This is a genomic window from Paracoccus lichenicola (assembly GCF_009708075.1).
Classification (GTDB): Bacteria; Pseudomonadota; Alphaproteobacteria; order Rhodobacterales; family Rhodobacteraceae; genus Paracoccus; species Paracoccus lichenicola.
The window spans coordinates 112,284-166,624 of the sequence record NZ_WMBT01000006.1; the positions used below are offsets into that span (position 1 = coordinate 112,284).

55 protein-coding genes (1 of these 55 only partly in view) are annotated in these 54,341 nt (G+C 68.1%); 30 read left to right on the forward strand and 25 right to left on the reverse strand.

Annotated features, from left to right (window positions below; translation table 11 throughout):
• Positions 1-22: 22 nt before the first annotated feature.
• The gene (gltX, locus tag GIY56_RS11655) at positions 23-1,348 is read right to left on the reverse strand and encodes a glutamate--tRNA ligase (protein ID WP_154765021.1); all 1,326 of its coding nucleotides are present in this window, start codon (positions 1,346-1,348) and stop codon (positions 23-25) included.
• Between the two features lie 82 nt (positions 1,349-1,430).
• Between gltX and GIY56_RS11660 the strand changes: the two genes are divergently transcribed.
• Both GIY56_RS11660 and GIY56_RS11665 read left to right on the forward strand, forming a co-directional pair.
• Positions 1,431-1,838 carry a metallopeptidase family protein gene (locus GIY56_RS11660; RefSeq protein WP_154765022.1) on the forward strand — a complete coding sequence of 136 codons (408 nt, stop codon included), beginning with the start codon at positions 1,431-1,433 and terminating at the stop codon, positions 1,836-1,838.
• Positions 1,835-2,788: a 1-phosphofructokinase family hexose kinase gene (locus GIY56_RS11665; protein WP_154765023.1), complete on the forward strand. Its 954-nt coding sequence runs from the start codon at positions 1,835-1,837 to the stop codon at positions 2,786-2,788. Before GIY56_RS11660 ends, GIY56_RS11665 begins: the two co-directional genes overlap by 4 nt.
• Positions 2,789-2,843: 55 nt before the next feature.
• On the opposite strand, the gene GIY56_RS11670 is transcribed toward GIY56_RS11665, so the two are convergent.
• A complete protein-coding gene (locus tag GIY56_RS11670) occupies positions 2,844-3,170 on the reverse strand; it encodes a DUF6280 family protein (RefSeq protein WP_042251710.1) in 327 nt (108 codons plus the stop codon).
• A gap of 362 nt (positions 3,171-3,532) precedes the next feature.
• Here GIY56_RS11670 and efp point away from each other — a divergent pair, with 362 nt between their 5' ends.
• Together efp and GIY56_RS11680 are read left to right on the forward strand one after the other, a co-directional pair.
• Complete coding sequence (efp, locus tag GIY56_RS11675; protein WP_154765024.1) at positions 3,533-4,096, forward strand: elongation factor P; 564 nt, start codon at positions 3,533-3,535, stop codon at positions 4,094-4,096.
• A 61-nt stretch (positions 4,097-4,157) separates the two neighbouring features.
• On the forward strand, positions 4,158-4,712 hold the full coding sequence (locus GIY56_RS11680; RefSeq protein WP_154765025.1) for an MOSC domain-containing protein: 555 nt from the start codon (positions 4,158-4,160) through the stop codon (positions 4,710-4,712).
• On the opposite strand, the gene ygfZ is transcribed toward GIY56_RS11680, so the two are convergent.
• Positions 4,709-5,428 (reverse strand): CAF17-like 4Fe-4S cluster assembly/insertion protein YgfZ, encoded by a 720-nt coding sequence (gene ygfZ / locus GIY56_RS11685; RefSeq protein ID WP_154765026.1) that lies wholly within the window; start codon positions 5,426-5,428, stop codon positions 4,709-4,711. The genes GIY56_RS11680 and ygfZ overlap by 4 nt on opposite strands.
• Complete coding sequence (locus tag GIY56_RS11690; RefSeq protein WP_154765088.1) at positions 5,425-7,092, reverse strand: ABC transporter ATP-binding protein; 1,668 nt, start codon at positions 7,090-7,092, stop codon at positions 5,425-5,427. Before GIY56_RS11690 ends, ygfZ begins: the two co-directional genes overlap by 4 nt.
• Before the next feature lie 221 nt (positions 7,093-7,313).
• Here GIY56_RS11690 and GIY56_RS11695 point away from each other — a divergent pair, with 221 nt between their 5' ends.
• The gene (locus GIY56_RS11695) at positions 7,314-8,486 is read left to right on the forward strand and encodes a pyridoxal-phosphate-dependent aminotransferase family protein (RefSeq protein WP_154765027.1); all 1,173 of its coding nucleotides are present in this window, start codon (positions 7,314-7,316) and stop codon (positions 8,484-8,486) included.
• 350 nt (positions 8,487-8,836) lie between these two features.
• On the opposite strand, the gene copM is transcribed toward GIY56_RS11695, so the two are convergent.
• The 3 genes from copM to GIY56_RS11710 form a co-directional block, all read right to left on the reverse strand.
• A complete protein-coding gene (gene copM / locus GIY56_RS11700) occupies positions 8,837-9,199 on the reverse strand; it encodes a CopM family metallochaperone (protein ID WP_154765028.1) in 363 nt (120 codons plus the stop codon).
• Positions 9,200-9,278: 79 nt separating this feature from the next.
• Positions 9,279-9,845, reverse strand: coding sequence for a 16S rRNA (guanine(966)-N(2))-methyltransferase RsmD (gene rsmD, locus GIY56_RS11705; protein ID WP_154765029.1), 567 nt, complete (start codon positions 9,843-9,845; stop codon positions 9,279-9,281).
• 73 nt (positions 9,846-9,918) lie between these two features.
• Complete coding sequence (locus GIY56_RS11710; RefSeq protein ID WP_154765030.1) at positions 9,919-11,118, reverse strand: NAD(P)/FAD-dependent oxidoreductase; 1,200 nt, start codon at positions 11,116-11,118, stop codon at positions 9,919-9,921.
• 80 nt (positions 11,119-11,198) lie between these two features.
• On the opposite strand from GIY56_RS11710, the gene GIY56_RS11715 reads away from it, so the two are divergent.
• The gene (locus GIY56_RS11715) at positions 11,199-11,684 is read left to right on the forward strand and encodes a peroxiredoxin (RefSeq protein WP_154765031.1); all 486 of its coding nucleotides are present in this window, start codon (positions 11,199-11,201) and stop codon (positions 11,682-11,684) included.
• A gap of 27 nt (positions 11,685-11,711) precedes the next feature.
• On the opposite strand, the gene GIY56_RS11720 is transcribed toward GIY56_RS11715, so the two are convergent.
• The 4 genes from GIY56_RS11720 to GIY56_RS11735 all read right to left on the reverse strand — a co-directional run bounded on the left by GIY56_RS11720 (position 11,712) and on the right by GIY56_RS11735 (position 17,726).
• Positions 11,712-12,842, reverse strand: a complete 1,131-nt coding sequence (locus tag GIY56_RS11720; RefSeq protein ID WP_154765032.1) for a GNAT family N-acetyltransferase — start codon at positions 12,840-12,842, stop codon at positions 11,712-11,714.
• Between the two features lie 179 nt (positions 12,843-13,021).
• Complete coding sequence (locus tag GIY56_RS11725; protein WP_154765033.1) at positions 13,022-13,774, reverse strand: glycerophosphodiester phosphodiesterase family protein; 753 nt, start codon at positions 13,772-13,774, stop codon at positions 13,022-13,024.
• Positions 13,774-14,229 carry a RidA family protein gene (locus GIY56_RS11730; RefSeq protein WP_154765034.1) on the reverse strand — a complete coding sequence of 152 codons (456 nt, stop codon included), beginning with the start codon at positions 14,227-14,229 and terminating at the stop codon, positions 13,774-13,776. Before GIY56_RS11730 ends, GIY56_RS11725 begins: the two co-directional genes overlap by 1 nt.
• 44 nt (positions 14,230-14,273) lie before the next feature.
• Positions 14,274-17,726: a chromosome segregation SMC family protein gene (locus GIY56_RS11735; RefSeq protein WP_154765035.1), complete on the reverse strand. Its 3,453-nt coding sequence runs from the start codon at positions 17,724-17,726 to the stop codon at positions 14,274-14,276.
• 131 nt (positions 17,727-17,857) lie between these two features.
• Between GIY56_RS11735 and GIY56_RS11740 the strand changes: the two genes are divergently transcribed.
• The 3 genes from GIY56_RS11740 to GIY56_RS11750 all read left to right on the forward strand — a co-directional run bounded on the left by GIY56_RS11740 (position 17,858) and on the right by GIY56_RS11750 (position 20,089).
• Positions 17,858-18,232: a CidA/LrgA family protein gene (locus tag GIY56_RS11740; protein WP_154765036.1), complete on the forward strand. Its 375-nt coding sequence runs from the start codon at positions 17,858-17,860 to the stop codon at positions 18,230-18,232.
• Positions 18,229-18,945: an LrgB family protein gene (locus GIY56_RS11745; protein ID WP_154765037.1), complete on the forward strand. Its 717-nt coding sequence runs from the start codon at positions 18,229-18,231 to the stop codon at positions 18,943-18,945. Before GIY56_RS11740 ends, GIY56_RS11745 begins: the two co-directional genes overlap by 4 nt.
• A gap of 106 nt (positions 18,946-19,051) precedes the next feature.
• Entirely contained in the window at positions 19,052-20,089 is a 1,038-nt protein-coding gene (locus GIY56_RS11750; RefSeq protein ID WP_154765038.1) for a glycosyltransferase 61 family protein, read from the forward strand.
• 85 nt (positions 20,090-20,174) lie between these two features.
• Here GIY56_RS11750 and mog read toward each other — a convergent pair whose 3' ends face one another.
• Both mog and GIY56_RS11760 read right to left on the reverse strand, forming a co-directional pair.
• Complete coding sequence (gene mog, locus GIY56_RS11755; protein WP_154765039.1) at positions 20,175-20,723, reverse strand: molybdopterin adenylyltransferase; 549 nt, start codon at positions 20,721-20,723, stop codon at positions 20,175-20,177.
• Positions 20,724-20,822: 99 nt separating this feature from the next.
• Positions 20,823-22,226: an argininosuccinate synthase gene (locus GIY56_RS11760; protein WP_328288524.1), complete on the reverse strand. Its 1,404-nt coding sequence runs from the start codon at positions 22,224-22,226 to the stop codon at positions 20,823-20,825.
• On the opposite strand from GIY56_RS11760, the gene GIY56_RS11765 reads away from it, so the two are divergent.
• From GIY56_RS11765 to GIY56_RS11775, 3 genes are read left to right on the forward strand one after another with little or no spacing between them, the layout of a single operon-like run.
• Positions 22,186-22,941: a hypothetical protein gene (locus GIY56_RS11765; RefSeq protein WP_154765041.1), complete on the forward strand. Its 756-nt coding sequence runs from the start codon at positions 22,186-22,188 to the stop codon at positions 22,939-22,941. The two genes, GIY56_RS11760 and GIY56_RS11765, sit on opposite strands and share 41 nt — an antisense overlap.
• Before the next feature lie 40 nt (positions 22,942-22,981).
• Positions 22,982-24,238: a threonine ammonia-lyase IlvA gene (ilvA, locus tag GIY56_RS11770; protein WP_154765042.1), complete on the forward strand. Its 1,257-nt coding sequence runs from the start codon at positions 22,982-22,984 to the stop codon at positions 24,236-24,238.
• A 49-nt stretch (positions 24,239-24,287) separates the two neighbouring features.
• Positions 24,288-25,577, forward strand: a complete 1,290-nt coding sequence (locus tag GIY56_RS11775; protein ID WP_154765043.1) for a PP2C family protein-serine/threonine phosphatase — start codon at positions 24,288-24,290, stop codon at positions 25,575-25,577.
• On the opposite strand, the gene GIY56_RS11780 is transcribed toward GIY56_RS11775, so the two are convergent.
• On the reverse strand, positions 25,574-26,017 hold the full coding sequence (locus tag GIY56_RS11780; protein ID WP_154765044.1) for an NUDIX domain-containing protein: 444 nt from the start codon (positions 26,015-26,017) through the stop codon (positions 25,574-25,576). The two genes, GIY56_RS11775 and GIY56_RS11780, sit on opposite strands and share 4 nt — an antisense overlap.
• 142 nt (positions 26,018-26,159) lie before the next feature.
• Between GIY56_RS11780 and hslO the strand changes: the two genes are divergently transcribed.
• The 6 genes from hslO to GIY56_RS11810 all read left to right on the forward strand — a co-directional run bounded on the left by hslO (position 26,160) and on the right by GIY56_RS11810 (position 32,539).
• Positions 26,160-27,173: an Hsp33 family molecular chaperone HslO gene (gene hslO, locus GIY56_RS11785; protein ID WP_154765045.1), complete on the forward strand. Its 1,014-nt coding sequence runs from the start codon at positions 26,160-26,162 to the stop codon at positions 27,171-27,173.
• Positions 27,170-27,763, forward strand: coding sequence for a CoA pyrophosphatase (locus tag GIY56_RS11790; RefSeq protein ID WP_328288525.1), 594 nt, complete (start codon positions 27,170-27,172; stop codon positions 27,761-27,763). Before hslO ends, GIY56_RS11790 begins: the two co-directional genes overlap by 4 nt.
• Positions 27,760-28,899: a CCA tRNA nucleotidyltransferase gene (locus tag GIY56_RS11795; RefSeq protein WP_328288526.1), complete on the forward strand. Its 1,140-nt coding sequence runs from the start codon at positions 27,760-27,762 to the stop codon at positions 28,897-28,899. Before GIY56_RS11790 ends, GIY56_RS11795 begins: the two co-directional genes overlap by 4 nt.
• A complete protein-coding gene (locus GIY56_RS11800) occupies positions 28,896-30,740 on the forward strand; it encodes an ABC transporter ATP-binding protein (RefSeq protein ID WP_154765046.1) in 1,845 nt (614 codons plus the stop codon). The genes GIY56_RS11795 and GIY56_RS11800 overlap by 4 nt, the downstream gene beginning before the upstream one ends.
• Complete coding sequence (locus tag GIY56_RS11805; protein WP_154765047.1) at positions 30,737-31,960, forward strand: class I SAM-dependent RNA methyltransferase; 1,224 nt, start codon at positions 30,737-30,739, stop codon at positions 31,958-31,960. The genes GIY56_RS11800 and GIY56_RS11805 overlap by 4 nt, the downstream gene beginning before the upstream one ends.
• 63 nt (positions 31,961-32,023) lie before the next feature.
• Positions 32,024-32,539, forward strand: a complete 516-nt coding sequence (locus GIY56_RS11810; protein WP_154765048.1) for a L,D-transpeptidase family protein — start codon at positions 32,024-32,026, stop codon at positions 32,537-32,539.
• 49 nt (positions 32,540-32,588) lie between these two features.
• Here the strand turns inward: GIY56_RS11810 and dalA are convergent, their stop codons facing one another.
• Positions 32,589-33,101 carry a divisome-associated lipoprotein DalA gene (gene dalA, locus GIY56_RS11815; RefSeq protein ID WP_154765049.1) on the reverse strand — a complete coding sequence of 171 codons (513 nt, stop codon included), beginning with the start codon at positions 33,099-33,101 and terminating at the stop codon, positions 32,589-32,591.
• Positions 33,102-33,323: 222 nt separating this feature from the next.
• Here dalA and GIY56_RS11820 point away from each other — a divergent pair, with 222 nt between their 5' ends.
• Positions 33,324-33,986 (forward strand): L,D-transpeptidase, encoded by a 663-nt coding sequence (locus tag GIY56_RS11820; protein WP_154765050.1) that lies wholly within the window; start codon positions 33,324-33,326, stop codon positions 33,984-33,986.
• A gap of 30 nt (positions 33,987-34,016) precedes the next feature.
• On the opposite strand, the gene hemH is transcribed toward GIY56_RS11820, so the two are convergent.
• Positions 34,017-35,045, reverse strand: coding sequence for a ferrochelatase (gene hemH / locus GIY56_RS11825; RefSeq protein WP_154765051.1), 1,029 nt, complete (start codon positions 35,043-35,045; stop codon positions 34,017-34,019).
• Entirely contained in the window at positions 35,042-35,881 is an 840-nt protein-coding gene (locus GIY56_RS11830) for a methyltransferase domain-containing protein (RefSeq protein WP_154765052.1), read from the reverse strand. The genes hemH and GIY56_RS11830 overlap by 4 nt, the downstream gene beginning before the upstream one ends.
• Before the next feature lie 31 nt (positions 35,882-35,912).
• On the opposite strand from GIY56_RS11830, the gene GIY56_RS11835 reads away from it, so the two are divergent.
• From GIY56_RS11835 to GIY56_RS11845, 3 genes are all read left to right on the forward strand, one after another.
• Positions 35,913-36,650: a double zinc ribbon domain-containing protein gene (locus tag GIY56_RS11835; RefSeq protein ID WP_154765053.1), complete on the forward strand. Its 738-nt coding sequence runs from the start codon at positions 35,913-35,915 to the stop codon at positions 36,648-36,650.
• Positions 36,651-36,680: 30 nt separating this feature from the next.
• A complete protein-coding gene (gene grxC / locus GIY56_RS11840; RefSeq protein ID WP_154765054.1) occupies positions 36,681-36,953 on the forward strand; it encodes a glutaredoxin 3 in 273 nt (90 codons plus the stop codon).
• A 104-nt stretch (positions 36,954-37,057) separates the two neighbouring features.
• Positions 37,058-37,525: a MarR family winged helix-turn-helix transcriptional regulator gene (locus GIY56_RS11845; RefSeq protein WP_154765055.1), complete on the forward strand. Its 468-nt coding sequence runs from the start codon at positions 37,058-37,060 to the stop codon at positions 37,523-37,525.
• Here GIY56_RS11845 and ubiG read toward each other — a convergent pair.
• Positions 37,522-38,256 (reverse strand): bifunctional 2-polyprenyl-6-hydroxyphenol methylase/3-demethylubiquinol 3-O-methyltransferase UbiG, encoded by a 735-nt coding sequence (gene ubiG, locus GIY56_RS11850; protein WP_154765056.1) that lies wholly within the window; start codon positions 38,254-38,256, stop codon positions 37,522-37,524. The two genes, GIY56_RS11845 and ubiG, sit on opposite strands and share 4 nt — an antisense overlap.
• A 48-nt stretch (positions 38,257-38,304) precedes the next feature.
• On the opposite strand from ubiG, the gene pip reads away from it, so the two are divergent.
• From pip to infB, 5 genes are all read left to right on the forward strand, one after another.
• On the forward strand, positions 38,305-39,291 hold the full coding sequence (gene pip / locus GIY56_RS11855; protein WP_154765057.1) for a prolyl aminopeptidase: 987 nt from the start codon (positions 38,305-38,307) through the stop codon (positions 39,289-39,291).
• Between the two features lie 123 nt (positions 39,292-39,414).
• Positions 39,415-40,047 (forward strand): ribosome maturation factor RimP, encoded by a 633-nt coding sequence (gene rimP / locus GIY56_RS11860; RefSeq protein WP_154765058.1) that lies wholly within the window; start codon positions 39,415-39,417, stop codon positions 40,045-40,047.
• Between the two features lie 3 nt (positions 40,048-40,050).
• Complete coding sequence (gene nusA / locus GIY56_RS11865) at positions 40,051-41,667, forward strand: transcription termination factor NusA (RefSeq protein ID WP_154765059.1); 1,617 nt, start codon at positions 40,051-40,053, stop codon at positions 41,665-41,667.
• An 18-nt stretch (positions 41,668-41,685) separates the two neighbouring features.
• Positions 41,686-42,306, forward strand: a complete 621-nt coding sequence (locus tag GIY56_RS11870; RefSeq protein ID WP_154765060.1) for an RNA-binding protein — start codon at positions 41,686-41,688, stop codon at positions 42,304-42,306.
• Positions 42,307-42,314: 8 nt separating this feature from the next.
• Positions 42,315-44,924 carry a translation initiation factor IF-2 gene (infB, locus tag GIY56_RS11875; protein ID WP_154765061.1) on the forward strand — a complete coding sequence of 870 codons (2,610 nt, stop codon included), beginning with the start codon at positions 42,315-42,317 and terminating at the stop codon, positions 44,922-44,924.
• 93 nt (positions 44,925-45,017) lie between these two features.
• Here the strand turns inward: infB and GIY56_RS18765 are convergent, their stop codons facing one another.
• The 4 genes from GIY56_RS18765 to GIY56_RS11890 form a co-directional block, all read right to left on the reverse strand.
• The gene (locus tag GIY56_RS18765; RefSeq protein WP_268866570.1) at positions 45,018-45,146 is read right to left on the reverse strand and encodes a hypothetical protein; all 129 of its coding nucleotides are present in this window, start codon (positions 45,144-45,146) and stop codon (positions 45,018-45,020) included.
• Positions 45,147-45,267: 121 nt separating this feature from the next.
• The gene (mutT, locus tag GIY56_RS11880; RefSeq protein ID WP_328288527.1) at positions 45,268-45,666 is read right to left on the reverse strand and encodes an 8-oxo-dGTP diphosphatase MutT; all 399 of its coding nucleotides are present in this window, start codon (positions 45,664-45,666) and stop codon (positions 45,268-45,270) included.
• On the reverse strand, positions 45,663-46,916 hold the full coding sequence (gene argJ, locus GIY56_RS11885; RefSeq protein WP_154765062.1) for a bifunctional glutamate N-acetyltransferase/amino-acid acetyltransferase ArgJ: 1,254 nt from the start codon (positions 46,914-46,916) through the stop codon (positions 45,663-45,665). The genes mutT and argJ overlap by 4 nt, the downstream gene beginning before the upstream one ends.
• Positions 46,916-47,755, reverse strand: coding sequence for a peptidylprolyl isomerase (locus GIY56_RS11890; RefSeq protein ID WP_154765063.1), 840 nt, complete (start codon positions 47,753-47,755; stop codon positions 46,916-46,918). The genes argJ and GIY56_RS11890 overlap by 1 nt, the downstream gene beginning before the upstream one ends.
• A gap of 199 nt (positions 47,756-47,954) precedes the next feature.
• Here GIY56_RS11890 and secA point away from each other — a divergent pair, with 199 nt between their 5' ends.
• Both secA and GIY56_RS11900 read left to right on the forward strand, forming a co-directional pair.
• Positions 47,955-50,672: a preprotein translocase subunit SecA gene (secA, locus tag GIY56_RS11895; protein WP_154765064.1), complete on the forward strand. Its 2,718-nt coding sequence runs from the start codon at positions 47,955-47,957 to the stop codon at positions 50,670-50,672.
• 62 nt (positions 50,673-50,734) lie between these two features.
• Positions 50,735-51,484, forward strand: coding sequence for a sulfotransferase family 2 domain-containing protein (locus GIY56_RS11900; protein WP_154765065.1), 750 nt, complete (start codon positions 50,735-50,737; stop codon positions 51,482-51,484).
• Positions 51,485-51,539: 55 nt separating this feature from the next.
• Here the strand turns inward: GIY56_RS11900 and fmt are convergent, their stop codons facing one another.
• The 3 genes from fmt to def (GIY56_RS11915) form a co-directional block, all read right to left on the reverse strand.
• A complete protein-coding gene (fmt, locus tag GIY56_RS11905; protein ID WP_154765066.1) occupies positions 51,540-52,433 on the reverse strand; it encodes a methionyl-tRNA formyltransferase in 894 nt (297 codons plus the stop codon).
• Between the two features lie 65 nt (positions 52,434-52,498).
• A complete protein-coding gene (gene def, locus GIY56_RS11910) occupies positions 52,499-52,999 on the reverse strand; it encodes a peptide deformylase (RefSeq protein WP_328288528.1) in 501 nt (166 codons plus the stop codon).
• Complete coding sequence (gene def, locus GIY56_RS11915) at positions 52,996-53,520, reverse strand: peptide deformylase (RefSeq protein WP_154765067.1); 525 nt, start codon at positions 53,518-53,520, stop codon at positions 52,996-52,998. The genes def (GIY56_RS11910) and def (GIY56_RS11915) overlap by 4 nt, the downstream gene beginning before the upstream one ends.
• Before the next feature lie 77 nt (positions 53,521-53,597).
• Here def (GIY56_RS11915) and GIY56_RS11920 point away from each other — a divergent pair, with 77 nt between their 5' ends.
• A protein-coding gene (locus GIY56_RS11920) for a MalY/PatB family protein (protein WP_154765068.1) crosses the window boundary here: on the forward strand, positions 53,598-54,341 show its 5' portion. 435 nt of this gene lie beyond the right edge of the window; only the first 744 of its 1,179 coding nucleotides appear in the window; its start codon is at positions 53,598-53,600; its stop codon lies beyond the right edge, outside the window.

A 54,341-nucleotide genomic window follows, 5' to 3' on the forward strand; every position in this document is an offset into this window, starting at 1 on the left:
GGACGCCCTGCCTGCGCAAGGGTCAGCCGCGCGCCTTGACGACCTGCAGCAGCGGCATCACCTGGGACATGTCCGGGCCGTGGGCCTGGCCGGTGACGGCCTTGCGCAGGGGCATGAACAGGCCCTTGCCCTTGCGGCCAGTGGCGTCCTTGACCGCTGCCGTCCATTCGCCCCAGGTCGCGTCCGTATAGGGAGGGGGCGGCAGCAGGGGCATGGCCTGGGCGATGAAATCGGCGTCCTCGGGGTCGATCTGCGGCTCGGCGCCTTGGGAAAAGATCGTCCACCATTGGGCCAGATCGTCCAGCGTCGTGATGTTCTGCGAGGCCACGGCCCAGAACCGTTCGGCCAAAGCGTCCGGCACGCCAAGCGCCGCGATGCGGCCCTGCACGGCGTCAAAAGGCAGCGCCTGGTTCCGTTCGCGCGTCAGCGGCCACAGATCGGCGGCGTCGAATTTCGTGGGCGAGGCGCCGAATTGCGACAGGTCGAACCCAAGGGCCAACTCGTCCAGCGTCATCTTCAGCTCGACCGGCTGGCTGGAGCCAAGGCGCGCCATCATCGACAGCAGCGCCTCGGGCGCGACGCCCGCCTCGCGCAGGTCGCGGATGGACAGGGCGCCGATCCGCTTGGACAGTTCCTCGCCCTGCGCGCCGGTCAGCAGGCTGTGATGGGCAAAGGACGGCGGCGTGCCGCCCAAGGCGCGGATGATCTGGATTTGCGTGGCGGTGTTCGTCACGTGATCCGCGCCGCGCACGATATGCGTGACGGCCATGTCGGTGTCATCGACCGAGGAGGCAAAGGTGTACAGCACCTGCCCGTCATGGCGGATCAGCACGGGGTCGCTGACCGAGGCCGCGTCGATGGAGATGTCGCCCAGGATGCCGTCGGTCCACTCGATCCGCTCCTGGTCCAGGCGAAAGCGCCAATACCCCTCGCGCCCCTCGGCCCGCAGGCGGTTGCGGTCGGCCTCCGACAGGTTCAGCCCGGCGCGGTCATAGACCGGCGGTTTGCCCATGTTCAGCTGCTTCTTACGCTTCAGGTCCAGCTCGGTCGGCGTCTCGAACACCTCGTAGAGCCGCCCTGCCCCGCGCAGCTGGTCGGCGGCCTCGGCATAACGGTCAAGGCGCAGCGACTGGCGTTCCACGCGGTCCCAGTGCAGGCCCAGCCAGTCCAGGTCGCGCTTGATGCCGTCGGCGTATTCCTCTTTCGACCGTTCCTGGTCGGTGTCGTCCAGCCGCAGGATGAAGGTGCCGCCGGCCTTTCGCGCGATCAGATAGTTGAACAGCGCGGTCCGCAGGTTGCCGACATGGATATGCCCGGTGGGCGAGGGGGCGAAGCGGGTGGTGGTCATGGCACGTCTTCCTCTGGTTGCCCTTGCTCTTTCACACGGGGCGATTCTTGTCCATATCAGGGCGGACATGCAGGAGAAGCGGATGACCGACTGGACCACCCTGACCGCCCCCGACGCGGCCCGGATCGAGGCGATGGCGCGCGACGCCATGGCCGCCCTGCCCCCGGAATTCGCGACCCACGCCCGGGACATCACGATCCACGTGGCAGAATTCGCCCCCGAGGACGTGCTGGACGAGCTGCAGATCGACGATCCGTTCGAGCTGACCGGCATCTATGACGGCGTGCCGCTGACCGAAAAGTCGGTGTCCGACCAGCTGGGCCAGCCCGACATCATCTGGCTGTACCGCCGCCCGCTGCTGGACGAATGGGCCGCGCGCGGCAACGTGACCCTGGCGGAACTGGTCACCCATGTCGTCACGCACGAGATGGCGCATCACTTCGGCTGGTCCGACGACGACATCGCCAGCATCGACCGGTGGTGGGAATGAGTGCGCAGGCCCCCATCCTGACGGTGACGCTGAACCCGGCCCTGGATCTGTCCACGGCGGCGGACGAGGTGCGCCCGGAACTGAAGCTGCGCTGCGACAAGCCGGTGGCCGATCCCGGCGGCGGCGGCATCAATGTTAGCCGCGCGATCAAGCACATGGGCGGGCAATCCACCGCCATGGTGGCGCTTGGCGGGGCCACGGGGATGCGCATTGCCGAGATGCTGAAATCCGACGGGCTGTCGCTGGTCCGCCTGACCGCGCCGGGCGAGACGCGGCAATCGCTGGCCGTGACCGACCGGTCCACCGGCGGGCAATACCGCTTCGTCCTGCCCGGTCCCGAATGGCACAAGGCCCATGTGGCCGACATGACCCAAGCCATTGCCGAAGGCGCGCCGTCGGGTGGCTGGGTGGTCGTGTCGGGGTCGAACCCGCCCGGCGTGCCCGCGGGGTTCGAGCAGATGCTGACCGTGCGGCTGAAGAACAGCGGCGCGAAACTGCTGGTCGATACCTCGGGCGAGGCGCTGCGGGTGCTGGCCGGGTCCTCGACCCCCGTGGACGTGCTGCGCATGGACAGCCACGAGGCCGAGGATCTGGCGGGCCGCGCCCTGCCCACGCGGGAAGACAGCGCGGGCTTCGCGGCGGGGCTGGTCAAGGACGGGGCGGCGCGGTCGGTGATCGTGGCGCGCGGGGCCGACGGGTCGGTGATCGCCGGACCGGACGGGGCCTGGCACGCGGCGGCAGCGCGCGTCAAGGTGGTCAGCGCGGTCGGCGCGGGCGACAGCTTCGTCGCGGGCTTCGTGCTGGCCATGGCGCGGGACTGGCCGGTCCCCGAGGCGCTGGCCCTTGGCGCGGCTGCGGCGTCCGCTGCCGTGATGACGCCCGCGACCGATCTGTGCCGGGCCGAGGACGTGGACCGCTTCTATGCCGAACGGATCATCTCGAAGCTGTAGGTCCATGAAAAAGCCGCCCGGACGGGCGGCTTTCCGAATAACGGGACAGCCGCGATCAGGCGGCTTCGGCTTCCTCGGCCTCGGCGGCCATGCGGCGTTCGCTTTCCTCGCGCGACAGCGCGACCGAGGTGCGCACGCCCTTGGACACGAATTCCATCAATCCCTTGACCACGCGTTCGTTCGGGTCGATGCCCGCACAGGACAGCACCTCGCGCCCGTCGCGCGACCGTGCCCAGCGGGCGATCTGTTCGGGGCCGTTGCCGTATTTCTTGTCATCTGCAATCGCATCGTCCAGCGCGGCCAGGACCACGGCGGCAAAAAGCTTGCGGGCACGCTGGCCCTGTTCGAAATTGAAAGCCGATCCATCGACAAAATCGCGCATACCATTCGTCCATCTTCTTGGGCCGCAAGGTCAAGGCAGCCGTGTGGGCGGCATCATGCCAACCCATCGTTATCGTTTCCGTTTCTTTGACGGTCCTGCTGCTTAGCCCAGATGCCCGCCGATTCGTTATTCCCCAGACTGCATATCACCCATGCAGCTTGCGCATGTCGTGTAAAAAACAGGTGAAATCTTCAATTACACCTTGCTTTTCATGTCGCCCGGCGCCGGCCTGCGCCTTGACAACACGGCAAAAGCCTTTTGGTTGCCTCGGACACAAGGCCTCGATATAGGGGCGCCACAGCGCCGTTCAACGACGAACAGCAGTTATTCCCAGAACCCGAAGAACCCCAAAAGGTTTCCCCATGCCCAAGATCAACGGCAACGAAATCCGCCCCGGCAACGTGCTGGAGCATGACGGAGGCCTGTGGGCCGCCGTGAAGGTCAGCCATGTCAAGCCCGGCAAGGGCGGCGCCTTCGCCCAGGTCGAACTGAAGAACCTGCGCGACGGCCGCAAGCTGAACGAACGCTTCCGCAGCGAGGACAAGGTCGAACAGGTCCGCCTGGAACAGAAGGACCAGCAGTTCCTGTACGAATCCGACGGCAAGCTGGTCTTCATGGACAGCGAGACGTTCGAGCAGACCGAGCTTGACTCGGACCTTCTGGGCGACCGCCGCCCCTTCCTGCAGGACGGCATGACCGCCACCATCGAATACTACGGCGAGGAGGCGCTGTCGGTCTCGATCCCGCAGAAGGTCACCTGCACCGTGTCGGAAACCGAACCCGTGGTGAAGGGCCAGACCGCCGCCAACAGCTACAAGCCCGCGATCCTGGACAACGGCGTGCGCATCATGATCCCGCCCTTCGTCGGCGAGGGCGAGAAGATCATCGTGAACACCGAGATGTTCGAATACAGCGAACGGGCCTGACCCCGCCGTCTGCGCCCCGGTTTCGTCCGGGGCGTTTTCCTGTCCGAACCCGGGTTTCCCCATGCCATCCCAAGCCACGCCCGCCGATCTGGCCCGCGCCCTGCCCCATGTCCTGGCCGCGCCCCGGGACAACGCGCCGGTGGAATGGCTGTGCTTCCGCCCCGGCTTCAACCAGCGGACCTTTCCCGACCGCCTGGCCCTGACCCGCGACCGGGGCATCCCGGGCGAACGCTGGACCGTCGCGCCCTGGCTGAGGCTGGCCGATGGCGCGCCCGACCCGCGGATCCAGGTCTCGATCCTGCCGCGCCGGGTGATGGACGCCGTCTGGCTGGACCGCGAGAACACGCCCCATCCCGGCGACACCATCGTCTGCGACCTGGACACCAGCCACGCGAACCTGCCCGTGGGCACGCTGCTGCAGGCGGGAACGGCGGTGCTGCGCGTGTCGGACGTGTTCAACGACGGCTGCGTGAAATGGAAGGTCCGCTATGGCCAACCCGCCAAGGACTGGATCACCGCGCCCGGCCACCCGGACCTGCGCCTGCGCGGCATCCTGTGTTCGGTCGAGCAGGACGGAGAGGTCGCCCTGGGCGATCCGATCCGCAAGCTGGGCTAGTCCGACGACAACCGCGCCGCGCCCGCCTGCATGTCCGGGCCGATGCGGTCGAACCGCACATGCGCCAGGGCATGGCCGCCCGATTGGGTGAACAGCGTCCCCACCTCTTTTCCATCCGCCATGATCGGCGTGCCCACCGGGGCCTCGCCCTCGATCCGCAGCCGGGTCAGGCCCTTGCGCAGCTCGGTCTTGTGCTTCATGCGCGCCGTCACCTCCTGGCCCACATAGCAGCCCTTGCGGAAATCGACGCCATGCAGGCGCTCGAACCCGGCTTCCAGGATGAAGGTCTCGTTCGGGATCAGCTCGACCAGGGTTTCGGGGATGACGTTCTGCACCCGGATCGCGTCGAAATCGGTGTCGTCATCGCCCGCCCCGCCATAAAGCCGCCAGCCGAGCGCCGGGTGCCGGGGATCGGCCACCGCCCCGTCCGGCGCGGGGCCGGTGCCGCGGGCGACGGTCATGTCCACGGCTTCGATTGCCACATGCGACCGCAGCTTGTACATCGTCAGGCGGCGGACCAGATCGCCCGCCAGCCGCGCGTCCACATCCAGCAGCAGCGCATCGCCGTCCGGCACGATCAGGAAATCGGCCAGGTATTTGCCCTGCGGCGTCAGCAGCGCCGCCCAGCAGGGCGCGCGCGTCACGTCGTTGCTGACCAGGCCCTGCAGGAACGTCACGCGATCCTCTCCGGTGATGCGGATGATCTGGCGGGTCATGGGCTTTCTCCGAATTGCAGGGCGACAAGGCGGGCATAGGCGCCGTTCCGTGCCATCAGTTGTGCATGGCTGCCTTCCTCGACAACCCGGCCCCCTTCGATCACCACGATCTTGTCGGCGTTGCGGATGGTGGACAGGCGGTGCGCGATCACCAGCGTGGTGCGCCCCTGCGACAGCGTTTCCAGCGCCGCCTGGACCAGCCGCTCGCTGGCGGTGTCCAATGCGCTCGTCGCCTCGTCCAGCAGCAGGACGGGCGCGTCGCGCAGCACCGCGCGGGCGATGCCGATGCGCTGGCGCTGGCCGCCCGACAGGGCCGATCCGCGCGGACCGGCCGCGCTGTCGAGGCCGCGTGGCATGGACGCCACGAAGTCGCTGACATGGGCCGCCTCCATCGCGCGCTGCAAGGCGGCCTCGTCCGCGCCGGGCCGCCCCATCAGGATGTTGTCGCGCAGGGTTTCGTCGAACAGAGCCGAATCCTGCGCCACGGTGGAAAACTGGTCGCGCAGCACCCCCAGGTCGAAGTCCTGCACGGGCACGCCCCCCAGCGTGACGCGGCCCCGGTCGGGATCGACCAGGCGCGTCAGCAGGTTGAAGACCGTGGACTTGCCCGCCCCCGACGGTCCCACCAGGGCGGTGGTCCGGCCCGCCTCGGCGGAAAAGGTCAGCCCCTGCAGGACCGGCTTGCCGTCATAGGACAGCCACACGTCCTCCAGCCGGATGTCCGTGCTTCCGGGGGGCTGGATGCGCGGGCCGGAAACGATGCCCGGCTTGGTGTCGATCACCTGATAGATCCGCTCCAGGCTGGCCGCCGCCGTCTGCCAGGTGCCCGCCAGCCCGCCAAGCCGCCGCATCGGCTGGAAGGCCAGCGCGAGCGCCGTGAAGAAGGACATGAAGTCGCCGATGCTGCGCGTGCCTTCCATCACCTCGCGCCCGCCAAGCGCCAGAACGGCGACGAAGCCGACGCCGGTCACGATGTCGGTCAGCGCGGGGACAAGGCTGCCCATGGCGGCGACCTTGACCTCGGACTGGCGGATGCGGGCCACGATGTCGGCGAAGCGGCGGGTCTGGCCCTCCTCGGCCCGGTTCAGCTTGATCGAGGCGATGCCGTGCATCACCTCGTCCAGGCGGGTGGCGCGGGCGCTGGCGTTGGCGCGGTTCTGGCGCACCTTGCGGCGGATATAACGTTGCACGAAGGCGGCGGGCAGGATCAGGACCGGCGCGCCGATCAGCGCGGCCACCGTCCATTGCGGGTCGATGCTGACCGCCACCGCGAACAGCATCACCAGCGAAATCGCGTCCCGCGTGGCGCTGGTGATCAGGTTGGCCCAGACCCCCTGCACGGCGATGGTGTCGCCCTGGATCCGCTCGATCATCGCGCCGGGGGGGTTTGCCTGGAAGAACCGCCCGTCCAGCGTCATGATATGGGCCAAGAGGTCGCGCTGCATCGCGGTCGAGATGCCCAGCGAGATGCGCGACAAAAGCGAGCGGCTGGCCACCAGCGTGACCGCGCGCAACAGGAAGATCGCCATGATCGCGCCGCCGACCCACCAGATCGCGCCGGCCTCTTTTCCCACGAAGACGCGGTCGAACAGCGGCTTCAGCATCCACGAGATCAGCGCCAGCGTCGAACCCTCGGCCGTCATCAGCAGGAAGGCCCCGGCCATGGGACCGCGATGGATGCGCAGGTAATCCGTCCAGAACCGGCGCAGCAGGGTCGAGGCCGAGGGATGGGTGCTGTCTGTCACGGGCGGCTGCGTCTTTCGTGTGGTCGCGCTTGCCAAAGCCTTAGCCTGACGCGACCGGCAACGGCAAGGCGGGGGACCGTTGACCTTGTCCTGCGCGGGCACTAGCGATCCTTGCAGGATGTGAAGGATAAGAACACGCCATGAGCCTTGCCGCAGGTCGCCCCGTCATCGCCATTCCCGGACCCTCGCCCGTGCCGGACCGGGTGCTTGCCGCAGCCCACCGCGCCTCGCCCGACATCTATGGCGAGGATCTGGCGGATCTGAACGGGACCGTGATGGCGCAACTGAAGCGGCTGGCGGGCACGCAGGCGCATCTGGCGCCCTATATCGGCAACGGCCATGCCGCATGGGAGGCCGCGGGCGCCAACATCTTCAACAGGGGCGACCGGGCGCTGGCCCTGACCTCGGGCCATTTCGGGCGGTCCTGGGCGCAGCAGATGGAACAGATGGGCGTCGCCGTCGAGTTGCTGGACTTCGGCAACCTGCCCGCCGATCCCGACATGCTGGCCCGAAGGTTGGCCGAGGACAAGGCCGGCGCGATCAAGGCGGTGATGGTCTGCCAGATCGACACGGCGACGGGGATCATGGCCGACATCCCGGCGCTGCGGGACGCCATGGGCGATCACCCGGCACTGCTGGTGGTGGACGCCATCGCGTCCCTGGGCTGCGCGCCGATGATGATGGACGACTGGGGCGTCGATGTGCTGGTCGCGGCCAGCCAGAAGGGCATGATGTGCCCGCCCGGCACCTGCTTCGTCTGGTTTTCGGACAAGGCCGCCGCGCGCGGGCGCACGCAACTGACCACGCCCTATTGGGACTGGCACGTCCGTTCGGGGGCCGAGGTCTTGTGGCGCTTCTGGGGCGGCACGCCGCCGGTCCAGCAGATCTTCGCGCTGGACGAGGCGCTGCGCATGATCCTGGACGAGGAAGGCCTGTTCGCCGTCTGGGCGCGTCACGCGGCCCTGGCGCGTGCCGTCTGGGCGGCGGCGGATGCCTGGGGCGAGGGCGATACGGGGATCCGCCTGTCGGTCGCCGATCCGATGGCGCGCGCGTCCTCGGTCACGGCGATGGCGCTGCCGGGGGCGGATGCGCTGCGGGCCTGGACGGTGGCGCATTGCGGCGTGACCCTGGGGGTTGGCCTGGGGGCCGAACAGCCGGAACACGCGCTGCGGGTGGCGCATATGGGCCATGCCAACGCGGCCATGATCCTGGCGGCGCTTGGGGCGATGCAGGCGGGCATGACGGCGCTTGGGATTGCGCACGGGCCGGGCGGGCTGGATGCGGCGGCACGGGTGCTGGCGGAGCCGGTGTGAGGGGGATCGGTTCGAGCGGGTCTTGATCGTTTGCAGGGCGGGATCAGGAAATGCGACGAGCATTTCCCCGCCCTTCGTGTGACGGCGCAATCAGAGACGGTGCAGCCCCGCGACCACGAGAGGCCAGCGCCCGACCCGGTGGGCGTGAAGCGCCCGCCTGGGGGTGAGGAGCGCCCGGAAAAAGGTCCAGTGGACCTTTTTCAGCGACGAACGGGCAAAGCCCCGGGAAGGCGGGCGCTGGCCAGGCCTTTGAGGCCCGGCGGTTCCAATCGAAAGGGCATCGCGTGGCAAAGGCGATGGCCTTCGCCAGACAGACGGCAATGCGGCCGTCGCCTTATGCGAAGCGATCCCTATTCCGCCTGCCCATGGGCCTTCAGCCAGTCGCGCATCATCGTGATCTCGGCTTCCTGCGCCGCGATGACCTCCTCGGCCAGCTTGCGGATCTCGGGGTCGTCGCCGTGCTCCAGCGCAACCTTGGCCATGTCGATGGCGCCCTGGTGATGGGGGATCATGCCGCGCACGAAATCCACATCCGCATCGCCGGTGGACTCCATCGGCATGTCGGCGTGCATCTTTTCCATCGCCGCCTGATAGGCCGAGGCGGCATCGCTGGGCGTGCCGTGGCCTGCATGATCCTCTTGGGCAGAGGCCCCGAAGGCCAGGGCGAACAGGATCGGGGAAAGGCCAAGGCCCCGGCGGATGGATGCGGTCATCGGTTTCTCCTTTGCGTCTGCCGGATCAGGCTGGCGCAATCCGGCGGCGAGGAAAAGCGGCTGCGGGATCACATCCGCGCTACGCCTCGGGCAGGCGCGCCAGCGTCACCAGCGTGTCGCCATAGCGCCGCTGGTCGAGGGGAACCAGGGGCGCGGGAACCAGCGGCGGGCGGCTTTCCTCCCACACCACGACCGCGCCGGGGGCGATCCAGCCGCCTTGCAGGGCCGCCGCGATGGCCCGTTCGCCCAGGCCAAGCGCATAGGGCGGGTCGAGGAACACCAGATCGAACGGCGCAACGCGGTTGGCCGCCAGCCGCACCGCATCCTGGCGCAGCAGCGCAGTCCTGTCCCCTGCCCGCGCCTTGGCGATGTTGCTGCGGATCAGCGCCTGCGCCTTGGCGCCGTCATCGACGAAGGTCGCGTGGCCCGCGCCGCGCGACAGCGCCTCGATCCCCAGGGCGCCGGTGCCCGCGAACAGGTCCAGCACCCGCGCGCCGGGCAGGGGGTTGCCGTGGGTGCCGTTGACCAGCAGGTTGAAGATCGCCTCTCGGACCCGGTCAGTGGTGGGGCGCAGGTGGGCGGCCGCGTCGCCCGCGCCGACCTCGGCCAGCTTCAACCCGCGCAGGGTGCCGCCGACGATCCTCATGCTGGCGTCCCGCGGTGGCTGGGGGCGCTTCGCCCCCCAGACCCCCAGAGGATATTTGCGTGAAGAAGAACCATCAAAGCAGCGCCTTGAGATCAGCGGTGGTGGCGATGGCTTGGGGGTCGGGGCTGCGGCCCGCCTCGATCAGGCGCTTGCCGATCATAAAGGCGCGAGCGTCGTTCAGCGCATCCACGGCGATCAGGCGGCTGTTGCGGAAATACCAGACGGACCCGCCATGCTGGCTGTCGCCCGGGCGCGTCACGATCCGGTCATGGCCGGTCCCCAGGCCCGCGATCTGCAACTTGGCGTCGAACTGGTCCGACCAGAACCAGGGCTTCGGGCGATAGGGCTTGTCCGCCCCCAGGATGTTGTCGGCGACCGCCTCGGCCATGTCGATGGCGTTGCCCACGCTTTCCAGGCGCAGGCGCCCGTCGGCCCAAGGAAAGCTGGCGCAGTCCCCCGCAGCCCAGATCGCCGGGTCCGAGGTCCGGCCCAAGGCGTCGGTGGCGATGCCGTTGTCCAGGGTCAGCCCGGCGGTTTGCGCCAGGGCGGTTTCCGGCAGCACGCCGATGCCGGTGACGATCAGGTCGGCAGGAAGCTCTCGCCCATCGTTCAGGGCCACGCCGGTCGCGCGGTCGGTGCCGGTGATGTGGGATATGCCGGTGCTTTCCAGGATTTCCACCCCATGCGCGCGGTGCAGGGCGCGGATCATGTCCGCCGTTTCGACTGCGGCCACCCGGCCCAGGATGCGCGGCGCGGCCTCGATCACCGTCACCGTCAGGTCCAGCTTGCGGGCAACCGCCGCGGCCTCAAGCCCGATATAGCCGCCGCCGATCACGATCAGGCGGCGGCCGGGCTGCATCTGCGGGGCAAGCCTATCCACATCGGCCAGGGCGCGGATCACATGCACGCCCGGCAGATCGCCCCCCATAGCGGCGGGCAGGCGGCGGGCATGGGCACCCAGGGTCAGGGCCAGGGCGTCATAGGCGACCTGCCCCTTGTCGGTGATGACCACGCGGCGGACCGGGTCGATGGCCTGCGCCGTTTCCCCAAGCCGCAGGATGATGCGCTGGTCGGCCCACCAGTCCGTTCCCCGCAGCACCAGGCGGTCCAGGCCCATCTGCCCCAGCAGATAGGCCTTGGACAAAGGCGGGCGCTGATACGGCGCAACGGGTTCCGCGCCGATCAGCACGATCTCGCCCCCGTGGCCCTTGGCGCGCAGCCGCGCCGCCAGGGACGCCGCCGCCTGTCCCGCCCCCACGATCACGATCTTCATGCCGGTCCCCGCCCGCTGGCCTGTCACCGGGCCGCACCCTATAGTCGCCACGAATCCGTTGCAATTCCAAGGAGGACAGGATGACCATCACCGTCGGAGACAAGCTGCCCCAGGCCCAGCTGCTGCGCGTGGGAGCGAATGGCCCCGAGGCCGTCGATACCGCCGACCTGGCCCGGGGCCGCGTCGCCCTGTTCGGCGTGCCCGGCGCCTTCACCGGCACCTGCACCAACGCGCACATGCCCAGCTTCGTGCGCAACGCCGACGCCTTCCGCGCCAAGGGCGTGGACCGGATCGTCTGCATCACCGTGAACGATCCCTTCGTGGCCGATGCCTGGGCCAAGGCGACCGGCGCCGACACAGCGGGGATCGAGGTTCTGGCCGATGCCGACGGCAGCCTGACCCGCGCGCTTGGCCTGGACTTCGACGCCCCGCCCGCCGGGCTGCATGGCCGCTGCAAGCGGTTCGCGGCGCTGCTGAAGGACGGCGCGTTCACCGCGTTCGAGGTCGAGGACAGCCCCGGCCAGTGCAGCGTCAGCGCGGGCGAGGCGCTTCTGGAAAAGGTGTGACCCCGGCGACCGGCGGGCGACCGCCGGTCAGCCTTCCTTGCGGAAGGGGGTGAAGTCGGCCAGGGCCTCGATCTCCTCGCCCATGGCCTCGCGTTCGCGGTCCAGGTAATCGGCCAGGGCGCGGCCAAACCCCTCGTCCGCGACCCAGTGCAGGGAATGGGTGGCGACGGGTTCGTATCCCCGCGCCAGCTTGTGTTCGCCCTGCGCCCCCGCCTCGACCCGGGACAGGCCGCGCGCAATGGCCACGTCGATGGCCTGGTGATAGCACAGCTCGAAATGCAAAAAGGGGTGGTCCTCGACGCAGCCCCAATAGCGGCCATAGATCGCGTCCGGCCCGATGAAGTTCAGCGCGCCTGCCACGGGCCGCCCGTCGCGTTCGGCCAGGACCAGCAGGATGTCGTCGCGCATCGTCTGGTGCAGGTGGTCGAAGAAGGCCCGCGTCAGATAGGGCCGCCCCCATTTGCGGCTGCCGGTGTCCTGGTAAAAGGCCCAGAAGGCGTCCCAATGGTGCGGCTTCAGGTCGTCGCCCGTCAGGTGCCGGATCGTGCCGCCGAAGGCCTGCGCCCGGGCGCGTTCCTTGCGCAGATCCTTGCGCTTGCGCGAGGACAGCGCCCCCAGGAAATCGTCGAAGCTGCCATAGCCCCGGTTCAACCAGTGGAACTGCTGGGTTACGCGGGGCAGGAAGCCGATCCCGGCCCCGGCCTGCGCCTCCTCTTCCGTGCAGAAGGTGACATGCACACCCGACGCCCCGACGCGTTCGGCGACCCGAGTCAACCCGGCCAGCAGGGATTGCCGCATGGCGGGATCATAGGCCAGCAGCCGCGCGCCGGTCACGGGGGTGAAGGGCACGGCGGCCTGCAATTTCGGATAATAACGCCCGCCTGCGCGTGTGTAAGCCTCGGCCCAGGCATGGTCGAAGATGTATTCGCCCTGGCTGTGGGATTTCGCGTAAAGCGGCGCGGCGGCGACCACGCGGCCACCCTCCTCCAGCGTCACATGCAGCGGTTGCCACCCCGTGCCGCGCCCGACCGAGCCGGACTCCTCCAATGCCAGCAGAAAGCGATGCGTGGTGAAGGGATTGCCGTCGCCAAGCGCGTCCCAGGTCTCGGCGGGGATCGCGGCGATGCCGGGATGGGTGGACAGGGTCAGCGCGTTCATGGGGCCAAGCTAGGCATTGGCAACGGCTTTGTCAGCCGCCCAAGCGCACAATCACGCTTTTGCCTTGGCTTAAATATCCCACGGGGTGAGACGCGCCCGGAAAAAGGTCCAGTGGACCTTTTTCAGCGGCGAACGCCTGCCGCCTTGCGGCAGGCAGGGGGACGTGAAGTCCCCCGGCTTCAGAACGCCGCCCGATAGCCCTCGAAGGTGATGTTGTCCGCCACGCGGCGGGCCAAGGCTTCCTCTCCGGCGCTGCGGATGGTCCAGCACAGGATTGGCACGCCCTGCGCCTTCAGCGCGTCCAGGCGCGGATTGGCCAGGTCGGTCTTGTCATGGGACACGAAGCAGGCGCCGGTTTCATTGAAATCGTTGATCCCGGCCAGGTGGCTGCGGGTTTCCTCGGGCAGGCCGGGCCAGTCTTGTTCCGCATAGCCGCAGGTGGTCAAGCCGACCGGGATTTCCGGGGCCAGCTTGTGAAAACCCGCGACCACGTGGGGGTTGAAGGACATGACGGCAACCGGGCCGTCATAGCCCTGCAAGGCCGCAGCCACCGCCTTGTGCAGAAGGCCGACATTCGGACCCAGCGACATGTCCTGATCCTTGATCTCGACCAGCAGGGGGACGCGGCCCGCGACCAGATCCAGGAACTGGCGCAGCGTGGGGATGGGGTTGTCCGTGCCCAGCAGGCGGCGGGCCGCCAAGGCGTCGGGGGCGAAATCCGTCACAAGCCCCGGCGCGCCCGTCAGCCGCGCCAGGTCGTAATCGTGAAACACCATGGGCGTGCCGTCACGGGCAGGCTGGATGTCCAGCTCGATCCCGTAGCCCGCGTCCATGGCGGCCTGCGCGGCGGCCAGGCTGTTTTCGGGGACGCCGGGACCGTGCAGGCCGCGATGGGCGAAGGGCGTGGTCAGGAAGACGGGGGGCAGCGCCATCACGCCACCTCGAAGATGGCTTCGATCTCGACCGCGACGCCCAGGGGCAGCGCGGGGGCGGAGACGGCGGCGCGGGCGTGGCGGCCGGCCTCGCCGAAGACCTCGACCATCAGGTCGGAACAGCCGTTGATGACCTTGGGCTGGTCGGTGAAATCGGGGGTCGAATTGACGAAGCCCGTCAGCTTGACCACGCGCTTCACCCGGTCCAGATCGCCCACGGCGGCCTTCAGTTGCGCGATCAGCGACAGACCGCAGCGGCGCGCGGCGGCGGCGCCGTCCTCGACCGACATGCCGTCGCCCAGCCGGCCCTTGATCAGGCCACCCTCATCCTGGCTGATCTGGCCCGACACGAAGACCAGGTTGCCGGTTTGCACGAAGGGGACGTAATTGGCCGCAGGGGCGGGCGCTGCCGGAAGGGTGATGCCTTTTTCGGCCAAGGTTGCTTCGATGCTCATGGAACGCTCCTGTGGTTCGGGCCGAAACCCTAGCGCGGCATCCGTCACGCGACCAGAGCCTCGGCGCGTTTCAGATCGACGCTGACCAACTGGCTCACGCCCTGCTCGACCATGGTCACGCCGAACAGCCGGTCCATGCGCGACATGGTGACGGCGTGGTGGGTGATGATCAGGAAGCGCGTGTCGGTGCGCCGCGTCATCTCGTCCAGCAGGTCGCAGAAGCGGCTGACATTGGCGTCGTCCAAGGGCGCGTCCACCTCGTCCAGCACGCAGATGGGCGCGGGGTTGGCCAGGAAGACGGCGAAGATGAGGGCCATGGCGGTCAGGGTCTGCTCGCCCCCCGACAGCAGCGACAGGGTGGACAGCTTCTTGCCCGGCGGCTGGCACAGGATTTCCAGCCCCGCGTCCAGCGGATCGTCGGATTCGACCAGCGCCAGCCGCGCCTCGCCGCCGCCGAACAGGGTGGTGAACAGCGTGGTGAAGTTGGCGTTCACCGCGTCGAAAGCCGCCAGCAGCCGTTCGCGGCCCTCGCGGTTCAGGCTGGCGATGCCCGCGCGCAGCTTGCGGATGGCTTCTTCCAGATCGGCCTTCTCGGCGGCCAGGCGGTCGCGCTCGGCTTCAAGCTGGCGCTTGTCCTCGTCGGCGCGCAGGTTCACGGCGCCAAGCCCGTCGCGCTGCGTGCGCAGCCGGGCGATGCGGTCCTCGAGCGCGGTGGCGGGCGTGTCGGGCAGCGTATCGCCCAGGGATGCCAGCAGGGCCTGAGGCGTCGTCTCGGCTTCGTCCAGGATGCGTGCGCGGGCGGCAGCCTCGGCATTCCGCGCGGCCTCGCCCCGTGCCTCGCGCGTGGCGCGGGTTTCGCGGGCTTCCGATGCGGCGCGCTCGGCCTCTCGCTCGGCATGGGCGGCGGTGCGGGCGGCGTCCTCGGCTGCGGACAGGGCAGCGCGGGCGGCGGACAGCCGGGCCTCGGCATCCGCTTCCCGCGCGCGCAGGCTGGCGCGGCGCTCGGCCAGGGCGGCGGGCTGCGCCTCGGCCCGGGCCAGTTCGTCGATGGCGGCATCGCGGCGGGCGATCAGTTCGGCGGCGCGGCTGCCCGCCTGTTGCAGGCGCTGCCGCCAGCCGGATTCCTCCCTGGCGATCCGGTGCAGGCGCTTGGCGCGGTCGTCGCCCTCGCGCCGCAACTCGTCCAGGGCGGCGCGGCGGGACATGGTGGCGATGCGCGCGGCCTCGACCCCGGTGCGGGCGTGGTCCAGAGCCTCTGCCGCCTGGGACCGGTCGGGCAGATCCGACAGGGCGGCCTGGGCCTGGGCCAGGCGGTCCCGGGCGTCGGCGGCATCCGCCTGGTGGCGGGCCAGTTCCGCGCGGGCCGATTCCGCGCGGCTGCGGATCAGAGACAGGCCGGATTCGGCCCGCGTCAGGGCACGGGCGGCATCCGACAGGTGCCGTTCCGCATCGCGCCGGGCATCACGGGCCGACCTCTCGGCCCCTGCCGCATCGGCCAGGACCGCCCGGGCCGCCTCGTGCGCGTCGATGGCGCTGTCCGCCCGGGCCGATGCCTCGGCTGCCCGGGCCGTGACCTCGGCCAGTTGGTTCACCTGTTGCAGATGCAGCGCGGCGGCGGATGAGGCCTCGCCCGCCACCACCCGCATCCCGTCCCAGCGGACCAGATCGCCTGCGGGCGTGACCAGCCGCTGCCCCGGTTTCAGCGCGCCCTGCATCGAGGCAGCCGTTGCGGCATCGGTCACCAGACCCACCTGCGACAACCGGCGCGCCAGAACGGCGGGACCGGAGACATGCGGGGCCAGGGGGGCCGCGCCTTCGGGCAGGGGCTGCGGATCGTCCCACGCGGCCAGCAGGTGCCAGCCGCCCTCGCCATCCCCCGCCAGCCCCGCCCGCAGGTCGTCGCCGAAAGCCGCGCCGAAGGCCAGTTCGTGTCCCCTGGCGACCGTCACCTGGTCCAGGATCGCCCGGCCGCCGGACTGGTTCCGTTCCACCAGGCGGCGCAGCGCCGCCATCTCGGCGGCAAGCGCGCCGGCTTCGCCCTCGGCCTCGGCGCGGGCGATGCGGGAACGCGCCTCGGCGGCCTCGGTCCCGGCGCGGGCGGCCTCGGCCTGGGCCAGGGCGTCCTCGGCAGCCTCGGCCCGGGCCAGGGCAAGCTCTTGCGCCTGCTCGGCCTCGGCCACGGACTGGAGGGCCGCGGCGCCGGTTTCATCGGCATGGCCGGCACTCGCTCGCGCCTGCGCGGCCGCGCGGTCCGACCGGTCCAGCATGGCGCGCAGGTCCGCCACCAGCCGTTCCGCCGACTGGTGCCGCGCGGCCAGGCGCGCCGTCTCGTCGGTCAGTTCCGCCAGCCGCCTCTCGATCTCGCGCAGGGCCTCGGCGGCCTCGTCAGCAGCATGGGCGGCGGCATCCAGGCGCGCGTCATGCCCCTGCCCGGCTTCCTCCAGTTCGGCCTTTTCCCCGGCCAGCCGCTCCACCACCTCGCCCGCATCGCGGTTCAGCGCCTCCTCGCGCTCAAGGTCGCGGGCAAGCTGGGCGATGCGGGCTTGCAGGTCGGCGATGGCCTGCGCGGCGCGGGCATCGGCGTCGTCCAGGGCCTCGCGTTCGACCATGATGCGCGACAGGATGGCGGCGGCGACCTGTTCCTCCTCGCGCAACTCGGGCAGCGCGGCCTCCGCAGCCTCTCGCCGGGCCGATGCCTCATTCGAGGCCGCCTCGGCCGCAGCGGCATCGCGGACCGCCCCGGCCAGCGCCTCGGCGGCGGCCAGGCGCGCGGCCTCGGCCTCGGACCAGCGGCGATAAAGCAGCGCGCCCTCGGCCAGCCGCAGCGCCGCGCCGATCTCGCGGTATCGCGCGGCGGTGCGGGCCTGGCGGGTCAGCGACACCACCTGCGTGGACAACTGGTCCAGCGTGTCCTCGACCCGGGTCAGGTTCGCCTCGGCCCCGTTCAGCTTCAGTTCCGCCTCGTGGCGGCGCTGGTAAAGCCCGCTGATCCCCGCCGCTTCCTCCAGGATCCGGCGGCGGGACCGCGGCTTGGCGCTGATCAATTCGCTGATCTGCCCTTGCCGCACCAGCGCCGGGCTGTGCGCCCCGGTCGAAGCGTCCGCGAACAGCATCTGCACGTCGCGCGCCCGAACCTCTTTCCCGTTGATCCTGTAGGCCGACCCTGCGTCGCGGGTGATCCGGCGCACGATGTCGAACTGATCGTCGTCGTTGAAGCCCGCAGGCGCCAGCCGGTCGCGGTTGTCCACGGTCAGCACCACCTCGGCCTGGGCGCGGGCGGAGCGGCGGGCGGTGCCCGCGAAGATCACGTCCTCCATCCCCTCGCCGCGCATGGCGGTGGGGCGGTTCTCGCCCATGACCCACCGCAAGGCTTCCAGCAGGTTCGACTTGCCGCAGCCGTTCGGGCCGACCACGCCGGTCAGCCCCTCGCGGATGACCAGGTCGGTCGGGTCCACGAAGCTCTTGAAGCCGTTGAGGCGAAGCCGGTCGAAGCGCAAGCGGGGTTCCTTTTTGTTCTTCCGGGGATTGTCGCATCGCGGGGGTCCGAGTCAACCATATCTGCCCCGGCGCAAGACAGTTTCCACAAGATGCGCATGGTGGGACGGCCAATTCTTGCTAGCATCGGGCCATGATCGTCGCCCTGTCCCTGATTCTGGCCTTCCAGCTTGTCGGAGAGATCCTGTCCCGCGCGCTGGACCTGCCCCTGCCCGGCCCGGTGGTGGGCCTGTGCCTGCTGGTCTTGGCCTGCGTCCTGCGCCCGGCCTTGGCCTGCCGGCTGCGGCCCACGGCCCAGGGGCTTCTGGCGCATCTGTCGCTGTTCTTCGTGCCCGCGGGCGTGGGGGTGGTGGCGCATTGGCCGGTGCTGCGGCAGCACGGGGCGGGCCTGGCCCTGGCGATCATGGGGTCCACCGTGCTGGCCATCGCGGCGGGGGCGCTGGCCTTCCAGGCGGTCGCCCGCTGGACCGGATCGGTCGATCCCGAGGCCTTGAAGGATCGGCCATGACCGATCCCGCGCTGATCTGGTCCTATCTGGCGCAAGGCCCGCTGTTGTGGCTGACGGCGACGCTGGCGGCCTATGTCATCGGCGACGCCCTGTTCCGCGCGACGGGGCGGCAAAGCTGGGCCAACCCGGTGCTGATCGCGGTGATCGGGCTTGCGGTCCTGCTGGGCGCGACCGGCACCGATTACGCCACCTATTTCGAGGGCGCGCAGTTCGTCCACTTCATGCTCGGCCCCGCGACGGTCTGCCTGGCGCTGCCGCTTTACGACAACCTGCCCAGGGTGCGCCGCGCCTTTTGGCCGATGCTGGCGGGGCTTGCCGTGGGATCGGTGGTGGCGATGGTATCCGCCCTGCTGATCGCGCGGGCCTTCGGGATTTCGGGTCCGGTCCTAGCGTCCCTGGCGCCCAAATCCACCACGGCCCCGGTCGCCATCGGCATCGCGGAACGCATCGGCGGCCAGCCGACGCTGACGGCGGCCCTGGTGCTGCTGACGGGGATCTTCGGGGCCATCGTGGTGACGCCGCTTCTGAACGCGTTGCAGGTGCGGGACTGGCGGGCGAGGGGCTTTGCCGTGGGCGTGGCCGCGCACGGGATCGGCACGGCGCGGGCGTTTCAGGTGAACGAGACGGCGGGGGCTTTCTCGGGGATCGGGATGGGACTGAACGCGGTGCTGACGGCGGTGATCGCGCCGTGGGTGGTGGGGTGGTTCGGGTGAGTTGACGACAGGATCACCGGTCTATAGCGTGCCGCCCGGTTCATTCGCGACTGCCTCCCCCGTTGCGGGATGCGGCTGAGCGCATCGAAACTGATGGTGGTTGCTCATGTCCCTGGCACCCTTGGCGTATCGCATCCGAAAGCGTCTTTCCCTTGATGGCACCCTGGCAAGAGCGGCCAGGGAAACGGTCATCGTCGCCGAGGCCGAAAGCGGCATACGCTCGAAGGCGGCCTATCTCCCGGGACAGCTGGATCGCGTGAAGGACGTTCAGCCCGAAACCACGCATCAACTCGAAATGGAAAGAATTTCCGCGACGCCGGTTCATCACGCGGCCACGATGGCCTATCGCCTCAAGAACTGCGCGCTTGTCGGCGGAACGCTGTATTGCGGTGGCGTCGGGCATCAGATGCTGAAGGATCGGCCACCCCTTGTCGGGGCAGTCGATGCCGAGATTGGCCATGCCGCCCTTGTTGGCACACCCGTCAGTGACATTTACTTCGGCCATTTCCTGTGTGACGACTCTGCCACCGTCCTTCTGGCCCAAAATTTCGCGCCCGCCTACCGGCCAGCAAGCCGCCACCATGCAGGCTGGAGCCATCCCGCCGATTATCACAAGATGATGGGCATCAAGCTGACGGATACGGGCAATGCCCGGATAAAAGATGCTTGGATCTTTCAGGACATCGGCATGACCGGGAACCGGCGCCAACGTTTCCGGACGCTGCGCCAGCGCCTTCATGATCTGCCTGCCGCACGCGAAGGGCACGGGGTCTTTCTGGTGCGCGGACGTTCGGGCCACCAGCGGATCTTGCGAAACGAAAATGAGATAGCCGAAGGATTGGCCTCGCGCGGCTTTGAGATCGTGGACCCCGAACGCGAAACCGCCGAGGAGATCGTCCGCAAGCTGTCGGGCGCGCGCGTCGCCATCGGCGTCGAGGGCAGCGGAATGGCACATGCCTTCCTGACCCTGGCTGATGGCGGCGCCATGATGACCATCCAGCCTCCGCACCGATTCAACAACATCTACAAGGAATTCACCGACATGATGGGGATGGGCTACGGTTTCGTGGTCGCGGAAGGTGACCGGCATTGCTTCGAGGCGGATCTGGACGACCTTCTGCGCACCGTCGATCTGCTGACATAGGCTGGCGCGGTTCCGGTCCCGGGCAGTTCGTTGCCCGGCGTCTCCCCGCCACGGGAAGGTGCGAAACCTTCGATCCGCCGCAGCATCAGGGCATTGGTTTGCGCTCGCCCGGCCGAAACGCCTTCACCTTCCTCGCATCCGTCTCCACCCGCGCCGCGCCGATCAGATCCAGACAATAGGGCACCGCCGCGAACACCGCGTTCAGACAGGTCGCGATTGCCGAAGGCTTCCCCGGCAGCGTGATGATCAGCGTCGCGTCCCGAATCACCGCCGTTTGCCGCGACAGGATCGCCGTCGGCACCTCGGCCAGGGAGGCGCGGCGCATTTCCTCTCCGAATCCGGGCAGTTCCTTTTCCGCGACATCGAAAACCGCCTCGGGCGTCTGGTCGCGGGGCGCGGGGCCGGTGCCGCCGGTGACGAGGATCAGGTCCGCGCCGCCCTCGACCAGTTCGCGCAGGGTCGCGGCCACGCCCTCGCGGCCGTCGGGGACGATCACGCGGGTGATCTCCATGGGCGATGTCACCACGCCCTTCAGCCAGCTTTCCGCGCCGGGGCCGCCCTTGTCCTCGTATTCGCCGCGCGCGGCGCGGTCGCTGACGGTGAGAATGGCAATGCGGGCGGGGCGGTCGGTCATGGCGGGGGCCTTTCGCTGGTCCGGGCCACTGTGGGTCAGCAAACGCCAAAAGAAAAGGCCGCGGGGGTGCCGCGGCCCTTCCGATGCGTCAGGGGGCGGTCACTTCACCCGCGCGTTCCGGTTCGCCACCAGCTTCAGGCGCAGCGCGTTCAGCTTGATGAAGCCCGCCGCGTCCTTCTGGTCATAAGCGCCCGCGTCATCCTCGAAGGTCACATGCGCCTCGCTGTAAAGCGACCGGTCCGACCAGCGGCCGACGCAGGTGGCAAGGCCCTTGTAGAGCTTCAGCCGCACGGTGCCCGAGACATGCTCCTGCGACTTGTCGATCAGCGCCTGCAGCATCTCGCGTTCCGGGCTGAACCAGAAGCCGTTGTAGATCAGTTCCGCATAGCGCGGCATCAGGCTGTCCTTGAGGTGGCCCGAGCCGCTGTCCAGCGTGATCTGCTCGATCCCCCGGTGCGCTTCCAGCAGGATCGTGCCGCCCGGCGTTTCGTAGATGCCGCGCGACTTCATGCCGACGAAGCGGTTTTCCACGAAATCCAGACGCCCGATGCCGTGGGTGCCGCCCAGTTCGTTCAGCCGGGTCAGGATGGTGGCGGGGGACAGCGCCTCGCCGTTGATCGCGACCGCATCGCCGCGCTCGAAGGTGATCTCCACGAATTCGGGGGTGTCGGGCGCATCCTCGGGGTTCACGGTGCGCTGATAGACATAATCGGGCGCGGGTTCCGCCGGGTTTTCCAGCGCCTTGCCCTCGGATGAGGTGTGCAGCAGGTTCGCGTCCACGCTGAACGGCGCCTCGCCGCGCTTGTCCTTGGCGATGGGGATCTGGTTCTGTTCGGCAAATTCGATCAGCTTCGTGCGGCTGGTCAGATCCCACAGCCGCCAGGGCGCGATGACCTTGATCGACGGGTCCAGCGCATAGGCCGACAGCTCGAACCGCACCTGGTCGTTGCCCTTGCCGGTCGCGCCATGAGCCACCGCATCGGCGCCGTGCTGGTGCGCCAGTTCCACCAGCCGCTTCGAGATCAGCGGGCGCGCGATGGAGGTGCCCAGCAGGTAGAGGCCTTCATAGACCGCGTTGGCGCGGAACATCGGGAACACGAAGTCGCGCACGAACTCCTCGCGCAGGTCCTCGATGTGGATGTTTTCGGGGGCGATGCCCAGCAGTTCGGCCTTGGCGCGCGCGGGTTCCAGCTCCTCGCCCTGGCCCAGGTCGGCGGTGAAGGTGATGACCTCGCAGCCGTATTCGGTTTGCAGCCACTTGAGGATGATCGAGGTGTCCAGCCCGCCCGAATAGGCAAGGACGACTTTTTTCGGCGCGTCAGACATGCGGTTAACCCTTTGGCGAAGTTTCCGGGGCAATAAGGCAGAAGGCGCGTTGTCACAAGGGTGTGGGAATGGATAGGAACGGCAGGACACGATCCGCGACACGACGCTTGCCTGGCAGGCACATTTTAAGGACGACATGATCATCCTGCGCATTCTCTGGACCGCAGTCCTCACCATCTTCGCCGGGTTTCCCCAAACGCTGCGGGTCTTTGCCCTGCCCAGCCTGATCGGGGCAACTGTCTATGCGGCATGTTTCCTGCTGATCCGACGCGGTGGAACCCTCGTGCCGCCGCAAGCGTATTTCACCATCATCATCGCGGTTCTCGCCTTCTGCGCGGCATGGACCTCGGTGAACTTCCATCGGAAGGTGCTGCTGGGCGAACACTTCGGCTGGGTGCCGCGCCTGCATGTCCGAGAGATGGTCGGCTATGCGGTGATGTTCATCCCGTTCGCCATCATCACATGGGGCCTGCTTCTGGTCGGGGTCCTGCTTGGTTCCAGCCTTTGGGGGCACGTGCCGGTTTGGCAGGTTCAGCTTGGGATGCTGGCCGCCACATTCCCCATCGGCACGCTCGTGCTTCTTCTTTTCGTGCAACTGGTCCCCATCGCGATCGGCAGGCCGATGTCAGGCGTCCTGCGCCAGGCACGATCGCGCTGGACGGTCTTTCTGGGGGTCTCGGTTGCTCTTGTTGCATTCCAGTCCCTGTTCCCCTTGATCGAACGCGCGATGCTGGCGCCGGTTATCGGCAGCGTTGGCCCTGGCAGGAATACCGGGCTGTTTGCTGCGCTTATGGTCTATGCCGTTCTCAAATCGTTGTTAGACTGGGCCTTATGGTTAAGCCTGCTGACTGTCCTGTATGGCCGGATTTCCAGCAGCCATCGTCTGCGCTGAACCCTTGCCAAACGCCCGCTTTCGCGTCATGCGCAGGCGCATGGAAAACCCTGCCCCCTTCGCCGCCCTCGTCCGCAACGCCGAAACCGCGATCCGCGACCTGTTCGAGCCGACGCCGCTCCAGCGCAACGACCACCTGTCGGCCAGGTTCGGGGCGGACATCTGGCTCAAGCGAGAGGATCTGACGCCCGTGCGCTCCTACAAGCTGCGGGGCGCCTTCAACGCCATGCGCAAGCGGGTCACGCCGGGGCAGGCCACCAACGCGCATTTCGTCTGCGCCAGCGCGGGCAACCATGCGCAGGGCGTGGCCTATGCCTGCCGCCATTTCGGCGCCAAGGGCACGATCTTCATGCCGGTGACGACGCCCAAGCAGAAGATCGACAAGACCAAGGTCTTCGGCGGCGACGCCATCGAGATCGTGCTGACGGGCGACTATTTCGACCAGACGCTGGCCGCGTCCCAGGCCTTTGCCGCCGAACACGGCGCGCAGTTCCTGGCCCCCTTCGATTCGGCCGACGTGATCGAAGGCCAGGCCACCGTGGGTCTGGAAATCCTGGAACAGCTGGGCGGCGCGCCCGATCTGGTCGTCCTGCCGGTGGGCGGCGGCGGGCTGTCCGCCGGGATCACGCGCTATTTCCTGGACATGGCGCCCGGCACGCGGTTCGCATTCGCCGAACCCCTGGGCGGGGCCAGCCTGCAGGCGGCCTTGCAGCAAGGCGCCCCCGTCGCCCTGCCTGCCGTGGACAATTTCGTCGATGGCGCAGCGGTGGCCCGCATCGGCACCCTGCCCTTCGAGGCATTGCGCCGCTTTTCCCCCGCGGACGTGCATCTGGCGCCCGAGGACCGGATCTGCATCACCATGTTGCAGATGCTGAACCACGAGGGCGTGGTCCTGGAACCCGCGGGCGCGCTGGCCATCGACGTGCTGGGCGATCTGGGCGACCTGTCCGGCAAGCGCGTGGTCTGCGTCTGTTCGGGCGGCAATTTCGACTTCGAGCGCCTGCCCGAGGTCAAGGAACGCGCGCAACGCTTTGCGGGCGTCAAGAAATACTTCGTCCTGCGCCTGCCCCAGCGCCCCGGCGCGCTGCGCGATTTCCTGGAGCTGCTGGGACCTGACGACGACGTGGCGCGGTTCGAGTATCTGAAAAAATCCGCGCGCAACTTCGGCTCGATCCTGATCGGCATCGAAACGGCGGCGCCGCAGAACCTGACGGCGCTGAAGACGCGGCTGGACCGCGCGGGCTTCGTTTACCGCGACATCACCAACGACGAGATCCTGTCCGAACTGCTGGTCTGAGTTTCCGCGTTTACCGCGCCTTTACCGCCGGGGGGTTATCACCTGGGGCATGAAACGCGCGAATCGCCAGACCTCTCCTTCACCCAAGCCGCCCGCGGCGCGGCTTCTGCGGCGCGTCCTTGTGGTCAGTCACAATGCCGCGCAACGCCGCATCTTCGCCATCCAGTTGCGGCGCGCGCATTACGACGTGCATGAGGCTGCCTCGGTCGAGGAAGCGTTGCACCTGTGCCAGCGGATCGAACCCGACATCGTCCTGTCGGACTGGGTCATGCCGGAACAAACCGGGCTGGATCTGTGCCGCGCCTTCCGGGCCAGCGCGCGCAGCAACTATGGCTATTTCGTGCTGCTGACCTCGGCCCGGGATGCCGAGGATATCTCTCGCGGGCTGGAGGCGGGGGCGGACGATTTCCTGACCAAGCCCGTCATGCAACAGGAACTGCTGGCGCGCCTGGCCGCGGGCGAACGGATCCTGCGGGTCGAGGAGGAACTGCGCGCCAGCAACGCGCAGCTGCGCGCGGCCCTGGACCGGCTGCGCGAAACGCAGGCTGCCATCGACCGCGACCTGCGCGAGGCGCGGAAGTTGCAGCAGGGGCTGGTCAAGGAACGCTCGGGCCGGTTCGGTCCGATCCAGCTGTCGCTGCTGTTGCGCCCGGCGGGCCATATCGGCGGCGACCTGGTGGGCTTTTTCCCGATCGGCGAGGACCGGGTGGGCATCTATGCGCTGGACGTGTCGGGCCACGGGGTCACGGCGGCGCTGCTGACCGCGCAACTGTCGGTGCATCTGTCGGGATCGGCCGACCAGAACGTCGCGCTCCGCGCAGCCCAGACCGGGACCGATGCGGTCAGCCCGGCGGCGCTTGCGCATTTCTTCAACAACATGATGCTCGAGGAGATGGCGACCGACACCTATTACACGATGATCTATGCGGAACTGAACCATGCCACGGGCCGGTTGCGCATGGTCCAGGCGGGCCATCCCCATCCGGTCCTGCAACGCGCCGACGGGTCCGTCCGGCCCCTGGGCAATGGCGGGATGCCGATCGGCGTCTTCGAAAAGCCGGTCTTCGACGAGATCGAGCTGGTGATGGAGCCGGGCGACCGGCTGCTGATCTGTTCGGACGGCATCACCGAGGCGACGAACCCCGCAGGCCGCCTTCTGGGCGATGACGGGGTCGAGGCGATCCTGCGCACCAACGCCTTTCTGGGCGGGCACGTGTTCCTGGAATCCATGGCCTGGTCGGTGTCGGAATACTGCCGGGGCGAACGCCAGGACGACATGTCGGCCGTGCTGATCGAATTCCTGGCCCCGGCCGAGACGGTGCCTCTGCCCGCCCGCTAGATCAGCGACCGGAACCGCGCCAGGAAGGCCCGCGCGCCGGGATCGGCCAGCAGGTCCATCGCGGCCAGGGGGCTGGCCCAATGGGCGCCGTGATGCGGCTCGATCGGGTCGGACAGGCGCAGGACCGGCCGGGCGATCCAGACATGGCACAGCTTTTCGGCGAATCGCCCATGGTCCGGCATGAAGGCAAAGCGGCGATAGGCACCCAGCCGGCGGGCCTGGCCGATGGTCCAGCCGGTTTCCTCCCACACCTCGCGATGCAGGGCGCGCAGGCCGCTCTCGCCCGGGTCGATGCCGCCGCCGGGCAACTGGAACTCGGGTTCCGGCTCGGACTGGCGGGTCAGCAGCAGGCGCCCGTCGCGCACCAGCAACCCGTAGGCGCCCGGCCGCAGGTGATGGCGCCGTCCCGGCTGCGGGGAATCGCAATATCGGCGGATCATGGGGACCTCTGCTGGTTTCCGCCTGTCTAGCGCGGGCCGGGGCGCTGCGGAAGCCGCCCCTTGGGATCGGCGCGGAAGTCCCTATATTGTGCGCGACCTGGCCCGCCCCTGCGGGCCTGCACCGCATTTCAGGATAAGCTGCATGAGCAAGATCAACCAGATCGCGTGGGACGACACGGTGTTGCCGTTCCAGTTGGACCGTTCGGACATTCGCGGACGCGTCGTCCGGCTGGACGGGGTGCTGGACCATATCCTGTCGCGCCACGACTATCCGGCGCCGGTCAGCGCGATGGTGGCGGAACTGGCGCTGCTGGTGGCGCTGATCGGTCCCACCGTCAAGCTGCGCTGGAAGCTGAGCCTGCAGGTGCGCGGCAATGGCGCGATCCGCACGCTGGCCGCCGACTATCTCGCGCCGCAGCAGGACGGCGCGCCCGCCCGGATCCGAGCCTGGGCCAGCTTCGACGAGGGCCGCCTGGACGGCCGCCCGCCTTTCCAGCAGATCGGCGAGGGGTATTTCGCCCTGCTGATCGACCAGGGCGAAGGCTCGCTGCCCTATCAGGGGATCACGCCGCTGGCGGGCGGGTCGCTGTCGGCCTGCGCCCGGATCTATTTCGCGCAATCCGAACAGCTGCCGACCCGGTTCCAGCTGGCCAGCGGCCCTTCCCGCCTGCCGGGCGAAGGCGGCCATTGGCGCGCGGGCGGCATGATGCTGCAAACCCTGCCCGCCACCCCCATGCAAGGCGAAGGCGGCAGCGGCGAAGGCGGGCTGATCGAGGCCGCCGACATCCTGCAGGGCATGGAATCCGAGGATTGGAACCGCGCCAACCTGCTGCTGGATACCGTTGAAACCCTTGAACTGATCGGCCCCTCGGTCGGGCCGACCGACCTGCTGCTGCGCCTGTTCCACGAGGAGGAACCGCGCGTCTTCGACACGCAGCGGGTGGAATTCGGCTGTTCCTGCACGGCGGACCGGGTGCGCGACACCCTGTCGATCTATTCGGCCAAGGACATCGCGCACATGACCACGGACGGGGGCATCGTCACCGCCGATTGCCAGTTCTGCGGCGCGCATTACGAATTCGACCCGCACAGCCTGGGGTTCGAGGCGACGGTCGATGCCGATGGCCAACCCCTGTCCGACAGGGCGGCCGAGTGATCCCGGACTGGTCCGAGGATCGTCTGCGCCAGGCCCTGTCCGTCCAGGCGGGGCCGAGTTCGGATTACGACCTGAACCCGGACGCGGCCCTGCCAGCCGCCCATCTGCGCCCGGCGGGCGTCCTGGCGGCCTTTCACGAGGCCGACGGGCGGCTGCTCCTGACCAAGCGGGCCTCCGGCCTGCGCCATCATCCGGGCCAGATCGCCCTGCCCGGCGGCAAGGTCGATCCCACGGATGCGGACGAAATCGCCGCCGCCCTGCGCGAGGCGCAGGAGGAAGTGGGCCTGGACCCCGCCCAGGTCGATCTGCTGGGCGCCCTGCCCCCGCACCACACCGTCACGGGCTTTGCCGTCACTCCGGTCCTCGGCATCATCCGCGGCCCCTTCCATCCCCGCCCCCAGCCGGGCGAGGTCGAGGAGGCCTTCACCCTGCCCTTCGCCCACATCGCCGATCCGTCCCGCTATCGCGTCGAACGCCGCCGCTGGCGCGAGGGCTGGCGCAGCTATCACGCCGCACCCTTCGGTCCCTATTACCTGTGGGGCGCGACGGCGCGGATCCTGCTGGGACTTGCCGGAAGGATGCAGGCGTGACCCGGCTTCCCGGTCAGGTCATGCGGGATCCCGCCCTGCAATCGGTCTTCGACGCCATCGAGGCGGGCGGGCATCGTGCCTGGCTGGTGGGCGGCGCGGTGCGCAATGCGCTGCTGGGCGAACCCGTGGGCGATCTGGATCTGGCGACCGACGCGCCCCCCGATGCCGTCACGCGGCTGGCCCGGGCGGCGGGGCTGAGACCGGTGCCCACGGGCATCGACCACGGCACGGTCACGGTCGTGGCAGGCGGGCGCGGGTTCGAGGTGACGACCCTGCGTCACGATGTCGAAACCGACGGACGCCGGGCGGTCGTGGCCTTTTCCGATGACCTGGCCCAGGACGCGCGCCGCCGCGATTTCACGATAAACGCGCTTTACGCCGACCGGCACGGCACGGTCATCGACCCGGTGGGCGGACTGGACGACCTGCGCGCCCGCCGCCTGCGCTTTGTGGGCCAACCCGCGCGGCGCATTGCCGAGGATTACCTGCGCATCCTGCGCTTTTTCCGGTTCCTCGCCTGGTATGGCCGCGACGCCGACCCTGCCGCGGTGGCCGCCTGCCGCGAGGGGCGCGACGGGCTGGACCGGATTTCCCGCGAACGCATTGGCCAGGAACTGCGCAAGCTGCTGATGGCCCCCGATCCCGTTCCCGCCGTCCGGCTGATGCGGGACACGGGCGTGCTGGACAAGGTGCTGCCCGATGCCACGCCCGACCGGCTGTTTGCCCTGCCATCCCCTGCCCCCTGGCTGGCGCGTCTGGCCGCGTTATCGCAGGCCGACCTGTCCGATGCCCTGCGCCTGTCGCGCCATGACGCCCGCGACCACCGCGCGCTTGTGACGGCCCTGGCGCAAGATTGGTCCTTCAACCGCATCGCCTATCACCTGCACGGCGATCTGGCCCTTGCCGCAGCCCTTCTGGTCCAGACCGGCCCGTCCGGTCCGCGCGACGGCTGGGCGGATGCGCAGGCCGCCGCCCGCCCCCTGCCGATTTCCGCGGCCGACCTGCAACCGGACCTGCAGGGCGCGGCGTTGGGCCATGGCCTGAAAGCCGCCGAAGATGCGTGGATCGAGGCGGGCTTTGCCCTGCCTGCTCCGGCGTTGATCGACATCGCCCTGCTGGCCGGAGAGACCGCATGACCCTGCACCACCGCCTAGGCGGCCTGATCGACGCCTTCCGCCCGGCGGACGGCCCGCCGCCTGCCACGCTGCTGGCCTTTTTCCGCTGGTGCCTTGCGGGGGCATGGGGCGGGCTTGGCCTTGCTGCCATCGCATCGGCCCTGGGGGGTGTCGCGGATGTCGTGGCCGCCGTCCTGCTGGGGTGGGTGGTGGACGCCATCGCCACCGGCGATCCCGCTGCCTTCTGGGATCAGAACGGCTGGCTGGTCCTGGCCTTCGCAGGCTTTTTCCTTTTGCTGCGGCCGCTGATCTTCGGGTTCTCGACCGCGACCAGCAGCGTCATCATCGGCCCGAACGTGCTGCCCTTGGTGCTGTCGCGGATTCACCGCTGGACCATGGGCCATTCGGTCGCCTTCTTCGATAACGACTTTGCCGGGCGGCTGGCGCAAAAGCAGATGCAGACCGCCCGAGCCGTCACCGATGTGGCGTCGGAAATGGTGAACGTGGTGGCCTTCGCGCTGGCCTCGGTCCTGGGGTCGGCGGCCTTTCTTGTGTCGGTCGATGGCTGGGGGGCCATCGCGCTGATCGTCTGGATGTTGTCCTATCTGGCGCTGATCCGGTTCTTCCTGCCGCGCATTCGGGCGAAATCCGGGGCGCGCGCATCGGCCCGCGCGATGATCACCGGCCAGGTGGTGGACACCATCACCAACATCAAGACCGTCAAGCTGTTCGCCCATGCCGAACACGAGGATCGTGCCGCCCTGGGCGCCATGTCGGGCTTCCGCGACCGCGCCCTGGATTTCGGCGTGGTCAGCAGCACCTTCCGCATGTCGCTGATGGTGATCGCGGGCGTGCTGCCGGTGATCCTGGTCGGCGGGTCGATCATGCTGTGGCGGCAGGGCGCGGCCACGCCGGGCGACGTGGCCGCCGCAGGGGCTATCGCCATGCGCCTGTCCCAGATGACCGGCTGGGTCAGCATGGCCCTGATGGGCGTGTGGGGCAGCGTGGGAGAGGTCGAGGACGGCATGAAGACCCTGTCCCCGCCCCATGCCCTGACCGACGCGTCCGACGCCGTGGCCCTGGACCGCGTGGCGGGGCGCATCGACTTCGACCATGTGGGTTTTGCCTATGGCCGCGACGACGGCGGCCTGCGCGACGTGGACCTGCATGTCCGCGCGGGGGAAAAGGTCGGCATCGTCGGCGCGTCGGGGGCGGGCAAGTCCACGATGGTGGCTTTGCTGCTGCGGCTTTACGACGTGGAAAAAGGCGCGATCCGCATCGACGGACAGGATCTGCGCCATGTCACCCAGGAAAGCCTGCGCCGCAATATCGGCATGGTCACGCAGGAAACCGCGATGTTCAACCGGTCCGCGCGCGACAACATCCTGTATGGCCGTCCCGGCGCGTCACAGGCGGACATCGAGGCTGCGGCCCGCGCCGCCGAGGCGCATGACTTCATCCTGACCCTGCAGGATCACCAGGGCCGCAAGGGATACGACGCGCATCTGGGGGAACGCGGGGTCAAGCTGTCGGGCGGGCAGCGCCAGCGGATCGCCCTGGCCCGCGCCTTCCTCAAGGACGCGCCGATCCTGGTCCTGGACGAGGCGACGAGCGCATTGGACAGCGAGGTCGAGGCCCAGGTCCAGGACGCCCTGGTCCGCGCGATGAAGGGCAAGACGGTGCTGGCCATCGCGCACCGCCTGTCCACCATCGCCGAACTGGACCGGATCGTCGTCATGAACGAAGGCCGGATCGTGGAACAGGGCAGCCACGGGCAGTTGCTGGCGCGCGGCGGGCTTTATGCGCGATACTGGAACCGCCAGTCGGGCGGCTTCCTGGGGACCGAGGAAGCGGCGGAATGACCCTGTGGCATGTCGAATGCCTGGGCCGGCGCGGCGACGGCGTGGCCGTGGGTGACGCGGGCCGCGCCCTGGCCCCCCTGACCCTGCCGGGAGAGGCGGTCGAGGGCGAGGCCAAAGGGGGCCGCATCGCCACGCCGCGCATCGTCACGCCCTCGCCCGACCGGGTGCGCCCTGTCTGCGCGCATTACCGCGCCTGCGGGGGCTGTTCGCTGATGCACGCCAGCGAAGGCTTCACGACCGAATGGAAGCGGCAGGTGGTCGAGACCGCCCTGGCCGCGCGCAGGCTGCCCGCGCCGATCACGGGCGTGCATGTCTCGCCGCCCTTGTCGCGGCGGCGGGCGGTGCTGTCCGGGAAACGCACGAAGAAGGGCGCGCTGGTGGGTTTTCATGCCCGGGCGTCCGACGTGATCGTGGATCTGGCCGAATGCCACGTCATGCGTCCCCAGATCACCGCCGCCCTGCCCCTGCTGCGGCGGATCACCGTGGCGGGCGCCTCGCGCGGCGGCGAATTGGCGATGACCGTGATCCATGGTCCCGCCGGTCTGGATCTGACCGTCACCGGCGGCAAGCCGATGGATCCGGCGCTGTTCCAGACCCTTGCCGCCCTGGCGGACGAGGGCGACCTGGCGCGACTGACTTGGGACAACCAGTCGATCACCCGCCGCCCGCCCGCCCTGCCCATGGGCCGGGCGCGGGTGGTGCCCCCGCCGGGCGGGTTCCTGCAAGCCACGGCGGAAGGCGAGGCCGCGCTGCTGTCCGCGGTGCGCGATGTCACGGCGGGCGCGTCACGCATCGTCGATCTGTTCGCGGGCTGCGGGACGTTTTCGCTGCCCCTGGCCGAATCCGCATCGGTCCATGCGGTCGAAGGCCTGGCGGCCCCCCTGGCCGCCCTGGATGTGGGCTGGCGCGGCGCTCCCGGCCTGAACCGCGTCACGACCGAGATTCGCGACCTCGCCCGCAGGCCCCTGCTGGCGGACGAACTGAACCGTTTTGACGCAATCGTGATCGACCCGCCTCGTGCCGGGGCCGAGGCGCAAGCCCGTGAAATCGCGGCCTCGAGGGTCGGCAAGGTGGCCTTCGTGGCCTGCGATCCGGTCAATTTCTCAAGGGATGCGCAGCTTCTTGCCGAAGGCGGATTCGCGCTGGCCCGGCTGTCGGTGGTCGATCAGTTCCGGTGGTCGCCGCATGTCGAGACGGTGGCGGAATTCGTCAGAACCTAGTCAGATCACGCTGGCTTGTGATATGAAACCCCCATAAAAAACCAGAAACGTCCAGAGGCAGTGATGTTCAAGCCAACGCGCCGCGCCGTCGCATTTTCGATGCTCGCCTTTCTGGCGGCATGTGGCAAACCCCCCAGCAAGTTCAAGGCCTATAACGGCCCCGCCGTGACCCAGGTCGTCGTGAACAAGGGCGACCGCAAGATGTATCTTCTGCACGGGACGACCGTGCTGAAATCCTATGACGTGGGCCTGGGCAACGTGCCCGTGGGCCACAAGCAGTTCGAGGGCGATGGCAAGACGCCCGAGGGCGTTTATTTCATCGACCGCTTCAACCCGCGCAGCCGTTATCACCTGTCGGTGGGCGTGTCCTATCCGAACGAACACGACGCGGCCCTGGCCAACGCCCTGGGCCGGCACGCGGGCGGCGACATCTTCATCCATGGCCGCGGCCCGGACGGCAACCGCTTCGCCCAGAAGAACCGCGACTGGACCGCAGGCTGCATCGCCGTCAAGGACGAGGAGATCGAGGAGGTGTACGCGATGCTGCGCCCCGGCGTGCCGATCGTCATCAACCCCTGATCCCCGAACGAACAAGGCCCCGGTTCCTCCGGGGCCTTTGCCTTTCGCCTCAGCTGCCCGTCAGCAGCGTCCACCAGACCTTGCCCGAGGGTTCCTGGTACCAGGCAAAGCCCAGGTTCGTCGCCGCCGGATCCATGATCACGTCGCGGGTGTCGCGCGTGCCCATCCAGGCGCTCAGCGTCTGCATGTCGTTCTCGTAGGATTCCGAGATGTTCTCGCCCGCCACGGTGCCGAAGTAACCCGCCCGGCGCGCCCGGTCCAAGGGCGAGGATCCGTCCGATCCCCAGTGCCAGGCCCGGTTCTGCGCCGACATGTCGCGCGAATGGGCCAGCGCCGCCGCCGACAGTTGCGGGTTCAGCGTCAAGGGCGGGGCCGCGATGTTTCCCCGCAACGTGTTGATTTGCTGCAACACCCGGATCGGAATCTGCTGTTCCTCGGCCGCGCTGATCTGGCGGCCCGTCGGCATCGACTGGCCATCGGCCGCGACGGGCGGCAGGCTGCGCGGCTGGCAGGCGGCCAGCGCCACCAGCGACAGCGTCGCGATCAGCTTGAAATTCGGCATGTTTTCGCCATCCCTCGTGTTTCTTGGCCCCAGATTTACCGAAGGACGGCAAGACGATCAAACCCAAGAATCCGTGAAGGGCGCGGGTTGTGGCAAGATCGCCGCTGACACGGGTTTGAATTGCCGGAATCGCTGCCCGCGCGTATAGGAATCCCTTACCGCATGAGGCGCAGTGATCAAGGCCGTCCCCAAGAACGGCCATCCGTCAAAGGACATTCGACGATGAGCAAGTCATCCCCCATCAACCGCCGGACCTTTCTGGGTTCGGCCGCAGCACTCGGCGCCGCCGGTCTGGCGATGCCGTCCTTGGCGCAGCAATACGACCCCTATACGGGCCAGCCGATCTATGGCGCGGCGCCCGGCGCCGTCCCGGGCGCAACCCCCGACGCGGGGGCGGTGCAATACGATCCGAACGCCGACAGCCGCCACAACATCTCGTCCTTCTCGGCGCAAAGCTGGCAGGGGCATTTCGAGAACCTGACCAACGGCGCGATCCTGTGCGACCTGACCTCGCGCGCGGTGCATTTCTGGTCCGAGGATGGCGCGACCTACCGGGTCTATCCCTCGTCCATCCCGGTCAGTTCCGAACTGACCCGCACCGGCCGGACCGAGATCATCAAGAAAGTCGAGGGTCCCAGCTGGTCGCCCACGCCCGAGATGAAGGTCCGCAACCCCGACTGGCCGGACTTCGTGGGCCCCGGTCCCGACAACCCCCTGGGCACCCATGCGCTGTGGCTGTCCTGGCAATATTACCGCATCCACGGCACCCACGACACGCGCAAGATCGGGCGCAAGTCGTCGAACGGCTGCATCGGGCTTTACAACGAGCATATCAAGGAACTGTATGGCCTGACCAAGATCGGCACGCAGGTCCTGGTGATCTGAAAAAGGGGGCCTCGGCCCCCTTTCGTTTGGCTAGACCCAGCCGGCGATGTTGTCGCGCACCACGTTCAGCATCACCTCGACATGGGCGGGATCGTCGTTCAGGCAGGGGATATAGGTGAACTCCTTGCCGCCCGCGTGCTCGAAGCTTTCGCGGATCTCGCCGTTGATCTCCTCCAGCGTCTCGATGCAGTCCGACGAAAAGGCGGGCGAGATCACGGCGATGTCGGTGATGCCGCGTTTCGCCAGTTCCGCCACATGCTGGACGGTATAGGGACGCAGCCATTCCTCGGTCCCGAAGACGGACTGGAAGGTCGTGTCGATCACCCCGTCGGGCCAGCCGAGCGCCTCTTTCAGCAGGCGGGATGTCTTCTGGCATTGGCAATGATAGGGATCGCCCTCCAGCAGATAGCGTTTCGGCATCCCGTGATAGCTGGCGACCAGCTTGGCCGGAACGGTGTCGCCCAGCGTGCGGCGCACCGACGCGGCCAGCGCGGCGATGTAATCGGGGCGGTCGAAATACGGCTCGCAGGTGCGGACCGCCGGCTGCCATTTCTGCGCCATCAGCGCGCGGAACATCTGGTCGTTCGCGGTGCCCGAGGTCGCGCCCGCGTATTGCGGATAAAGCGGCAGGAACACGATCCGCTGGCAGCCCGCCTTGACCATGCGGTCCAGCACGCTTTCGGTCGAGGGGTTGCCATAGCGCATGCAGAACTCGACCATCACGCCGTCACCCCATTCGGCGGTGGCGCGCGCGCGCAGGGCCTCGGTCTGGGACCGGGTGATGGTCATCAGCGGACTTTCGTTCCGCTCCTCGTTCCAGATCAGCTTGTAGTTCTTGCCGGACGTGAAGGGCCGCTTGGTCAGGATGATCCCTTGCAGCAGCGGCTGCCATTTCCAGGCCGGATAGTCGATCACCCGGCGGTCCGACAGGAATTCGTTCAGATACCGCCGCATCGACCAATAGTCATAGCCGTCCGGCGTGCCCAGGTTGGCGATCAGGATCCCGGTCTTTTTCGGCGGGATCGAGGGGTGGTTTGCAGGCGCGTGGGCTGGCGTCATGTCTTCCTGGTCCTGATTTCTTTCAGCGCGTCTTCAAGTCGGGTCGTGGCCGATCCCGGCCGCAGCGGTTTGGGCTGCGTGTCCGAGGGCGACCATCCGGTCAGAAAGACCAGATCGAAGGTTGCAGCGACACGGGACGGATCGTCGCGGTCGCCATGGTGTTGGGCCATGATCGCGGCGGCGCGGGCAAAGACCGCGGGCCGCGTCGGGCGGCGCAGGCGGGCGGCCATGGCGTTCCCCTCGCCCATGGCGCGCAGGTCATGGGCCAGGTGGAACAGGTCGCGATAACTGGCCTTCTGGGGCAGCACATCCGCCACCGGCAGGGCCAGGCCCGCGCGGCCCAGAAGCTGGCCCAGATCGCGGATCTCGCCCATCGGCAGGATGCGGGGAGACAGGCCACCGGTCAGTTCCACCTCGGCCTGGGCCAGGGCGGCGCGCAGTTCCTGAAGCGTCTGGTTGCCCAGGCAGACGGCAATGAACAGCCCGTCCTCGCGCAGGGCACGCGCGCATTGGACGATCTGGCCCACCGGATCGTCGGCCCAGTGCAGCGCCATGGCGTGGATCACCAGGTCATGCGCGCCGGGTTCCAGATCCAGGACGGGATCGTCGGGGACGATGCGGGCATCCGGGAAGGATTCGGCCCAAAGCGCGGGAAAACCCGTCACCACGGCGGGGGCGGTAAACCTTCTGTTAATCTCGGCCAGCCTATCCTGGATCTCGTCGGCGGCAAGCCGGTGCAGCACATCGACGAAGCCCTGGCGAATCGCGCGGTCCCGCTGGCGTAGCAGCGCGGGGCGGTCGGTCAGGGCGGGGCGGTCTGGCGGGGGCGTGTTCATGGGGGTGGACCATAGGGTGCTTCACGGGGCGATGAAAGGCGCGTTGCGCCTGCTGTATCCGCCGCAATGCGTGGCCTGCGGCGCGCCCGTGGCGGGCGGGGGCGAGGGTCCGGGGCAGTTGTGCCCGGCCTGCTTTCCCGACACGCGCTTCATCACCGGCGCGGCCTGCGCGCGCTGCGGGGTGCCGCTGCCCGACGACGGAACGGGCGCGGACGATCCGGCGCTTGCCTGCGACGACTGCCTGGCGATGGCGCGGCCTTGGCAGGGGGGCCGTGCGGCGCTGGTCTATGCGGGCGCGGGGCGGCGTCTGGTGCTGGCGCTGAAGCACGGCGACCGGCCGGACCTGGCCCCTGCGCTGGCGGGTTGGCTGGCGCGGGCGGCGGCGCCGCTGATCGGGCCGGACACGATCGTGGCGCCCGTGCCCCTGCATCTGCGGCGGCTGCTCAAGCGGCGCTACAACCAGGCGGCGCTGATCTCGGGGCGGGTGGCGCGGGCGCATGGGGCGGCGCATCTGCCCGACCTGCTGGTCCGCCGCCGCCATACGCCGGGCCAGGATCATGGCGGCGTCAGCGACCGTTTCGCCAATGTCGCGGGGGCGCTTGCCGTGAACCCCCGCCGCGTGGCGGCCTTGCAGGGGCGGCCGGTGCTGGTGGTTGATGACGTGATGGCATCCGGCGCGACCCTGGCGGCGGCAACGGAGGCGCTGCTGGCGGCAGGTTCGGGACCGGTTTCGGTCGCGGTTCTGGCAAGGGCGGTCAAGGATGCCTAGATAAGGGGCCACCACGAAAAGGAGCGCCCCATGACCCCCCCTGCGATCACCATCTATACCACCCGCACCTGTCCCTTCTGCATCCGCGCCAAGGGCCTTCTGCGGGAAAAGAACGCCCGTTATGACGAAATCGACGTGGGCGCCGATCCGGCGGTGCGTGCGCAGATGACGCAGCGTGCCGGAGGACGCCGCACGGTGCCGCAGATCTTCATCGGCGACCGGCATGTCGGCGGCTGCGACGACCTGTTCGACCTGGACCGCCAGGGCAAGCTGGACGCGCTTCTGGCCGGCACCGCCGCCTGACCACGCCGCTGACGCAGGATCCGGCAAAGGTCGGGCTTGACCAAGGCCCCCCGGGCAAGGCAGGGTTCCTGCTTTGCTCGCCCGCGAACATCCCCCAGAGAAAAATGCCGATATCCGAGACCGACCGCCCGCCGGCTAATGACCGGCTTGCCGCAAGCCTTTTCGCCGAGGTCTTGATCGCCGAGCAACTGTCGCGGAACCTGATCGGCAAGGCCCTGCCGCGCGGGATGCAGATCTCGCATTTCTCGGTCCTGAACCTGTTGGCCCACGTGAACGAGGAACGGACCCCCGCGCAACTGGCCCAGGCCTTTCACGTCACGCGCGGGGCCATGACCAACACGCTGTCGCGGCTGGAATGGGCGGGCCATGTTCATATCCGCCCCGACTGGGACGACGCGCGGCGCAAGTTCGTGTCGATCAGCCCGGCGGGGCGGGCGGCGCGCGATGCCGCCATCGCCGCCTTCATGCCGCTGATTGCCCAGGTCGTGCGCGACATCGGCGCCGACAAGGTCCGCACCGCCCTGCCCGTGCTGCGCGAATTGCGCATCCGGCTGGAGGACAGCGACGGCTAGCCCCCGCGCCGGGCGGTCAGGACATAGTTCACGGACAGATCCCGGTCCGACAGCGACCAGCCGAAGCCAAGGGGGTTGAACACCATCCCCCGCCGGTCGGCCACCGTCAGCCCCGCGCCCCCGGCCATCCCCGCCAGTTTGTCGGGCGTGATGAAGCGGTTCCAGTCATGCGTGCCGCGCGGCAGCCAGCGCATGATCCATTCGGCCCCGATGATCGCCGCGCCGAAACTGCGGGCCGTGCGGTTCAGCGTGGACAGGATCACCAGCCCGCCCGGGCGCACCAGATCCCGGCAGGTGGCGACAAAGGCCCGGGGATCGGCCACGTGTTCCACGATCTCCAGCGCCAGGACCACGTCGAAGACCTCGCCCGCGGCGGCCAGCGCCTCGGCGGTGGTGGCGCGATAGTCGATGGCAAGCCCCTGCCCTTCCGCATGGACCCGCGCCACGGCGATGTTGCCCTCTGCCGCGTCGGCCCCCACCACATCCGCGCCCAGCCGGGCCATCGGTTCCGCCACCAGCCCGCCGCCGCAGCCGATGTCCAGCACGCGCAGCCCGGCAAACGGGCGCAGGTCGCGGCGGTCGCGCCCGAACTCGCCCGCGATCTGGGCGGCGATGTAGTCCAGCCGCACCGGGTTCATCAGGTGCAGCGGCCGGAACTTGCCCCGGGGATCCCACCATTCGGCGGCCATCGCCTCGAACTTGGCGATCTCGGCGGGGTCGATGCTGGTCATGGAATTGTCCTTCTGGCGGGCGGGTTCGTCTGCGCTTATAATAAGGCGATGGACCGATTGGCAGGACAAAACGCCGCATCGCCGGGCCGCCTCCACATGGCCGCGGAACCCTTTGCCCGCCACCTGCTGGAGGTGGGCTGTGGCCACCAGATCTATGTCGAGGAAAGCGGCAACCCCGAGGGGCGGCCCGTGCTGGTCCTGCATGGCGGTCCCGGCGGCGGCTGCAGCCCCTTCATGCGCCGCTTCTTCGACCCGGCCCATTACCGCGCGATCCTGTTCGACCAGCGCGGCTGCGGACGCTCGCGCCCCCAGGCCTCGGTCCATGCCAACACCACGCAGCACCTGATCGCGGACATCGAGGTGATCCGCCAGACCCTCGGCCTCGAATCGGTGCTGCTGTTCGGCGGCAGCTGGGGCGCGACCCTGGCGCTGGCCTATGCGCAGGCGCACCCGGACCGCGTGACCGGGCTGGTGCTGCGCGGCGTCTTCCTGGGCACGCAGGGCGAGCTTGACTGGTTCTATGGCGGCGGCGCGGGACGGTTCTTTCCCGACCTGTGGGCGCAGTTCTGCGAGCCGATCCCCGAGGCCGAACGCGGCGACCTGATCGCCGCCTATCACAAGCGGCTGTTCTCGACCGACCTCGGGCGGCAGGGCCGCTATGCGCAGCCCTGGCTGATGTGGGAAAACGCGCTGGCCGGCCTGCAATCGGCCGCCGTCAGCCACGCCCCGTCCGATTACGCCCGCGCCTTCGCCCGGCTAGAGAATCACTATTTCACCAACCGCTGCTTCCTGGAGGAAGGCCAGCTTCTGCGCGACCGGCACCGGATCGAGCATCTGCCCGCCGTGATCGTCCAGGGCCGCTACGACATGGTCTGTCCGCCCCTGTCCGCCTGGCGCCTGGCCGAGGGCTGGCCCGCTTGCGACTTGCGCCTGATCCCCGCCTCGGGACATGCCCTGTCCGAGCCGCGGATCTTGGCGGAACTGGTCAAGGTCATGGATGCGTGGCGGGACGAGGACCGGGCCGACCCAGTTTGACCTTGCAAAGCACGTTCCTTGTGCTAGATACCCCCTTAACAGCGGCGCAGGCTTCCAACCCCTGCCCACCGGACCTTTCCGCATGGCCCGCTTCGGGCCTTTTTTCATATCCGAAAGGATCTCATGTCGAACGATCTGATCGCCAAGACCGCCATCGACCGGCGCCTGGCCGAGATCATCGCCCCGGTGATCGAGGATCTGGGGTTCGAGCTGGTGCGCGTGCGCCTGCAGGGCGGCAAGACCGCGACCCTGCAGATCATGGCCGACCGGCCCGAGGGCGGCATCAACGTGGACGATTGCGGCGACATTTCCGTGGCCGTCAGCGCCACCCTGGATGTCGAGGATCCGATCGAGGACAATTACCACCTGGAAGTCAGCAGCCCCGGCATCGACCGCCCCCTGACCCGCATGAAGGACTTCGAGACCTTCGAGGGATACGAGGCGCGGCTGGAAACGAACCAGGCCATCGACGGGCGCAAGCGCTTCAAGGGCGTGCTGGCGGGCGTCGAGAGGGGCGAGGGCGGCGACGAGGTCCTGCTGAACATCGAGGAAGCGGGCGAGGTCCAGACCATCGGGCTGCAGTTCGACTGGCTGTCGGACGCCAAGCTGGTCCTGACCGACGAGCTGATCCGCGAGATGCTGCGCCAGAAGAAGGAAGCGGGCGTCCAGATCGAGAACCTGGACGAAGCCGCCTTTGACGAGATCGAAACCGAAGACGACAACGACGGCGCAAATGACGCCGCTGACAAGGAGTGAGTGATGGCAATCACCTCTGCCAACCAGCTTGAACTGCTGCAAACCGCCGAAGCCGTCGCGCGCGAGAAGATGATCGAGCCGGAGCTGGTCATCGAGGCGATGGAAGACAGCCTCGCCCGGGCCGCCAAGTCGCGTTACGGCGCGGAGATGGACATCCGCGTCAAGATCGACCGCAAGACCGGCCACGCGAGCTTCACCCGCGTCCGCACCGTGGTCGAGGATGACGCGGTGGAAAACTATCAGGCGCAACTGACGGTCGAGCAGGCCCGCCCCTATGCCGACAATCCGCAGGTCGGCGACGAGATCGTGGACCAGGTGCCGCCGGTCGAACTGGGCCGCATCGCCGCGCAATCGGCCAAGCAGGTGATCCTGCAGCGCGTCCGCGAGGCCGAGCGTGATCGCCAGTACGAGGAATTCAAGGACCGCGCCGGCACCATCATCAACGGCGTCGTCAAGCGCGAGGAATACGGCAACATCATCGTCGATGTCGGCCGGGGCGAGGCGATCCTGCGCCGCAACGAGAAGATCGGCCGCGAAAGCTATCGCCCGAACGACCGCATCCGCGCCTATGTCAAGGACGTGCGCCGCGAATCGCGCGGGCCGCAGATCTTCCTGTCGCGCACCGACCCGCAGTTCATGGCCGAGCTGTTCAAGATGGAGGTGCCCGAAATCTATGACGGCATCATCGAGATCAAGGCCGTGGCCCGCGATCCCGGTTCGCGCGCCAAGATCGCCGTGATTTCCTATGACAACAGCATCGACCCGGTCGGCGCCTGCGTCGGGATGCGCGGCAGCCGCGTGCAAGCCGTGGTGGGCGAGTTGCAGGGCGAAAAGATCGACATAATCCCCTGGAACGAGGATCAGGCGACCTTCCTGGTCAATGCCCTTCAGCCCGCCGAGGTCAGCAAGGTCGTCTTCGACGAGGAAGCCAACAAGATCGAGGTGGTGGTCCCCGACGAGCAGCTGAGCCTTGCCATCGGGCGGCGCGGCCAGAACGTGCGCCTGGCCAGCCAGCTGACCGGCATGGACATCGACATCCTGACCGAGGAAGAGGAATCCAAGCGCCGCCAGGCCGAGTTCAACGCCCGGACCCAACTGTTCATGGACGCGCTGGATCTGGACGAATTCTTCGCCCAGCTTCTGGTGGCCGAGGGCTTCACCGACCTGGAGGAAGTGGCCTATGTCGATCTGGACGAACTCTTGTCCATCGACGGCGTGGACGAAGGCACGGCCTCGGAACTGCAGGCGCGCGCCCGCGACGTGCTGGAAGCCAAGACCAAGGCCGCGCTTGAAAACGCCCGCGCGCTTGGCGCCGAGGACAGCCTTATTGAATTCGAGGGGCTGAACCCCCAGATGGTGGAAGCATTGGCCAAGGACGGCGTGAAGACGCTGGAAGATTTCGCCACCTGCGCCGACTGGGAACTGGCCGGCGGCTGGACCACGGTGAACGGCCAGCGCGTCAAGGACGAGGGTCTTCTGGAACCCTTCGATGTCTCTCTTGAGGAAGCACAGAACCTGGTGATGACCGCACGCGTGCAATTGGGTTGGGTCGATCCCGCCGAGCTGGAAGGCAAGGCCGACGAGACCGGGACCCCCGACGACCAGGAGGCCGGGGCGTGATGCCCCGGATTTGCCCGCTTGAGCCGCGGTGGTCGCATCAAGGATCATGATCAGCCCGAAAGGCGCTGCATCGTCACCGGAGAGGTCCAGCCCAAGGCTGGGCTGATCCGTTTCGTGGCCGGGCCGGAGGGCCTGGTCTTCCCGGATCTGGCGGAAAAGCTGCCGGGTCGTGGCATCTGGGTCGTCGCGGATCGCGCGGCCATCGACAAGGCGGCGGCGAAGGGGCTGTTTTCCCGCGCCGCCAAGGCTCCGGTCAGGGCGCCGGACGGCCTGGCCGATCTGGTCGAGGCGGGCGTTGCGAAACGGCTGGTCGAACTGGTATCGTTGGCGCGCAAGTCGGGCCGTGCCGTGGCGGGGTTCGAGAAGGTCAAGGGCTGGCTGGCCGAGGGGCGCGCGAAGGTGCTGCTGCAGGCCAGCGACGGATCGGAACGCGGCAAGGGAAAGCTGTGGACGCCGACAGGCGGCCGTTGGTTCGGCTGCCTGACCGCATCAGAATTGGGTTTGTCCTTCGGGCGCGATCATGTCATACACGGCGCGCTTGCGGCGGGTGGACTGACGGACAAGGTGATCTTGGAAGCCGGCAGACTGACGGGTCTGCGCGGGCATGACGGCGGCAATACGGCGGCCGGGAAGGAATGAAGACGCAGATGAGCGACAAAGACGGAAAATCGACCTTGGGACTCGGCGGCAGCGGCCGCTCGGGCCAGGTCAAGCAAAGCTTCAGCCACGGTCGCACCAAGAGCGTCGTCGTGGAAACCAAGCGCAAGCGCGTCGTGGTGCCGAAAGCCGGCGCGGCGGCAACGACCGTGACCGACAAGGTCAAGAATCCGCTGACCGCCAAGGTCGCAAGCGACCCTTCCAAGCGCCCCGCAGGCATTTCCGACGCCGAGATGGAGCGCCGGCTGAAGGCCCTTGCCGCCGCGAAATCGCGCGAGGTCGAGGAAGCCGCGCAGCGCCTGGCCGACGAAAAGGCGCGCGAGGAAGAACGCGAACGCCGCCGCGCCGAGATCGAGGCGAAAGAGCGCGAGGAACGCGAACGCGAGGAAGCCCGCAAGGCCAAGGCCGAGGAAGACGAGCGCCGCGTCCGCGAGGCCGAGGAACTGGCCCGCGCCAAGGAAGAGCCGAAAGCCGCAGAGCGTGTCGCGCGTTCCGCCGACGCCAAGACGGCCGGCGCCCGTCCTGCTGCTGCCGGCGCCCGTCCGGCCGGTGCCCGCCCGGTCACCCCCGACCGCGCCGCGATCGAGGCCGCAGCCTCTCGCGCCGAGAAGCCCGGCGTTGCCACGGGTCCGCGCCGCACCGACCGCGACCGCCGCGACACCGGCGGCGACAGCGACGCCAAGGCCAAGGCCAAGGCCGAGGACAGCCGCCGCACCGGCCGCCTGTCGCTGACGCAGGCGCTGGATGGCGAAGGCGGGCGCCAGCGTTCGCTGGCCGCGATGAAGCGCAAGCAGGACCGCGCCCGGCAGAAGGCCATGGGCAGCGTGCGCGCCGAAAAGCAGGTGCGCGACGTGCAGCTGCCGGAAACCATCGTCGTGTCGGAACTGGCCAACCGGATGGCGGAACGCGCCGCCGACGTGGTCAAGTCGCTGATGAAGATGGGCATGATGGTGTCCATGAACCAGGCCATCGACGCCGACACGGCCGAACTGGTGATCGAGGAATTCGGCCACAAGGCCGTCCGCGTGTCGGACGCCGACGTGGAACAGGTCATCGACACGGTCAAGGACCGCGCCGAGGATCTGCAGCCGCGCCCGCCGATCATCACGATCATGGGCCATGTGGACCACGGCAAGACCTCGCTTCTGGACGCGATCCGCAAGGCCAACGTCGTCTCGGGCGAGGCGGGCGGGATCACCCAGCACATCGGCGCCTATCAGGTGAAGACCGACTCGGGCGCGGTGCTGACCTTCCTGGACACGCCGGGCCACGCGGCCTTCACCTCGATGCGGGCGCGCGGCGCGCAGGTCACCGACATCGTCGTGCTGGTGGTTGCCGCCGACGACGCGGTGATGCCGCAGACGGTCGAGGCGATCAATCACGCCAAGGCCGCGAACGTCCCGATGATCGTCGCGATCAACAAGATCGACAAGCCTTCGGCCGATCCGAACAGGGTCCGCACCGCGCTGCTGCAGCACGAGGTGGTCGTCGAGGAAATGTCGGGCGAGGTGCAGGATGTCGAGGTTTCGGCCAAAACCGGCCAGGGCCTTGACGAACTGCTGGAAGCCATCGCCCTCCAGGCCGAGATCCTGGAACTCGAGGCCAACCCGAACCGTGCCGCCCAGGGCGCGGTGATCGAGGCGCAGCTGGACGTGGGCCGTGGCCCCGTCGCGACCGTCCTGGTGCAGAACGGCACGCTGAAGCGCGGCGACATCTTTGTCGTGGGCGAACAGTGGGGCAAGGTGCGCGCGCTGATCAACGACAAGGGCGAGCGCGTGGACGAAGCCGGACCCTCGGTCCCGGTCGAGGTTCTGGGCCTGGACGGCACCCCCGCCGCGGGCGACGTGCTGAACGTGGTCGAAACCGAGGCGCAGGCCCGCGAGATCGCGGATTACCGCATCCAGCAGACCAAGGACAAGCGCGCCGCCGCCGGTGCCGCGACCACGCTGGAACAGCTGATGGCCAAGGCCAAGGCCGATGAAAGCGTGTCCGAGCTGCCGGTGGTCGTGAAGGCCGACGTGCAGGGTTCGGCCGAAGCCATCGTGCAGGCCCTGGAAAAGATCGGCAACGACGAGGTCCGTGTCCGCGTGCTGCATTACGGCGTCGGCGCGATCACCGAATCCGACATCGGCCTGGCCGAGGCGTCCAAGGCCCCGGTCATCGGCTTCAACGTCCGCGCCAATGCCCCGGCCCGCAATTCGGCCAACCAGAAGGGTGTCGAGATCCGCTATTACTCGATCATCTACGACCTGGTGGACGACATCAAGGCGGCGGCCTCGGGTCTCTTGTCGAACGAGGTGCGCGAGAACTTCATCGGCTATGCCGAAATCCGCGAAGTCTTCCGCGTCACGGGCGTGGGCAATGTCGCGGGCTGCCTTGTGACCGAGGGCGTGGCACGCCGTTCGGCGGGCGTGCGCCTGCTGCGCGACAACGTGGTGATCCACGAGGGCACGCTGAAGACGCTGAAACGCTTCAAGGACGAGGTGAAGGAAGTCATCTCGGGCCAGGAATGCGGCATGGCCTTCGAGAACTACGACGACATCCGCAAGGGCGACATCATCGAGATCTTCGAGCGCGAGGAGGTCGAGCGCACGCTGTAACGCGGCGCCCCGAACTTGCATCCGTGAACACGACAAAGGGGCGGCCTGACGGGGCCGCCCCTTTCGTGTTTGTCGCGGCGCCTTTGCCCCCGGTCAGCGCGTGACCGGTTTTCCTTCAAAGGTGCGCGTTCCGATGCGGACCACCATGTTCCCGTTCGGGGCCAGACATTCAAAAAGCCCCTGGACGAGAATATGGCTGCCAATCGAGATGGTGCGAATCATGTCAAGCCCTCCTGTACTCTCTGCAACCAGCGTGTCATGAAAGTGTTCACAAGGAATTAACGAAGCGGCTATCTACGACATTTTGCGGGCAGTTTGCAAAGACACACCCGAAATTGCGACCTCAAAGCCACATCTGCAATGCCGGGATCAGCGGCACATCCGCTGGCGGCATGGGGTAACTGCGCAAATCCGCGGCACGGACCCAGGCCAGCCGCTGTCCTTCCTGCGGACGGGCGATTCCCGTCCAGCGGCGGCAGGCAAAGACCGGCATCAGCAGGTGGAAATCGGGATAGCCGTGGCTGGCGAAGGTCAGGGGCGCCAGGCAGGATGTCCAGGTGTCGATGCCCAGTTCCTCGTGCAGCTCGCGGATCAGGGCGGCTTCGGGCGTCTCTCCGGGTTCGACCTTGCCGCCGGGGAATTCCCACAATCCCGCCATCGACTTGCCCTCGGGGCGCTGCGCCAGAAGCACGCGTCCGTCGGCGTCGATCAGGGCGACGGCGGCGACAAGGAGGGTTTTCACGACCGGTAATCGGCGTTGATGTCGATATAGCCGTGGGTCAGGTCGCAGGTCCACACGGTCCGCGCGCCCTGCCCCAAGCCCAGATCGACGGCGATCACCAGATCGGGCCGCTTCATGTAGGCGCTGGCCTTGGCCTCGTCATAATCGGGCGAGCGCCAGCCGTTTTCCGCCAGCACCATGTCGCCGAAGCGGATCCGCAGCCGGTCGCGGTCGGCCTGGGCGCCGGACTTGCCGACGGCGGCGACGATGCGGCCCCAGTTCGCGTCCTCGCCCGCGATGGCGGTCTTGACCAGGGGCGAATTGGCGATGGCCATGGCGACCTTGTGGGCGTCCGCGTCGGACGCCGCGCCCGTCACCCGCACCTCGACGAATTTCGTCGCGCCCTCGCCGTCGCGGACCACAAGCTGCGCCAGCTCTCGCATCACGCCGTGCAGCGCGGTCACGAAGGCCGCGCCCGCGCCGCTGTCCAGTGCGGTGATCGGCGCCGCAGGGCTGCGCCCGGTCGCGGCCAGGATCAACGCGTCGGATGTCGAGGTGTCGCTGTCCACCGTAATGGCGTTGAAGGTCGTGTCCAGCCCCGACGACAGCGCCTGCTGCAACAGCGGCGCGGCGATCGCGGCGTCGGTGAAGACATAGACCAGCATCGTCGCCATGTCGGGCGCGATCATGCCCGACCCCTTGGCGATGCCCGCGATGCGGATGTCCCCGCCCTCGCCCGCGACGACCGCCGAGGCCCCCTTGGGAAAGGTGTCGGTGGTCATGATCGCGCGGGCCGCGTCGGCAATGCCGCCCGCCTCCAGCGACGCCGCCAGGTCGCCCACGATGGCGATGATCCGGTCATGGGGCAGCGGCTCGCCGATCACCCCGGTCGAGGAGGAGAACACCCGTTCCGCCGGAACGCCCGTGGCCTGCGCCACCGCGCCTGTCACCGCATCGACCGATTCCTGCCCCCGTGCGCCAGTGAAGGCGTTGGCATTGCCGGAATTGACGATGATCGCGGCGCCCTGGGGCGCGTCGCCCCCCGCCGCCAGCTTGGCCTGGTTGTCCAGGATGCAGGCCGCGCGGGTTGACGATTTGGTGAAGGCCCCCGCCAGGGTCGATCCCGGTGCGATGCGGATCAGCGTCACGTCGGTGCGGCCTTGATACTTCACGCCGGCGGCACCGCTGGCGAATTCCACGCCGTCGATGGCTGGCAGGTCGGGGAATGCGGCGGGCGCCAGAGGGGAAACGGAAAGCCCGGCCTTGCCCATCACTCGGCCTCCAGCAACTCGGTCTTGCTCAGGGCCGCGGGGTCGATGCCTTCGGTCTTTTCCACCGTCGCCTCGCCGGTCAGGCGCTCGATTTCCGCCTGGACCTTGTCGCGCAGCACCATCTGGCTGATCTGGTCGCGCACGTCTTCAAGCTTGGGGGCCTCGCGCATCCGGGTGTCGTTCAGCTTGATGACATGCCAGCCGAACTCGGTCTGCACGGGATCCGAGACCTGGCCCTTTTCCATCCCTGCCACCGCATCGGCAAAGGGCTTGACCATCTGATCCGCACTGAACCAGCCCAAATCGCCCTTGTTCGGCCCGCTGGGTCCGGTGGAATTCTGTTCGGCCAGCGTGCCGAAATCCGCGCCGCCGTCCAGCTGGGCCTTGATGTCACGCGCCTTTTCCTCGGTATCGACCAGGATATGGGCGGCGGAATATTCTGTCGGCGGTTCGGCCGATGCGAACAGCCCGTCATAGGCGGCCTGGATCTCCGCATCCGTCGGCTGGGCCTTCGTCACCTCGGCGATGGCGGCGGCGGCGAGCGTGTTGCGGCGCTGGATTTCCAGTTGCGCGCGCACGCCCGCGTTTTCCTTGCCCGCGGCGGCGACCGCGGTCTGCTGGATCAACTGGTCCAGCATGATCTCGTACAGCGCGCCGTCGCCCATGGCGGCCATCTGGGGATCCTGGGATGCGGCCTCTTTCATCACGATCATCTCGCCCAGGGTGATGGGGGTGCCGTTGACGGTGGCCACGACGGTGTCGGCGCCCTTGTCCTGGGCGGTGGCCGCAAAAGGCAGGGCCGTGGCCAGAAGAACGGCCAGAATCGACGGTTTCAGCATGGGGATCCCTTCGCTTGTTCTGCCCGCGCATCGGGGCCAGCGTTGACAGTGGGGCAGGCGAGGCATAGATCCCGGTCCAACTCCGTGGAAGGCGCCGCCGCCGCTTTCGTTCAGGCCCCTGATACGGCAATGCGGCAGGTCGCGGCAAGTAGGCCCGGCCGGGATCGCCTTTCCCAACAACGTGATTGCGAAGGTCTACATGCTCGGCATCGGAAATCTGGCGAAGAAGGTCTTTGGAAGCCCCAACGACCGCAAGGTCAAGGGCACGCGCGGGCTGGTCGCCCGCATCAACGCGCTGGAGGATCAGTTCCGCCCGCTGACCGATCAGGGACTGATCGACAAGACGCGCGAGTTCCAGACCCGCGTGGCCGGGGGCGAAAGCCTGGACGACATCCTGCCCGAAGCCTTCGCCAACTGCCGCGAAGGGGCGCGCCGCGCCCTGGGCCTGCGGGCCTTCGACGTGCAGCTGATGGGCGGCATCTTCCTGCACCAGGGCAACATCGCCGAGATGAAGACGGGCGAGGGCAAGACCCTGGTGGCGACATTCCCCGCCTATCTCAATGCGCTGACCGGCAAGGGCGTCCACATCGTCACGGTCAACGATTACCTGGCCAAACGCGACGCCGAGTGGATGGGCAAGGTGTTCCGCCAGCTGGGCATGACCACGGGCGTCGTGTATCCCTTCCAGGCGGAACCGGAAAAGCGCGCGGCCTACGGCGCCGACGTGACCTATGCCACCAACAACGAACTGGGCTTCGACTATCTGCGCGACAACATGAAGGGCAGCGTCGAGGAGATGGTCCAGCGCGGCCACAACTTCGCCATCGTGGACGAGGTGGACAGCATCCTGATCGACGAGGCGCGCACGCCGCTGATCATTTCCGGCCCCAGCCAGGACCGCAGCGAGCTGTACGTCACGCTGAACCAGTACATCCCGCTGCTGACCGAAGACCACTACAAGCTGGACGAAAAGGCCCGCAACGCGACCTTCACCGAGGAAGGCAACGAGTTCCTGGAAACCCGCCTGCAAGCCGACGGCATCCTGCCCGAGGGGCAGACGCTCTATGACCCGGAATCCACGACCATCGTCCACCACGCGAACCAGGCCCTGCGCGCCTGGAAGCTGTTCAACAAGGACCAGCACTACATGGTCCGCGACGGCGAGGTGATGCTGATCGACGAATTCACCGGCCGGATGATGAAGGGCCGCCGCCTGTCCGACGGGTTGCACCAGGCGATCGAGGCCAAGGAAGGCGTGACCATCCAGCCGGAAAACGTGACGCTGGCCTCCGTCACCTTCCAGAACTATTTCCGCCTTTACGCCAAGCTGGCCGGTATGACCGGTACGGCGGCGACCGAGGCCGAGGAATTCGCCGAGATCTACAAGCTGGGTGTGGTCGAGGTTCCCACGAACCGGGGCGTGGCGCGCGTGGACGAACACGACCGCGTGTATCGCACCGCGGCCGAGAAATACGCCGCCGTGATAGAGGCGATCAAGGACGCCCATGCCAAGGGCCAGCCGACCCTGGTCGGCACCACCAGCATCGAGAAGTCCGAGATGCTGTCGGCGATGCTGCAAAAGCAGGGCATTCCCCACAACGTCCTGAACGCCCGCCAGCACGAGGCCGAGGCGCAGATCGTGGCCGATGCGGGCAAGCCCGGCGCCGTGACCATCGCCACCAACATGGCGGGCCGCGGCACCGACATCCAGCTGGGCGGCAACGTGGAAATGAAGGTGATGGAGGCGCTGGCCGCCGACCCCGAAGCCAATCCTGATGAGGTCCGCGCCCGGATCGAATCCGAACACGCCGCCGACAGGCAAAGGGTTCTGGACGCCGGGGGCCTGTTCGTCCTGGGCACCGAACGCCACGAATCCCGCCGCATCGACAACCAGCTGCGCGGGCGCTCCGGCCGCCAGGGCGATCCGGGGCGGTCGCTGTTCTTCCTGTCGCTGGACGACGACCTGATGCGCATCTTCGGGTCGGAACGTCTGGACAAGGTCCTGTCCACCCTGGGCATGAAGGAAGGCGAGGCGATCATCCACCCTTGGGTCAACAGGTCGCTGGAACGCGCCCAGGCCAAGGTCGAGGGCCGCAACTTCGACATCCGCAAGCAGTTGCTGAAATTCGACGACGTGATGAACGACCAGCGCAAGGCGATCTTCAGCCAGCGCCGCGAGATCATGGACAGCGCCGAGGTGGGCGAGATCACCGCCGACATGCGCCACCAGGTGATCGACGACCTGATCGACGAACACATGCCGCCGAAATCCTATCCCGAACAATGGGACCTGGAGGGGCTGAAGACCGCCATCCGCGAACGGCTGAACATGAACCTGCCCGTCGCCGACTGGGCGGCCGAGGAAGGCGTGGACCAGGATACCATCCGCGAACGCATCGAACAGGCGACCGACACCTATCAGGCCGACAAGGCCCAGGCCTTCGGCCCGGAAAACATGCGCAACATCGAAAAGCAGGTGCTGTTGCAGATGATCGACGGGAAATGGCGCGACCACCTGCTGACGCTGGAACACCTGCGGTCAGTCGTGGGCTTTCGCGGCTATGCGCAGCGCGACCCCCTGTCGGAATACAAGACCGAGGCGTTCCAGCTGTTCGAGACGATGCTGGACGGTCTGCGCTTCGACGTGACGCAGCGCCTGGCGCAAATCCGCCCCCTGACCGAGGCCGAACGCGAGGACATGCTGCGCCAGATGGCCCAGCAGCAGAAGGCCGCGCAGGAACACCTGACGATGGAACACGGGGCAGAACATCATTCGGATGACGATGCGCTGAAGCCCGAGCCGCTGGTCCAGGGATTCGACGAAGCCGACATGAACACCTGGGGCAACCCGTCGCGCAACGATCCCTGTCCCTGCGGATCGGGCAAGAAGTTCAAGCACTGCCACGGCGCGATCTGACCGTGCGCTCCCCGATGAATGGCCGGATGTTCGTCACCCCTCGTCAAGGGAAGGGGTAGCCCATGCTGGATTTCGGAGGGCTGGTCTATCTCGATGTCCAGAAGACCGGCTCGACCTTCATAACGGCCTTTCTGAGGGCCGCCTGCCGCTTGCCAGAGCGTCGGTTCAGCCAGCATCAGCCGGTTCGCCATCACCATGATCCATCGGCGGTTCATGTCATCTCGGTCCGTGATCCGCTGGCGCAATACCTGTCGCTTTACCGATACGGGCTGGATGGTCGCGGCGGGCTGCACCACCGCCTCGTCCAGCTCGGCTGCGGCGAGATATACCGCCCGACGCAGGACGGGTTCGAGGAGTTCGTGCAGATCCTGCTGGATCCCCAATACTCGGGCGCGCTGCATGACGACTTCGTGGCCCCGGCCAAGACCTTGGGCATCGGCTTCATGACCTTTCGCCACCTGTTGCTGGCCTTGCGCTGGCCCCTGGCGACGCTTGCAGACACGCCGCCCGATGCGCTGTTGGGCCGCTACCGCAAACGCCGCATCTGGACCGACGTGCTTTGGCAGGAAACCCTTTCGGACGATCTGCGCAAGCTCGTCGCGCGCTACCCCGATCTTTTCGATCCCGAAAAGGCCGAGGACTTCCTGGTCCGAAACGACAAGATCAACATCGCGGAAACCGCAGGGGGCTTGCAAGCCACGCTTGGGTCCGACACGATGATGAGGTTGTGCCGGCGTGAGCACCTGCTTTACCGCAAGTTCTATCCGCACAAATATCAGCGCCTCGTGGCGCAGTTCAGCCCGCAGCCTTGATCGGCTCACCCCGGCCGGTCAGGCCCGCAGGGTGGGGTTCCATCCCACCAGCCTCCTAACCAAACCGCGCCGGAAGCCCCCACCCGCGCAACAGTTCCTCTGTCGCCATCGGCTTCTTCCCCGACCGCTGCGCCTCCAGCACCTCGACCGCGCCGTCCCCGCAGGCGACGGTGAAGCCCCCCAGCACCTGCCCCGGCGCCCCCTGCCCCGCGACCACGCGGCTGCGCAGCAGCTTCACCCGCTCGCCCGCGATCTCGCACCAGGCGCCGGGAAAGGGCGACAGGCCCCGGATCAGCCGGTCCACTTCGATTGCAGGCTGTGACCAGTCCACCCGCGCCTCGGCCTTGTCGATCTTGGCGGCATAGGTCACGCCGACTTCGGCCTGCGGCACGGCGGGCAAGGGCAGCCGGTCCAGCACATCGACGATCAGGCCCGCCCCCATGACGGACAGCCGGTCGTGCAGGTCGGCCGTCGTTTCCTCGGCCCCGATGGGCGTGCGCGCCTCGACCAGAACCGGCCCGGTGTCCAGCCCCGCCTCCATCCGCATGATGGTCACGCCAGTTTCCGCGTCGCCCGCCATCACCGCCCGATGGATCGGCGCCGCCCCCCGCCAGCGCGGTAGCAGGGATGCATGGATGTTCAGACACCCCAGCCGCGGCGCGTCCAGCACCGGCTGCGGCAGGATCAGCCCATAGGCCACCACGACCGCCACATCCGCCCCAAGCGTGGCAAACGCCGCCTGCTCCGCCGGATCGCGCAGCCGCAAGGGCGTGCGGACCTCGATCCCCAACTCCTCCGCCGCCGCATGAACCGCCGAAGGGCGCGGCTTCTGCCCCCGCCCCGCAGCGCGCGGCGGTTGCGAATAAACGGCAACGACCTCGTGCCGCGCGGCGATGGCGCGCAAGGCGGGCACCGAAAACTCGGGCGTCCCCATGAAGATCACGCGCATCCTGCCTCCTGCATTGGACCCTAAATATCCCACGGGGGTCCGGGGGTGTGAAACCCCCGGCCTTTTCAACGCCGCGCCAGCTTCCCGGATTTCGCGACCAGCATCTTGCGCCGCAAGGGCGACAGGTGGTCCACATAGACCCGCCCGTCCAGATGATCGATCTGATGCTGCACGCTGGTTGCCCATAGCCCCACGAAATCGCGCTCCTCGACCTCACCCGCCGCGTTCAGGAACCGCACCGTCACCGCACGGGGGCGGCGGATGGGGGCGGACACGCCGGGCAGGTTGGGGCTGGCCTCCTCGTGGCTGCGGAACTGGACGCTGGCGTGCAACACCTCGGGGTTGGCCATGCGCACCGCCTGGCCCCGCTTGTCGGACGCATCGACGACGGCCAGCCGCAGCATGATGCCGATCTGCGGCGCGGCCAGGCCCACGCCCGGCATCGCCTCCATCGTGTCGATCATGTCGTCCCAGATCATCCGCACCGTCTCGGTCACGGCCTCGACGGGTTCGGCGGGGATGTGCAGGCGGCGGTCGGCATAGGGCAGGAAGGGACGGACGGTCACGCGCGGCCCTTTTCCCGCTTCAGCTTGACCATCCGCCGGGTGATCATCTGGCGCTTGATGGCCGACAGGTGGTCGATGAACAACACGCCGTTCAGGTGGTCCAACTCGTGCTGCGCGCAGGTCGCCCACAGCCCGTCGAAGTCCTGCTCGTGCGTCCTGCCGTCCAGTCCCAGCCAGCGCAGCCGCACCTGCTTGGGCCGCGTCACGTCGGCGTATTGGTCGGGGATCGACAGGCAGCCTTCCTCGTAGGTGTTCGGCTCGTCCGACGCCCAGGTCACCTCGGGGTTCACCAGCACCAGGGGGCGGCGCTCGGCATCCGGGTCGCGGGTGGCGTCCATCACGAAGACGCGGAACAGGACGCCCACCTGCGGCGCGGCCAGGCCCACGCCCGGCGCGTCATACATCGTGGCCAGCATGTCCGCGGCCAGCGTCTCGATCTCGGGCGTGATGCGGGCCACCGGCTCGCAAACCTTCTTCAGGCGCGGGTCGGGATGGATCAGGATGGGGCGCAGGCTGCTCATGTTTCGCGATTTAGGGCAAGGCTTCACCATAAGCAACAAGCGGCGTATGCAGGGGCAGGCAGCGGATAGGCAGGACCATGACCGACTTCGACCAGATCATCGACCGCGTGGGCACCCGGTGTTCCAAATGGGACGACATGCAGGCGGCCTATGGCGTGTCGCCGGACGGCGGCGGGTTGGCGATGTGGGTCGCGGACATGGACTTCCGCCCCCCCGCCGCCGTGCAGCGCGCGGTGGAATCCGTGGCCGCCCACGGCGTCTACGGCTATCCCGGCGCGAACCGGCCCTATCTGGAGTCGATCCGCTGGTGGATGGAACACCGCCACGGCTGGTCCATCGACACCGGCTGGATCCTGACCTGCGCCGGTTTGGTCAACGGCGTGGCGATGGCGCTGGATGCCTATACGCAGCCGGGCGACGGCGTGATCGTGATGTCGCCCGTGTATCACGCCTTCGCCCGCGTGATCCGCGCATCGGGACGCGACTTGGTGGAACTGCCGCTGGCGCAGCAGGACGGGCTTTACCGCATGGACTGGCCCGCCTGGGAAAGCCGCCTGACGGGGCGTGAGAAGCTGCTGATCCTCTGTTCCCCCCACAACCCCGGCGGCCGCGTCTGGACGCCCGGGGAACTGCGCGAGGTTGCCGATTTCTGCATCCGCCACGACCTGATCCTGGTCTCGGACGAGATCCATTGCGACCTGGTCATGCCCGGCCACCGGCACAGCGTCACCGCCATCGCCTGCCCCGACATCGCGGACCGGCTGGTAACGCTGACCGCCGCCACCAAGACCTTCAACATCGCGGGCGCCCATATCGGCAAC

Bases quoted from the DNA above. Each gene is read 5' to 3' on its own strand.
- GIY56_RS11680 (WP_154765025.1), top strand. From the start codon at position 4,158: ATGCCATCCCAAGCCACGCCCGCCGATCTGGCCCGCGCCCTGCCCCAT.
- GIY56_RS11720 (WP_154765032.1), bottom strand. From the start codon at position 12,842: ATGAACGCGCTGACCCTGTCCACCCATCCCGGCATCGCCGCGATCCCC.
- GIY56_RS11805 (WP_154765047.1), top strand. From the start codon at position 30,737: ATGACCCTGTGGCATGTCGAATGCCTGGGCCGGCGCGGCGACGGCGTG.
- hslO (WP_154765045.1), top strand. From the start codon at position 26,160: ATGAGCAAGATCAACCAGATCGCGTGGGACGACACGGTGTTGCCGTTC.
- dalA (WP_154765049.1), bottom strand. From the start codon at position 33,101: ATGCCGAATTTCAAGCTGATCGCGACGCTGTCGCTGGTGGCGCTGGCC.
- GIY56_RS11835 (WP_154765053.1), top strand. From the start codon at position 35,913: ATGAAAGGCGCGTTGCGCCTGCTGTATCCGCCGCAATGCGTGGCCTGC.
- GIY56_RS11890 (WP_154765063.1), bottom strand. From the start codon at position 47,755: ATGCTGAAACCGTCGATTCTGGCCGTTCTTCTGGCCACGGCCCTGCCT.
- fmt (WP_154765066.1), bottom strand. From the start codon at position 52,433: ATGCGCGTGATCTTCATGGGGACGCCCGAGTTTTCGGTGCCCGCCTTG.
- rimP (WP_154765058.1), top strand. From the start codon at position 39,415: ATGTCGAACGATCTGATCGCCAAGACCGCCATCGACCGGCGCCTGGCC.
- infB (WP_154765061.1), top strand. From the start codon at position 42,315: ATGAGCGACAAAGACGGAAAATCGACCTTGGGACTCGGCGGCAGCGGC.
- GIY56_RS11765 (WP_154765041.1), top strand. From the start codon at position 22,186: ATGATCATCCTGCGCATTCTCTGGACCGCAGTCCTCACCATCTTCGCC.
- secA (WP_154765064.1), top strand. From the start codon at position 47,955: ATGCTCGGCATCGGAAATCTGGCGAAGAAGGTCTTTGGAAGCCCCAAC.
- nusA (WP_154765059.1), top strand. From the start codon at position 40,051: ATGGCAATCACCTCTGCCAACCAGCTTGAACTGCTGCAAACCGCCGAA.
- GIY56_RS11665 (WP_154765023.1), top strand. From the start codon at position 1,835: ATGAGTGCGCAGGCCCCCATCCTGACGGTGACGCTGAACCCGGCCCTG.
- GIY56_RS11810 (WP_154765048.1), top strand. From the start codon at position 32,024: ATGTTCAAGCCAACGCGCCGCGCCGTCGCATTTTCGATGCTCGCCTTT.
- pip (WP_154765057.1), top strand. From the start codon at position 38,305: ATGGACCGATTGGCAGGACAAAACGCCGCATCGCCGGGCCGCCTCCAC.
- efp (WP_154765024.1), top strand. From the start codon at position 3,533: ATGCCCAAGATCAACGGCAACGAAATCCGCCCCGGCAACGTGCTGGAG.
- GIY56_RS11760 (WP_328288524.1), bottom strand. From the start codon at position 22,226: ATGGTGAGGACTGCGGTCCAGAGAATGCGCAGGATGATCATGTCGTCC.
- GIY56_RS11845 (WP_154765055.1), top strand. From the start codon at position 37,058: ATGCCGATATCCGAGACCGACCGCCCGCCGGCTAATGACCGGCTTGCC.
- GIY56_RS11670 (WP_042251710.1), bottom strand. From the start codon at position 3,170: ATGCGCGATTTTGTCGATGGATCGGCTTTCAATTTCGAACAGGGCCAG.
- GIY56_RS11715 (WP_154765031.1), top strand. From the start codon at position 11,199: ATGACCATCACCGTCGGAGACAAGCTGCCCCAGGCCCAGCTGCTGCGC.
- GIY56_RS11830 (WP_154765052.1), bottom strand. From the start codon at position 35,881: ATGAACACGCCCCCGCCAGACCGCCCCGCCCTGACCGACCGCCCCGCG.
- GIY56_RS11745 (WP_154765037.1), top strand. From the start codon at position 18,229: ATGACCGATCCCGCGCTGATCTGGTCCTATCTGGCGCAAGGCCCGCTG.
- GIY56_RS18765 (WP_268866570.1), bottom strand. From the start codon at position 45,146: ATGATTCGCACCATCTCGATTGGCAGCCATATTCTCGTCCAGGGGCTT.
- ygfZ (WP_154765026.1), bottom strand. From the start codon at position 5,428: ATGACCCGCCAGATCATCCGCATCACCGGAGAGGATCGCGTGACGTTC.
- GIY56_RS11710 (WP_154765030.1), bottom strand. From the start codon at position 11,118: ATGAAGATCGTGATCGTGGGGGCGGGACAGGCGGCGGCGTCCCTGGCG.
- GIY56_RS11900 (WP_154765065.1), top strand. From the start codon at position 50,735: ATGCTGGATTTCGGAGGGCTGGTCTATCTCGATGTCCAGAAGACCGGC.
- gltX (WP_154765021.1), bottom strand. From the start codon at position 1,348: ATGACCACCACCCGCTTCGCCCCCTCGCCCACCGGGCATATCCATGTC.
- GIY56_RS11775 (WP_154765043.1), top strand. From the start codon at position 24,288: ATGAAACGCGCGAATCGCCAGACCTCTCCTTCACCCAAGCCGCCCGCG.
- GIY56_RS11740 (WP_154765036.1), top strand. From the start codon at position 17,858: ATGATCGTCGCCCTGTCCCTGATTCTGGCCTTCCAGCTTGTCGGAGAG.
- grxC (WP_154765054.1), top strand. From the start codon at position 36,681: ATGACCCCCCCTGCGATCACCATCTATACCACCCGCACCTGTCCCTTC.
- argJ (WP_154765062.1), bottom strand. From the start codon at position 46,916: ATGGGCAAGGCCGGGCTTTCCGTTTCCCCTCTGGCGCCCGCCGCATTC.
- def (WP_154765067.1), bottom strand. From the start codon at position 53,520: ATGAGCAGCCTGCGCCCCATCCTGATCCATCCCGACCCGCGCCTGAAG.
- ubiG (WP_154765056.1), bottom strand. From the start codon at position 38,256: ATGACCAGCATCGACCCCGCCGAGATCGCCAAGTTCGAGGCGATGGCC.
- GIY56_RS11780 (WP_154765044.1), bottom strand. From the start codon at position 26,017: ATGATCCGCCGATATTGCGATTCCCCGCAGCCGGGACGGCGCCATCAC.
- GIY56_RS11750 (WP_154765038.1), top strand. From the start codon at position 19,052: ATGTCCCTGGCACCCTTGGCGTATCGCATCCGAAAGCGTCTTTCCCTT.
- copM (WP_154765028.1), bottom strand. From the start codon at position 9,199: ATGACCGCATCCATCCGCCGGGGCCTTGGCCTTTCCCCGATCCTGTTC.
- ilvA (WP_154765042.1), top strand. From the start codon at position 22,982: ATGGAAAACCCTGCCCCCTTCGCCGCCCTCGTCCGCAACGCCGAAACC.
- GIY56_RS11695 (WP_154765027.1), top strand. From the start codon at position 7,314: ATGAGCCTTGCCGCAGGTCGCCCCGTCATCGCCATTCCCGGACCCTCG.
- GIY56_RS11820 (WP_154765050.1), top strand. From the start codon at position 33,324: ATGAGCAAGTCATCCCCCATCAACCGCCGGACCTTTCTGGGTTCGGCC.
- GIY56_RS11690 (WP_154765088.1), bottom strand. From the start codon at position 7,092: ATGGCCGGGGCCTTCCTGCTGATGACGGCCGAGGGTTCGACGCTGGCG.
- hemH (WP_154765051.1), bottom strand. From the start codon at position 35,045: ATGACGCCAGCCCACGCGCCTGCAAACCACCCCTCGATCCCGCCGAAA.
- mog (WP_154765039.1), bottom strand. From the start codon at position 20,723: ATGACCGACCGCCCCGCCCGCATTGCCATTCTCACCGTCAGCGACCGC.
- GIY56_RS11800 (WP_154765046.1), top strand. From the start codon at position 28,896: ATGACCCTGCACCACCGCCTAGGCGGCCTGATCGACGCCTTCCGCCCG.
- GIY56_RS11660 (WP_154765022.1), top strand. From the start codon at position 1,431: ATGACCGACTGGACCACCCTGACCGCCCCCGACGCGGCCCGGATCGAG.
- GIY56_RS11725 (WP_154765033.1), bottom strand. From the start codon at position 13,774: ATGGCGCTGCCCCCCGTCTTCCTGACCACGCCCTTCGCCCATCGCGGC.
- GIY56_RS11730 (WP_154765034.1), bottom strand. From the start codon at position 14,229: ATGAGCATCGAAGCAACCTTGGCCGAAAAAGGCATCACCCTTCCGGCA.
- rsmD (WP_154765029.1), bottom strand. From the start codon at position 9,845: ATGAGGATCGTCGGCGGCACCCTGCGCGGGTTGAAGCTGGCCGAGGTC.